Source organism: Rhodococcus sp. 15-725-2-2b (genome assembly GCF_002259075.1).
In the GTDB taxonomy this organism is placed as follows: Bacteria; Actinomycetota; Actinomycetes; order Mycobacteriales; family Mycobacteriaceae; genus Rhodococcoides.
The window spans coordinates 113,392-170,357 of sequence record NZ_NPFL01000007.1; the positions used below are offsets into that span (position 1 = coordinate 113,392).

Sequence of the window (56,966 nt, forward strand, 5' to 3'; positions counted from 1 at the left end):
CGCGCAGTGCAGATACCCCTCATCGACGGCACCGTCACCACGGCGCTGCGCGACACCACTTTTCTGATGATCGGCGAGAACGATTGCAGCCGAACGGATATCCCCCGCCGAGCCGACCACGGTCCGGCAGTCCTCGTCCGGCCCGATGGATACATCGCATGGGCCGGACGATCGGACTCGAATCAATGGCAGGCTGTTCGAGACCGGTGGACAGCAGAGTGTTCCGCCTCGATCAGCCCTGCAGCAACGTGAACGAGTGCTCTCGGATCAGGATGGACGGGCCGCCGGCCTCGTAGGCCTGATCCGGGTCGCTCGAGATCGTCTGAGTCCAGGTGCCCTTCGGCAGAGTGAATTCCACGGCTCCGGGTGAGGCGTTGACCATCCACGCGAACGAGGCATCACTTTCCCCGGCGCGCATGAGGACCAGAATGCTGTGGGCGTTGCCGTCGGACCAATCCTCGTCGGACAGCTTCTCGCCGTCGGCGCGATAGAAGTCGACGGTGTCCGGGCCGGCTCCCTCCTCGTCGGAATCGCTGTCGTGCCGAAACCAGGTGGGGCGCAGTGCCGGGTGCTCGGTGCGAAGCGCGATGAGGTGCGTGGTGAAGTCGATGAGGTCCTGATCGGCTGTGCTCCAGTCGAACCAGGAGACCTCGTTGTCCTGGCAGTAGGCATTGTTGTTGCCGTTCTGCGTCCGGCCGAGCTCGTCGCCGCCGAGGATCATCGGCACACCGGCCGAGAGCAGCAGCGTCGCAAGGTGATTGCGTTGCTGGCGAGCTCGCAATGCGTTGACACCCTCGTCGTCGGTCGGGCCCTCGGCACCGCAACCCCACGAGCGGTTGTCGGATTCGCCGTCCTGGCTGTCCTCGCCGTTCTCCTCGTTGTGTTTGTCGTCGTAGGAGTTCAGGTCGGCCAACGTGAAGCCGTCGTGTGCGGTGATGAAGTTGACGCTGGCCAACGTGGGTCGACGGGTGCTCTCGTAGACGTCCGGGCTGCCGGTGACACGTTGCGCCAGTGCAGGCAGAGCGCCGCTCTCGCCGCGCCAGAAATCGCGAACGTCGTCGCGGAACTTGCCGTTCCACTCCGACCAGCGCGCCGGGAAGCCGCCCACCTGGTAGCCCTGGGTGTCCCACGGTTCGGCGATGAGCTTGACCGGCGCGAGCGTCGGATCCTGATGCACGAGGCTGAGGAACGCGCTGTGCACGTCGAGGTCCGAGTCCTGACGAGTCAGGGTGCTGGCCAGGTCGAAGCGGAAGCCGTCGACGTGCATCTCGGTCACCCAGTAGCGCAGTGAGTCGAGGATGAGTGCCAGGGCGGCGGGGTGACCGACGTTGAGGCTGTTGCCGGTACCGGTGGTGTCGTAGTACGCGCTCCGGTCGTCGTCGACGAGTCGGTAGTGCGAGCCGTTGTCGATTCCCTTGAGCGAGAGGGTCGGTCCGAGATGGTTGCCCTCGGCGGTGTGGTTGTAGACGACGTCGAGAATGACCTCGATGCCGTTGTCGTGCATGGCTTTGACCAAGGCCTTGAACTCGTCCACCTGGCCGCCGGTGTCGCCGGTGCTGCTGTACTCGTTGTGCGGGGCGAAGAAGCCGATGGAGTTGTAGCCCCAGTAATTGCGACGGCCCTCCTCCAGCAGATGCGAATCCTGAACGAACTGGTGGATCGGCAGCAGTTCCACTGCCGTGACGCCGATTCGTTTCAGATGTGCGATGGCTGCGGGGTGTGCCAGTCCGGCGTAGGTGCCGCGAATGTCCTCGGGCACATCGGGATTGGTGGCGGTGAATCCCTTGACGTGCACCTCGTAGACGACCGTCTTGTCCAACGGTGTGCGCGGTGACTCGTCTCCCGACCAATCGAAGTTCGATTGCACAGCAACGGAATACGGCATGTACGGTGCCGAATCCTCGTCGTTGCGGGTCTCCGGCTCGTCGTGCAGATGCGAGAAGACCGACTCGTTCCAGTCGACCTGACCGGTGATGGCGGTGGCGTACGGGTCGAGGAGCAACTTCGCCGAGTTGTGCCGTAACCCCGACGCGGGGTCCCACGGACCGTCGACGCGCAGACCGTACCGCGCTCCCGGGGTGACGTCGGGAACCAGATCGTGAAAGACGTGGCCGGTGCGCTGCGTCAAAAGCGTTGTACTGCGCTCTGTTCCGTCGTCGTTCAATACGACCACGGAGACCGAGTCCGCTGTTTCGGAGTAGACGGCAAGGTTGGCACCGTCGTTCGACAGACGTGAGACGCCCAAGGGGTACGGGAGACTGAATGAGGAGGGCATGGTCGCGGCAGTACCCCCGTAACGCTCGAGCGAAACGCCTGCATACCGAGCGTTCGGCTACTATCGACGGCGAGATTGCGGCCGCCGAGCACCAGCGGGCGCAAGTTACGAAGGACGATGCGATGAACTCCCCACGACCCGATGCCGGTTCGGCCCGCCTGGACGAGCTGTTTCCGGGTGACAACGCGACCGACGCCAGGTTTCGGGAACTGGACTGGGCGGCGACCGAGTTGGGGCCGGTGGACCAGTGGCCGCAAGAGTTGATCACCGCGATTCGCACCGTCATGCCGTCGACGATTCCGATGCTGATCTGGTGGGGTCCTCACCTGGTGCAGATCTTCAACCACACGTACACCGACTTCCTCGGGGACAAGTTCCCCGCGGCCGCAGCGCAGCCGGCCAAGGTCTGTTGGGCGGAGATCTGGGACGAGATCGGAGAGTTGGCCCGACAGGTCGTCGACGGCGGCACGGCAGTGCACGGTGCTCGCCAACGGTTCATGATGAACCGGTACGGATTCCTCGAAGAGACGTACTTCACTTTCTCCTACAGCCCGATCCACGGTCCCGGACGCGCGGTCCTCGGCGTGTTCGTCGCCACGTCGGAGGTCACCCAGCAGGTGCTCGGTGACCGTCGTATGCAGGCGTTGCTGAGCCTGGGGACGCTGACAGGCATCGACACCGACGGTGCCGAGGACATCTGCCGGGCGGCCGTGGGCGCGCTCGCGGCCGAAGCATCGGAGTTTCCGCTCGTCTCCGGTTACCTCCGCGAAGGCATGAATGCGGACGGCCGCGTCGAGTGTGTCGTGACCGGCGGCGACGTCGGCTACGAGCGCTCGACGTGGGAGTGCGCCGATCTCGCCCGGGTCGCCGACGGCGCAGTGGCCGTGGCGACGGTCGGCGTGGACGGCAACGTTCCTCGGGCCGTCGTCGTGCCGTTGACGATGGCAGGCCGTGTGCAGCCGGTCGGTGCGCTGCTGATCGGGGTGAGCAGCCACCGAGTGATCGACGATGCCTTCACCTCGTTCTGTGGCGTCGTGGCCGAACGCGTATCGACTGCGCTGACCGCCTCCCAGGCCTTCGAGATGGAGCGGCAACGCGTCGTGGCGCTGGCCGAGGCCGATGCGGCGAAGACGCGGCTGCTCGAAACCGTTGGGCACGAATTCCGAACACCGCTGACCCTTCTCGCCGGTCCGCTGGACTCGGTACGCGAGAGTGCTTCCTCGCAGTTGGGCGAACCCGATCGGCAATCCCTCGACGTGGTCCACCGCGCATCGGTACGACTACGCCGACTCGTCGACGATCTGATGGATGTCGTCAGCGCCGACGCGGGCCGACTCGAGGCCCGTCTCGAACCCACCGATCTCACGGCGGTGACGCGTGACTGCGCGACGCTGTTCGCGACGGTGGCGTCGGACCGCGGTCTCGACCTGGAAGTCGATACGTCCGAGGACGTCGTCGTGCTCAGCGACGGCGAGATGTGGTCGAAGATCGTGTTCAACCTCGTCGCGAACGCCATCAAGTACACCCCCACGGGCCGGGTGTCGGTGCGTCTGAGGGCCGAGACCGACACCGTTCGGCTCGTGATCGCCGATACCGGGCTCGGAATCCCCGAAGACGATCTGTCGCGCATCTTCGATCGATTCCACCGGGTCGAGCACGCGGGAGCGCGCAGTATCGAAGGGTTCGGCATCGGGCTCGCGCTGGTATCGGACCTGCTCACAGCCCTGAACGGGCATGTGGATGTCGACAGCGAGGTGGGCATCGGGAGCACGTTCACCGTGGTCGTGCCCCGGGTGCCGGTCGAGGCTGCGGTGCCCGTCGACCGTCCGGCAACACCGACCGATTCGGTGTCGGCGATCTTCGTGGCCCACGAATCGACGCAGGCGACGCCCGATCGAGCGGACATTCTGCTCGTCGAGGACAACGTCGACATGCGCAACTACCTGCTGAGGCTGCTGACCGAGGAAGGGTGGTCGGTCGCCACCGCAGGCGATATCGAGACCGCACTCGATCTGGCACGGTCGACGCCGCCGGGCATCGTGCTCACCGACGTCATGCTCCCCGGGCGCAGCGGACTGGACCTGGTCGACGAGATCCGCCGCGACACCGGCCTGCAGCGTGTGCCCGTGATACTGCTGACCGCGCGAGCGGGAACGGACTTCGTGCTCGACGGCCTGGGCCGCGGGGCCGACGACTACATCGTCAAACCGTTCCACGATCGAGAACTCGTCGCCCGTGTGCGGGTACACCACGAACTCTCCCGTATGCGCGAACAGATCCTCGCCGAAAGTGACAACCAGGCCTCGACGCTGCGCACTGCCCTCGACACCCGCGGAACGATCGGCCGGGCAGTGGGAATTCTGATGTCGGTCTACCGCATCGACGAAGATGCCGCGTTCACCCAGCTGACCGAACTGTCGCAGAACTCCAACCGAAAGACCCGCGACCTGGCAACCATGATCGTCGACGACTTCACCGCCGGGCTCGACCGAGAGCGTCAGTGATTGCGGCGGTACTTCTCGCGTTCCCGTTCCATTTCGGCCGTCTTCTTCTCGCTCTTCAGACCGGCCGGGAGCCCGTGGATTTCCAGGCGTCGGGCACGGTTCTGATCCATGTACGCCGCCGTGTAGAACAGCGCGAGCAGCAGGCTGAGCAACACCATCGAGGCGCGTAGCCAGATCGCTCCTGGGAACAGGACGAAAAATCCGATGAAGATCGGCAGGAACGGAATCATCGAGCGCAGGATGTGACGCGGCGTCGCTCCCGGACCGACGAGGTCGCGTCGGACCCAGCCCTGGAACTCGTCGGGGAGTTTGCGGCCGAGGACGGCGTAGCCCAGCCATTGGCCGAGGGGCGGACGGGTGCGGGTCGGGCGAGCGTTCACGACAGTGCTCCTGCTGCGATGGCCGCGTCGTTGACGCGGGTGAGGACGCGTCGCAGTTCGTCGAGCTCGGCGAGCGACGCGCCGAGCTTCGCCACGACGGCGGGTGGAATTTTCTCGGCCTTCTTGCGGAGTGCGGCCCCGGCCGGGGTGAGCGCGACGAGCAGAACGCGCTCGTCCTCGACGCTTCGATTGCGGGTGAGCAACCCCATCGACTCCAGACGCTTGAGAAGCGGCGACAGGGTGGGGGAGTCGAGCTGCAGTGCCGATCCGATGGCTTTGACCGACATCGGCGACTCGCCCCACAGTGCCAGCATCACCAGATATTGCGGATGCGTCAGCCCCATCGGCTCGAGCAGGGGCCGATACACCGACAGCACGGCACGGTTGGCGACGGCGAGTGCAAAGCAGACCTGTCGATCGAGTGCGAGTGGATCTTCGGCGGTGGCCACGGTCCCAGGCTACCAGAATTGAGTAGTGCACTAACCATTAGTGGGCGATGCGATATCGAAAGTCGGTACTCGATGCCCGAAAGATGTTGCAAAGAAGGGCAAATGCTCGCGCGGCGAGGTGTTGTCAGAGTCCCGGTCGGTCCGAATCGGGCGGATCGACGTTCGGCATTCCATCCGGTCGGTCGCTGTGCAATGCTCCATGCAATTCGCCATTTCGTTGTGACAAATCCTGCCCTGCTGACACCTCCCGAGAGGATCGCCATGCGTCGTCGACGCATCTTCACCACGTTCGTCGTCGCCGCAGCTCTGTCGGTGTCCTCGGTAGGCGTCGCGACGGCCGATCCCGTCGCGCCGGTCGCGCGGATCGTCGACACGTCCATCGCGTCGCAGACCCTGCGCACGCTGAGCGTGGAATCGCCAGCGATGGGGGCCGTCGTCGAGGTGCAGGTGCTCACCCCGGCAGCACAGTCCGGCTCGCGGCCGACGCTGTACATGCTCAGCGGCATCGGAGAAGAGGACCCCCACAACAGCATGTGGCTCCGCAAGGGCGGCGCGGCCGAATTCTTCGCCGACAAGAACGTCAACGTCGTCCTACCGCTGGCAGGCCCCGGCAGCTTCTACACCGACTGGCAACGGGACGATCCGAAACTCGGCCGATACCAATGGGAGACGTTCCTGACCGAGGAACTCCCCCCGTTGATCGACGCAGCCGTGGATGGCAACGGACGCAACGCGATCGCAGGGCTGTCCATGGGTGCGCAGTCCGCCATGATGCTGGCCGCACGTCACCCCGATCTCTACTCCGGGGTTGCGTCGTACAGTGGTTGTTTCGCCTCCTCGGAGCCGATGGGGCAGGCGAGCATTCGCGCGATCGTCGGAGCGTTCGGCGGTAATGCCGACAACATGTGGGGCGGACCTCTCGATCCTGCCTGGGTGCAACACGATTCGGTGGTCAACGCCGAAAGTCTGCGCGGCACCGACGTGTACGTGTCGGTGGGAACGGGAGCGCCGGGACCGCACGAGAGCTTCGACAGCGCAGCGGCACTGGATGTGGTGGTGGTCGGCGGCCTCATCGAAGTGGGCGCGAACTACTGCACCCATCGACTGGCGGACCGACTCGGCCAGCTGAACATCCCGGCGACATTCGACTTCACCGAGACCGGAACTCATTCGTGGCCGTACTGGGTGGAGCAGCTGCCCAAGAGTTGGCCGACACTGGCCGGGTCGCTCGAGATCTGAGCCGACTCAGCTGCGGCTGATGTCGCGAAAGTCCTTGGGGGTGCAGCCGAAGCGCGCACGAAACGCGCGGCTGAAATGCGCGGGGTCGGTGAATCCCCACGATGCCGCCAACGCGCCGATGGTGGTGCGGGCATTCTGCGGCTCGCACAGTGCCCGTTTGACGCCGTCGAGTCGCTGCATCCAGATCCATTCACTGGCGGTGCACGGCTCACCGGCGAATGCTCGATGCACCGTACTGAGCGACAAGTGCAGCGAGGCAGCCACTTCCGTGACGGTCAGGTCCGGATCACGCAGTCGCGCGGTCATCGCGCGCTTGATCTCGCCGAGTCTCTCCGACGCCGCATACGGGGCGGGCTTCTCGACCCCGGTGAGTCCGACCAGGCCCGCGACCAGAATGTACTCGACGCTCTGCGACACGGCCTCGGCCGACGCGGTACTCATGTCGGCGTCGTCCATGATCGACGAGATCATGCTGACGAGCAGTTTTCCCGCTCCGTGCCGTCCGGACACAGCGCGCGCGGTCAGAGAATTCGTATCCCGGACGAGCGTCCTCAGCGTTGCTCCGGGGAGCATCAGAACGTATTGGGCGAACGGGTCGTCGAAGCGAAGACTGTAGGGCCGGGTGGTGTCGTAGAGCGCGAAGTCTCCCGGTTGCAGGACCGCAGTTCGGTCGTCCTGGACGACGAACCCGGTTCCCGACGTCTGGACACTGACCAGGAAGTAGTCGTCACTGGTTCGGGAGATACCTGCAGGCGTTCGCAGCACGCTCTGAGCTGTCGCCGACACTCGCGACAACCCGAGAGTCGCAAGTCCGGTGGACTCGATATGCCCGGTGATGGCCGACGCGTTCTCGGGAATCGTGCACTCGAGATCGACGTACGTCCGGCTCACCGCCGCGGTCCAGAAGTCGACGCTGTCGGCCCGGTCCACCGAATCGGTGCGCAGCGGATCGCCCATGTCAGGTACCTCCCGTCCGGTCACAGAGTAGAACGCTCGGCAGCGGTGCGCAGTAGACCGGTGCGGTCGTGGCAGCCGAAGTACTCGAAGTACTGCTCGTCCGCCGCCGCGACGGTCACTTCGTGATAGAGCCTCAGGGCGGCTGCGGGGCCCATCGTCGACAGATACTTCAGCGCGGCACCGAAGATGGCCACGTGCGTCGGATGCGACTCGGCCCATGCCTCCAGATCGCTCAGGCTGCGCCACCAACTCATACCGAACGATTTGTCGGTATCGGTGCCGTCGTCGGTCACGACGGTCATGTACCGATTGGCGAAGCATCCGATGGCCAGTCCGTCGTCGCGGAGAAAGTCCATGCCGGCACGCAATACCGGTTCGACGTCCCGCAGGTACATCTCTCGTTCGGCCCCGGCGGTATCGGCCCAATCCTGCCCGGATCGGATGAGGCAGAGGTTCTCCTGCGGCATGATCCTGACTCTGTCGCCCTCGCGCACCACCCGAGGCTCCCCGCTGGGAGCAAGCGAGTCACTCTGCGACAACGGGATTCGATCTCGAACCCCGCCCCAGTAGGCATGCTCGACGATGGTTCCACTGAGTGAATCGGTCAGAGTGGCAACACCTTCCATTCGTCCGGTGGACGAGAACAGCGTCTCGTAACGGTCGACGGTCGGTCTGATGATCTCGACGAAGCGGCCTCGGACGCTCGTCCAGTGCCGGCCGACGGTGTCGAACCAGCGGTCGAAGGCGGCCACGTCGTCCCAGTAGCCGATGAACACCGTCGTGTCGATGCCCTCCTCGTCGGTGTAGCGCGCCCGGTCCGTCCGGGGTGGGCCGTCGTCACCCCACGGGGAGGCGTCGGGTACGCCCTGTATTCCGAAGTAGCCCATCACGACTCGCTCGGTCGATACCGGGAAGCGAGCCACGTACGACGGGAAGGGCGGCTGGTAGCTCTCGGGTGTTCTGCGCGGACACGACCGTGGAACGACGAGGTGATCGGGTATCGCGGATTCGAGCTCAGACACGGGCGGCGTCCTCGTCGTGAGCGAGCTGCTCGGTGATCTCGAGCCGTACCTCGGCGGCGACGTCCTCGGTGGAGTCGTAGCGCGCGTTCGCCACTGGCTGCGCACCCGACACGACGCGGTCGCCGGGAGTCTTGTCGAGCCACAGTCTCGTCACATCCGGACGCGAGTAGTGGCCGGCCGGGTCGGCGGCGGCCTTGGCGATGGAAATCAGGCTGGTGTCGATGTCGGCGAACACCAGGCCTTCGGCGTCGGGGGCGAGCGGTTCGTGCATCAATTGGCCGTCGGGAGCGAAGATGCGGGCATGCCCGCCGCCCGCGGTGAGCATCGCGCGCTTGGCGTCGTCGGTGCACATGATGTCGATCATCTCGGGCGAGACCGTCGCGCACGGACTGATGACGAAACAGCCGCCTTCGACGGCGTAGATGCGGCTGGCGGCCGTGTTGACCTCTGGCCCGAGGGCGTAGGCCGCTCCGGTGTAGAGCGAGAAGCTGGGCCAGGCTCCGATGTGAACCTGCTCGTTCTGGGCGTACATCGCGTACTTCGACAGCGGCTGCAAGTGCTCCCAGCAGCACAGTGCGCCGACTCGTCCGAGGTCCGTGTCGTACACCGACAGATCCGATCCGTCGCCCTCGCCGTAGACGGTGCGTTCGACGTGAGTCGGCTTGAGCTTGCGACGCATAGCGACGGTCTTGCCTTCCGCGTCGATGATCCACTGGGCGATGTAGAGACTGGCCTTGTATCGCTCGCTCAGGCCCATCGCGATCATGATGTGGTTGTCTTTGGCGGCCTGCGCAATTCGAGCTGCTTGCGGAGTTCCGTACTCGAGCGAGTTGTCGAAATAGCGCTGTGTGAACTGAAATCCCCATGCCGGGGCGTCGAGCCAGATGTACCAGGGATAGCCGGGCAGGTAGGTCTCGGGAAACGCGACGAGCTCGGCTCCGGCGCGAGCTGCGTCCTCGATCAGGCCGATCGCCTTGTCGATCGAGGCGTCGAGATCGAGAAAGATCGGCGCGGCCTGGACTGCTGCGGCGCGGAACTGATGGTGGTTCATGGACGGGCCTTTCGTTGGGAGTGCCCCAGTTTTGCCTGCTGAAAGGCCATTCGATGGCCTCGAAGTGTCGGAAAAATTGACTCTCCGTCGCACGGTCGGATACCGAAACATTGCGGTAACCGGGACCTCGTGTGTGGACACACGATCGTCACGCGTGGAGCTCGATGGGCGGTGCGCATCTGCCGCACAATGTGTGCGCGATCACACAAGACCTTCTCGTAGGCACGGGCGCAGTCTGGAGCAGACACGCCACAGGTGCCGCGATCGGCACCCGAGAAGGAGCCAAGAAACATGACTGCAGTACAGGAATCGGCCGCACCGTCGTTGCCGACCGGCACCGCCACCGAGCTCTACATCGCCGGGCAGTGGCGCGGCGCATCCGACGGTGGCACCTTCACCGACATCAACCCCACGACGGAACAGCCCCTGGCCGAGGTTGCTGCGGCTAGCGCGTCGGACGTCGATGCAGCGGTGCGCGCGGCCCGGGCCCAGCTCGGTGGTGAGTGGGGCGCGACTCCTGGAGCAGTCCGCGGGAAGCTGCTCAACCGGATTGCCGATCTCATCGAGCGCGACGGCGACCTGCTCGCTCGACTCGAGGCCCTCGACGTCGGCAAGCCGGTGGGTCAACCGGCGATGCTCGACATTCCCAATTCAGCAGCCACTTTCCGGCACTTCGCCGGCTGGGCAGACAAGATCACCGGCAGCTCCATTCCCACTGCGGGATACTTCGGGCAGCCGACGCACTCGTACACCGTTCGCGAGCCCGTCGGCGTGATCGGCATGATCGTCCCGTGGAACACGCCGCTGATGATCGCCGGATGGAAGCTCGCGCCCGCACTGGCCGCAGGAAACACCGTAGTGATCAAGCCGCCGGAGGACGCACCGCTGTCGATCCTGCACCTGGCTCGACTGATCGACGAGGCGGGCGTACCTGCGGGAGTTGTCAATGTCCTTCCGGGACTGGGAGAAGTGACCGGCGACGCGCTGGTCGGTCACCCGGACGTCGACAAGATCAGCTTCACCGGAAGTCCTCGAGTCGGCAAGCTCATCGCAAAGAAGGCTGCCGACACGTTCAAGCGGACCACCCTCGAACTCGGCGGCAAGTCGCCGCAGATCATCCTCGAGGACGCGGACCTCGAGGCAGCGATCAACGGAACCGCGATGGGCCTGTTCTTCAACCAGGGCCAGGTGTGTGCGGCCGGCACCCGAGTGTTGGTGCATCGCTCGCTGTACTCACAGGTGGTCGACGGTCTGGCCGCTGCTGCGTCGGCTCAGGTGGTGGGCGATCCCTTCGATCCGTCGACGACCATGGGCGCACTCGTCAACGCCACGCAGCGCGACAGCGTGCTGGGGTACATCCAGGCCGGACGCGACGGCGGTGCCCGAGTGGCGGCCGGAGGTGGCCGTCCCGACGGGGCCGGGTATTTCGTCGAGCCGACCATCTTCGCCGACGCCGACAACGGCATGAAGATCGCCCAGGAGGAGATCTTCGGGCCCGTCGGTACGGTGATTCCGTTCGATACCGCGGACGAAGCGATCCGCATCGCCAACGACACCGTGTACGGACTGGCCGCCTCGATCTGGACCCGCGACGTGTCGAGGGCGCACACCCTGGCCGCGCAGGTCCGCTCCGGCGCGGTATGGGTGAACGGTTGGGCGGCAATCGATCCCGCACTCCCGTGGGGCGGCATGAAGACCAGTGGCACGGGCCGTGAGCTCGGGTGGGCAGGCATCGAGGCCAATACCGAGGAGAAGGTCGTGACGATCGTTCTGTAGAGCCCCCGCAGGTGAGCGGGGGTGGAGCCTGCGGAACGACCCATGTGAGTGGAACTTCGTAGCAGGGGTCGAAGTTCCGCTCACCTGGGGTAACGCGGTGTTTACCGAAGGAAACTCGATTCGTAACGAGTAGGCCTCAAGCTTTGATTCAACGGACGTAGAACAACGTGCGAACGGATCGGAAGGCGATGATGACGATGCCCGAACCCTAGGTCCGAGCAGGGAGCCGCTACCGTAGGGCTGTGCCCAAGCTCGTGGATCACGACGAACGCCGCCGCGCGATCACCGCGGCAACGTGGCGTCTGATCGCTGCCAAGGGGATCGATGCCGCGAACATGCGGGACATCGCGACCGAGGCGGGATACACGAACGGCGCGCTGAGCCACTACTTCGCGGGTAAGGACGAGATTCTCCGAACCGCGTTCGAGCACGTCTTCGAGGCTACGAACCGCCGTATCGACGAAGCTCTGGGCGACGCAACGGGATTCGATGCCCTCCGCATCTTCTGCCGAGAAGTGATGCCGACGACCGAAGAGACTCTGCTCGAGGCGAGAATTGCAGTCTCGCTGTGGCAGCGCGCGATGTACGACGAGCACATGGACGACACGAACCGTCGATCCCTGGTGTCGTGGCGGGCGCGGATGGCGGAGTTTCTCGAGCAGGCTCGCGCAGAAGGCGACGCCGGCGACTTCGATGTCGATCTCGCCGTCGAAATGTTGCTAAACATGATGATGGGTATGCAGATTCTCGGCGTGCTCACCCCCGACGACACCACTGCCGACCGGCAGTTCGAGATGCTCGACCGGTTCATAGCTCAGCTGTAGCCACCCCTGAGGGCAGGCGAATCCTGCAATGCCGCATGCCTTCGTTATTCAACGTACGTAGAACCAACACCAGACCTCGAGGACTACCCATGCCAACCCTCACGCCCCACGCAATCGACCACGCTCTGTCGTTGCCCACCCAAGACGAGATCGCACAGGTTCGAGACATCGTCGACACCGCCGGATTCGTCACGGCCGCAACGCGATTCGTCTACGTCGGACTGGACGAACCGGACAAGGCCGAGTTGTACGTCTCCGAACCGACCACCCGGCGGACCTTCCGGGTGCTGTTGCACGATATTTCGACGCCCGATGCCGTCGACCTTCTCGTCTCCCTCGACGACCGTCAGGTGGTCGACTCCACCCGGCTCGACGCGATCCGCGACGGTCAGATGCCGGTACTCGACGAGGAATTCGAGCTCGTCGAGAATGTGCTCTCCACCGACCCGGACTGGCTCGCCGCACTGGCCGCGCGCGGACTCGACGTAACCGACGTTCGAGTGGCACCCCTGTCGGCAGGCGTGTTCGACTACCCGGGCGAGCATGGCCGACGCATACTGCGTGGCCTGGCTTTTCGGCAGGACCACCCCGCCGATCACGCGTGGGCCCATCCCATAGACGGGCTGGTCGCGTTCGTGGACGTGATGAATCGGACGGTGGACAAGGTTGTCGACCTGGGCGTGGTTCCCATCCCGGAAGAGTCGGGAAACTTCGACGATCCGGCCGTCACCGGTCCGCTGCGCACCACGCAGAAGCCGATCGAGATCACTCAACCCGAGGGGCCGAGCTTCACGGTTCGCGGCAATCGCGTCGACTGGGAGAAGTGGTCCTTCCGAGTCGGCTTCGATGTGCGTGAAGGTCTGGTTCTGCACCAGATCGGGTTCGAGGACGACGGTATCGTCCGGCCGATCATCCACCGCGCTTCGATCGCCGAAATGGTTGTGCCCTATGGGGACCCATCCCCGGTGCGGTCGTGGCAGAACTACTTCGACACCGGTGAGTATCTGGTGGGACGGTACGCGAATTCACTCGAACTCGGCTGTGACTGCGTCGGGGACATCACGTATTTCGATGCTGTGATCGCGGATGAATTCGGCAATCCGAAGACGCTGCCGAATGCCGTGTGCATGCATGAGGAGGACTTCGGGGTGTTGTGGAAGCACACCGATCTGTGGTCGGGTTCGCAGGAGACCCGGCGTCAGCGACGTCTCGTGATCTCCTTCTTCACCACCATCGGCAACTACGACTACGGATTCTTCTGGTACCTGTACCTCGACGGCAGCATCGAATTCGAGGTCAAGGCAACAGGAATCGTCTTCACCTCCGGGCATCCCGGTGGCGACTACCCCTACGCGACAGAGATCGCCCCGGGGCTCGGTGCGCCGTGCCACCAGCACCTGTTCAGTGCGCGACTGGACATGATGGTCGACGGCATCGGCAACGCCGTCGAGGAGATCGAGACCCGCCGAGTACCGATGGGCCCGGACAACCTGCACGGCAATGCCTTTGCTCTGCAACATACCCCGCTGGCCACGGAATCGGAGGCCCAACGCGTCGCCGACGGCAGGGTCGGCCGCGTCTGGCACGTCACCAATCCCACCTCCTCGAGCCGGCTCGGAAAGCCCGTCGGATACACATTGCATCCCGAGGGGCAGCCGCTGCTGTTGGCCGACGACAACTCGTCGATCGCGCGACGCGCCACGTTCGCCACCAAGCATCTCTGGGTGACGCAGTTCGACCGAAGCGAACGGTATGCCGCAGGTGATTTCGTCAATCAGCACCACGGGGGAGCTGGCCTGCCGGCCTTCGTCGCCTCGAACCGTAGCCTCGTCGACGAGGACATCGTGCTGTGGCACACCTTCGGGCTGACCCACTTCCCGAGGCCCGAGGATTGGCCGATCATGCCGGTGGACTACACCGGCTTCAAACTGAAGCCTGCGGGATTCTTCGACCGCAACCCCACCCTCGACGTGCCGCGCTCGCCGTCTGCACACTGTGCCGTCTCCAGTTGCGCAGGCGGTGAGCAGAATGTCTGATACACAGTCGAGTTCGGCAGGCGTACTGCGCGGTTCCATCGGCGTCGTCGGGATCGTGTTCCTGGTCATCGCCGCTGCGGCGCCGCTGACCGCCATCGGTGGAGCCTTACCGGTCATGATCGCGACCGGCAACGGAGCGGGCGCTCCACTCGCCTACATAGTCGCGGCGATCGTCCTGCTGATCTTCAGCGTCGGATACGCGGCCATGAGCCGACACATGGTGGACACGGGCGCGTTCTACGCGTACGTGGAGAAGGGGCTCGGGAGAACCATGGGCCTCGGCGCCGCGGGTCTGGCGCTGCTGACGTACACGGCTGTTCAGGCGGGGATCTATGGCCTCGCTGCATCGACCGTCGACAGCCTGGTGGTGAAGTACGGGGGTCCCGACCTGCCGTGGTGGGTCTGGGCGCTCGGCCTCCTCGCGATCGTCGCGACGCTCGGGTACCGCAGCATCGATCTCGGTGCCAAGGTCCTCGGGGTACTGCTGGTGCTCGAGATCGGCATCATCGTGATGCTGTCGGTCGCGGTGTTCGCCAAGGGTGGTGCCGCCGGCATCGACGTCGAATCCTTCACTCCCTCGGCCTTCTTCAGTGGATCCCCGGGAATCGCCCTGATGTTCGCCATTGCGTCGTTCATCGGCTTCGAGGCCACCGCGATCTACGGCGAGGAAGCCCGCAACCCCACCCGGACGGTTCCGATCGCGACCTACGCCGCGGTCGTCACCATCGGTCTGGTGTATGCGGTCTCGAGCTGGGCGGTGGTGCTCGCCTTCGGCAGTTCGTCCGTCGGGCAGGCCGCAACCGACGACACGGCAGGGCTGACCTTCGCCGCTGCCGCCCAGTACCTGGGCCCGATGGCGGCGGACATCATGGAAATCATGCTGGTCACCAGTCTCTTCGCTGCCCTGCTTGCGTTCCACAACGCGATCGGACGGTACGTGTTCGCGCTGGCCCGCAAGGGTGTCGCCCCGTCGATGTTGGCGCGCACCCACTCTCGGCACGGCTCCCCGCACCTGGGATCACTGTTCCAGACCGTCTCGGCGGCAGTGGTTCTCGTGGTCTTCGCGGCAGCAGGCGCCGACCCGGTGCTGGAACTGTTCACGTGGATGTCCGGACTCGCCACCGTGAGCATCCTGGTTCTGATGATCCTCACCGGAGGCGCGATCATCGCGTTCTTCCGTCGATCGACCGTCGATACGCGTACCTGGCACACCGTTGTCGCCCCGGCGCTCGGAACCGTGGGGTTGGTGGGGATTCTCGTTCTGGTGCTGGACAATTTCACACTGCTCATCGGCGGTTCAGGGGTGCTCGCCGCGCTGCTGTTGGTCGTCGTGGCGGTGTTCTTCGCGGCGGGAACGGTCACGGCGCGGATGACTCGGCGGCGCACTCCCGAATCCACGGCGGTCTGAGACCCGTGCTCATGACAGGGGCGATGATTCTCGGAGCGATCGGTGCGGTGCTGCCGGTCGTCGGACATCGGAGCCGTACCGGCGGGATTCGTGTCGCACACCTGTGCATGGGCGTCGTGATGCTGGTGATGGCGATGTTCGGCATGGACGCCGCCATCGCGATTCCGGCGGGCCTCGCGCTCGTCGTCGCGGCTCTGTATGTGACCGGCAGTATTTCACCGACGTCGCCGTCCGGTCCGTGCGTCGTGGACCTGACCTGCATGGCGGTCCTACTGCTGCTGATGCCCTCGCTCCATACCCATTCGGCAACCGATGCAGGCTCCGCCGCGCCGATGCACCGGCACGGAGCCGGTCTCGATCCGAGGATCGCAGTTCTGGTTCTGCTGGTTGCATGGATCGCTCTGACAATCACCATGTTGCACCGGAGACGCTCGGAACGACCGGTGGCGGCCGGCTCCCTTCTCATGATCTTCGGAATGGCACCCGTAGCTTTCTGATTCCACTATCCAGGAGACAACAATGACTACAGCAGACATCGTCTATCGCAACGGCGCAGTGTTCGTCGTGGACTCGGAGTTCACGATCGCGAGTGCGCTCGCTATCGCCGACGGCGTGATCCTGGCCACCGGAACCGACGAAGACATGGACAAGTTCGTCGGGCCGCGCACCGTGACAATCGATCTCGCAGGTAAGACAGTTCTGCCGGGCATCAACGATTCGCACCTGCATGCGGTGGCCTTCGGATTGGACACACCGCCGCTGTCGCTGGACCTGAGCTTTCCGGCCGTCCGATCCATCGCCGACGTGGTCGACGCGGTGGCCGGTGCGGTGGCGAAGGCGGAGCCCGGTGAGTGGATCGTCGGAACAGGTTGGGACGAGGGATATCTGGACGAGTGCGTGTCCGATCCGGCGGTTCGACCGACTCGATTCGATCTGGATGCCGTTTCGCCCGACAATCCGGTGTTCCTGCAGGACTTCTCCCGCCATGTCTCGTGGGTGAACTCTGCCGCGCTCGAGCGGGCCGGCGTCGACGAGAAGACGATGGTGCCGGACGGTGGAGTGATACCGACGGAGCCGTCCGGCCGCCTGATCGGCATCCTGCAGGAGGGTGCCCAGAGTCTCGTCCAGTCTGCTCTGCCGAAGCTCACACGCGAAAGGCGAACGGAAGCAGTGCGGTCCGCGATCTCCATCCTGCAGCGAGAAGGAATCACCAGTTTCACCGACCCGGCACTCGGGCCGGGCGGCGAAGATCTGGCCGGCGGTGCGATGGGTGAGGAGGGCCTGTCCATCTACGCCGACCTCGCCGCGTCGGGGGAGCTCGGGATTCGAGTCTCGGCCCTGATGCTTCCCACCGGAATGAGCGGAACAGCCGCGGAATTCGACCGCAACCTCAGCGCGATGGAGCCGCCGTCGACCGTGGATCCGCGCATGTTCAGGATCCTCGGCGTGAAGGTGTTCGCCGACGGTATTCCGCCCAGCAAGACGGCATGGATGCACCAGGAGTACGTCGGCGGCGGCTGCGGGTCACTGTGCGTGGGCGGTGACACCGACGAGCGTCGGGTACACGAGGTGACCGAGATGATTCGGGTCGGACACGAAGCGGGGCATCAGATCGGCGTGCACGTCACCGGTGATCGAGCCATCGATACGGTTGCCGACGCGTTGATCGCGGCACAGACGTCCCATCCGCGTGACGATGCGCGGCACTACCTCATTCACGGAGACTTCATCAGTGCGCAGACACTCGCGCTCCTGGCCGAGCACAATATCGGCGTCAACATGAACCCCACGATCAAGTGGACGATCGCCGATCTCGAAGAGGGTGTCGTCGGCGTCGAGAGAGCGGCGTACGAGTGGCCGTACCGAAGTGCCGTCGAGTCGGGAGTGGCACTGATGAGCTCGTCCGATGCGCCGGTCACCACACCGGACTGGAGGCAAGGCATCTCGACGATGATGCTGCGGGAGAGCCGGGCGTCGGGCAGAGTCAGCGGGCCGGAGCAGACCATCGGTTTGGCCGACGCGATCCGCACGTACACGATCAACGCAGCGTGGCAGGACTTCGCCGAGGATTGGAAGGGCTCGCTCGAACCGGGAAAGGTGGCCGACCTGTGCATTCTCGACGGTGACCTCGCTGCGATGGATCCGCACGACATTCCTTCGGTGCCCGTTGTGTCGACCGTGGTCGGGGGTGTGGAGGTCTACAGCGCCTCCACGTGGGTTCGCCACTGAACGAGGGCGCGTCTGACCCAGAATGTGTGCGCTCAGTGACATGTTTCCGTCGCGACGATCGGCGACTGTTGTGTCGACGGTCACAACAGAAAGAGGGAGCGCATGTCGACGGATTACATCGTAGTGGGAGCAGGATCAGCAGGAAGTGTCATCGCCAGGAGGCTGCTCGATGCCGGTCACACCGTGCACGTGATCGAGGCCGGACCTGTGGATACCGATCCGGCGATCCACTCACCGCAGGGCTGGCCGACGCTGTTGGGAGGCTCGCAGGACTGGGGACTGTTCACCACTCCGCAGAAGCACGCCAACGATCGACGGATCTTCTGGCCGCGCGGACGCGTACTCGGCGGCAGCTCGTCCCTCAACGGAATGATCTACGTACGAGGGCATTCCAGCGACTACGACGGGTGGGCGTCCGCGACCGGCGATGCCGGGTGGGCCTGGGAGAACGTGCTGCCGCTGTTCAAGCGTTCGGAGTCGCACGAACTAGGGGCCAACGAGTTCCACGGCGGCGACGGGCCACTGCCGGTGTCCATCATGGGTACCCCGCATCCACTGGCGGCCGCCTTCGTCGACGCGGCCGTCGAACACGGGCACAAGCTGATCGACGACTTCAACGCCGACGAGATGGTGGGTGCCGGCTACAACCACACCACTACACGCGACGGCGAACGGATGAGTGCGTGGAAGAGCTTCGTAGGCCCGGTGATCGGGCATCCTGACCTGACCGTCACCACCGGGGCACTCGTTCACCGGGTGGTTCTCGAGAACGGCCGTGCGGTGGGAATCGAGTACAGCCGCGGGGGTTCCGAGGTGGAGCGATCGTTCGCGGATCACGAGGTGATCCTCTGCGGTGGAGCTCTCGGATCACCGAAGACTTTGCTGCTCAGTGGAATCGGACCCGCCGCGCACTTGGCCGAACTCGGGATCGACACGGTCGTGGACCTGCCGGGTGTCGGCGAGAATCTGCACGACCACCTGCTGCTGAGCAACATCTACGAGTCCCTCGCGCCGCTCGCAGCCGGTACGAACAATCTGCTCGAGGCGCAGCTCTACGCCCGCAGCAATGGATGGGCCGGCGCTGCACCGGATCTGCAGCCCCTGTTCATGCACATTCCGTACCCGGCCGACGGATACCCGGTGCCCGAGAACGGCTACACCATCGCACCCGGCATCGTCGCTCCCCGCTCGCGCGGGACGTTGCGGTTGGCGTCCTCGGACCCGAGTGAACTGCCACTGGCGGATCCGAACATTCTGGCCGACCCGTACGACCTCGAAGCGATGGTCGACGCGGTGGAGATCTGCCGTGAGATCGGTGCCTCCGACGCGTTCGCGCCGTGGCGGAAGGCCGAGGTGGTTCCGGGGCCGAGTGCGCGCACACGCGACGACCTGCGGGCCTATGTTCGACAGACCGCCGGCACGTACCACCATCAGGTCGGCACCTGCAAGATGGGTGCGGACTCGGATCCCAATGCTGTTGTCGGAGCGAATCTTCGAGTGCGTGGCGTCGAAGGGCTGCGGGTCGCGGACGCGTCGATCATGCCCACCGTGCCGTCGGGCAACACCAACGCGCCGTCCATCATGGTCGGTGAGCGGGCCTCGGATCTGATTCTGGGGAGGTAGATCGTAGTCGGGTGAGGGGGCGTGCGCTCTCACCCGGCGCGATACTCCCGCGGTGACATCCCGTATGTCTCCTTGAACAGTTTCGAGAAGTTCGAGGAATCGATCAAACCATGGCGCGCACAGATGGTTCCGATGCTGTCCGCGGCGAATCGAGGGTCGCGGAGATCGCGATGGCAGCGATCGAGCCGCCTGGATCTGATCCATCCGGCCACCGTGCGACCGTCGGACTCGAAGAGCTTCTGTAGGTAGCGCGTCGAGATGTGCAGGCGCGCAGCGAGAGAGGCCGTGGACAGCGAGGGATCGGACAGGTGCGATTCGACGAGGCCCTTGGCCTCGATCAGCAGTGTCGAACCCGGAGCCTCGTGGGGTGCTGCGTCGTCGAGAGCGGCACCGAGAAGATCGAGTACCGCGTGCTCGAGCATCGGCGTGGTGGGCAGAGTGCCGTCGAGGGCGTTGCGGCGCAGGGTATGCAGAAAAGGCGACACCAACGCGCCCACGCCGCGGGCACCCTCGATGCACCGCGCCGCCACAGTGGTCAGTTCACGAGAGTCGATACGCAGTTCTCGACGCGGGAACATCACGACGAACATCTCGAAATTGCCGGCGAAATGCAGCTCGTACGGGGCGCTGGTGTCGTACACCGCGAAGTCACCCGGGTTCAGCACGGCCTCGCGCTCGTTCTGAACGATCGTGCCGCGCCCCGTCAGCTGAAGACCGACCTTGATCAAGCCCGGATCGGACCGCCGGATGGTCGCGCGGGTCCGCCGGACGTCGACCTCGCGGCCGGTCACCTCGCTCAGTTGCAAGGCCCCCAGCGTCGATGACACCAGCGTGCCCTCGAACGACGACGGCCCGGTGGACACAGCGTCCAACGGCACGAACGCCGTCGAGACGTTCTCGCGCCATTGCTCGAAACTCTGTGCCACCGGGCTCATGTCATACGGCGGGACGGTTGTCGATCAGACGGCGAGCCTTGCCGATGGAACGCTCGAGGGCCGCGGGTGCGACGACGTCGACCGCAACGCTCACGCCGATGCGATCCTTGACGAGCTTCTTCAGTGTCGCCGCTGCTGGTGCGTGCGAGTCGAGTGCGGCGTCGGGGCGGGCCTCGACGAGAACGGTCAACGAGTCCATGCGGCCTGCCCTCTCGAGCACGCACTGGAACTGCGGTGCCAGCACGGGCACGGTCAGGATCAGCTCTTCGATCTGCGTCGGGAAGAGGTTGACGCCGCGCAGAATGATCATGTCGTCGGTGCGACCGGTGACCTTCTGCATCCGACGCATCGTGCGGGCCGTGCCCGGCAGCAGTCGCGTCAGATCGCGGGTGCGGTACCGGATGATCGGCATCGCTTCCTTGGACAACGACGTGAACACCAGTTCACCCTCCTCGCCGTCGGGCAGGACTTCGCCGGTCACCGGGTCGATGACCTCCGGGTAGAAATGGTCCTCCCAGATGTGGAGTCCGTCCTTGGTTTCGACGCATTCCATCGCGACGCCAGGCCCCATCACCTCGGACAGGCCGTAGATGTCGACGGCGTCCATGTCGAGAGTCTTCTCGATCTCCTTGCGCATCTCCTCGGTCCACGGCTCCGCGCCGAAGACACCGGTCTTCAGTGAGGTCTTGGCCGGGTCGATGCCCTTCTTGATCATCGCGTCCACGATCGTGAGCATGTACGACGGTGTGACCATGATGGCGTCGGGCTCGAAGTCCTCGATGAGCTGGATCTGACGATCGGTCATACCGCCGGACATCGGAATGACGGTGCAGCCCAGACGTTCCGCGCCGTAGTGCGCGCCGAGGCCGCCGGTGAACAGTCCGTAGCCGTAGGCCACGTGCACCTTGTCGGACGGCTTCACCCCGCCGGCACGAAGGCTGCGAGCGATGAGGTCGGCCCAGTTGTTGATGTCGTTCGCGGTGTAGCCGACGACGGTGGGTCGGCCGGTGGTTCCCGAGGACGCGTGAATGCGCGAGACCTGGTTCTGCGGGACGGCGAACATGCCGAACGGGTAGTTCTCCCGCAGATCGGCCTTGGCGGTGAACGGGAACTTCGCCAGATCCGACAGGTCCTTCAGATCGGTCGGATGCACCCCCGCGTCGTCGAAGGCCTTCTTGTAATGAGCAACGTTGTCGTACGCACGCTGCAGTGACCACTGCAGGCGCTCCAACTGCAGGGTGGAGATCCGATCGCGAGACGCGAACTCGATATCGGGGGTATCGGTGGGGGCGGACAGCACACTGGTCATGATTGCTCTCTCGTGTCTCAGGCGTCGAAGTCGACGGTCACGGTGTCGCTGAGGGGGAAGGTCTGGCAGGTGAGCACGAAGCCGGCAGCGACCTCGTTGTCTTCGAGGGCGTAGTTGCGGCGCATGTCGACCTCGCCGAAGGTGACCTTCGCGCGGCAGGTGCCACACACGCCGCCCTTGCACGCGAAGGGGAGATCGGAGCGCAGCTGCTCACCGGAATCGAGGATCGACTCGTCCTGGGGGAGAGTGCCAGTCACGGAGCGGCCGTCGAGGGTGATCGTGACCTCGCTGCTCGGTCCGGTCACGCCGGGTTCGCGATGCTTCTCCTGAGGCGGTGGCACGTCGTCGACGTAGAAGAGTTCGGCATGGACGTTGTCCTTGGCCACGCCGAGATCGCCGAGTACCTGCTGGGCGTCGGTCACCATTCCGAACGGACCGCACAGCCAGAAGTGATCGATCTCGGGGGTCGCGACGACGGAGTCGAGTATCTCGCGCAACCGGTCCGCGTCGAGTCTTCCGCTGAACAGTTCGACCTCGCGCGGTTCCCTGGACAGGACGTGAATGACGTCGAACCGGCTGCCGTACTGATCCTTGAGATCGGCGATCTCCTCGGCGAACATCACCGATCTGGTACGCCGATTGCCGTACAGCAGAACGACTTCGGCGTCGGGGTTCGCCAACACCGAAGCGGCGATCGAGAGCATCGGGGTGATGCCCGAGCCGGCTGCGATGAGCACGTGTCGGCCGCCTGCGGCCGGGTCGGCGTGAAAACTACCGCTCGGGCCCTGGACGTCGATTCGATCGCCTGCCTTGACGTCGTGGACCAACCACGAGGAGAACAGGCCGTCGCTCACCTCCCGCACACCGACGCGGGGACGCGCGCCCACCGGTGCGCAGATCGAGTAGGAGCGACGGTGCTCGACGCCGTCCACCGTGCGGCTGAGCATCAGGGATTGCCCTGGGCGAAAGTCGAATTCGTCCGTGAGGTGTTCTGGCACGTCGAACGTGACGGCGACGGCGTCGTCGCACAGTGACTCGACATCCGCGACGGTCAACGTGTGAAAAGGCTTGTTCCGCAGATTCTTCTGTACGGGTTCAGCGGTGACGGTCATCAAATTTCCTTCACGTGGTCGAAGGGCTCGAGGCAGTCGTCGCACCGGTACTGGGCTTTGCAGAGGGTGGCACCGAACTCGGAGGTGAGGCGGGTATTGGTGGAAGTGCACTGGGGGCAGGCGATCTGCCGCGGCTTCACTGTCAGGGTCAACGGGACCGGACCACTCGTCCGCGCCGGGGCGGGGCCGGGTACGGAGTAGCCGGCTTCGCGAAGCTTGCGCAGGCCCTCCTCGGAGATCCAGTCGGTGCTCCACGCGGGGGAGAGGCTGGTGACGATCTCGACCTCGGAGTAGCCGTGGTCGGTGAGCTTGTGCGCGATGTCGTCGCGCATCGTCGCCATCGCCGGGCATCCTGAGTACGTCGGTGTGATCGTGACGAGCACACTGCCGTTCTCGCGTACCTCGACGTCGCGCAGGACGCCGAGGTCGTCGAGAGTGAGCAGCGGCATCTCGGGATCCATGACGGTGGCGGCGATCTCGCGTGCCGTTCGTTCGAGAGTGGTCACCAGACTCCCTCCGGATGCGCTCTCGCCACGACCTGCATCTCGGCGATCAGCGGCCCGAATGCCTCGGTGTGGATACCTCGCCTGCCTCCACGGCCGCCGATGGTGCCCACGGACTTGCCCTCGGGTGCCTCCAACTCGGCGGCGTGCAGCACCTGTGCCAGAACGGAATCGAACTCCTCGCGCACGTCGCGTGGGTCGACGCCGACACCGACCTTCGCGAGTGCGATTTCCTCGTCCGTCGGCACGAACAGTTCGGAGACGTACGGCCAGATCCGAGCCACCGCGTCGCGGACGCGTCGCTTCGATTCCTCCGTGCCGCAGCCCAGAGTGACGACCCAGCGTGCCGAGTAGTCGCGGTGGTACGTCAGCTCTTTGACGCCCTTGTTCGCAACCGCGGCGAGAACGGGATCGCGGGAATCCTGCAGCCGAGTGAAGAGTGCGAGACGCCACGTCGAGAACACCAGAAGGCGCACCTGAGATTTGGCGAAATCACCGTTGTCGAGCTCGGTGAGTCGTACGTTCCGGAAGTCGGCCTCGTCGCGGAAGAACGTGAGCGCGTCCTCGGCCGGCGCGGGGGAGGTGTCCGAGATGAACGGCACGACCGTCGGGTCGGCTTTGGCGGCGCGGGCCAGCAGTAGCCGGGCCTGGCCGAGGAGATCGAGGCCGACGTTGGCCAGTGCCACTTCCTCTTCGAGTTCCGGTGCGCGGGTGCTCCACTCGGCCAGGCGCTGTGAGCTGATCAGCGCATCGTCGCCGAGCATGAGGCAGTACGCGGCAAGGGCTTTCAGGTCGACGTCGTCGGGCACGGTGGTGTCGACCCCGGCAAGTGGGTCGTCGAAACTTGTTCCGAAGGCCCACTGCCCGTGCGAATTCTCGTCGACGAGGCCCTCGTAGGCGTTGTCGTGATCGGTCATGAGTGCTTGTCCTCTTGCAGAGTGGGTCTCACATGTGGGGAACGTTGTCGGGGATCTCGTAGAACGTGGGGTGGCGGTACACCTTGTCGCCACTCGGCGCGAAGAACGGATCCTTCTCCGACGGCGACGACGCAACGATCGAGTTGGACGGAACCACCCAGATGCTGACGCCTTCGTTGCGACGGGTGTAGACGTCGCGCGCGTGTCGCAGGGCCATGTGGTCGTCGGCGGCGTGCAGCGATCCGACGTGCACGTGGTTCAGGCCGCGCTTGCCGCGTAGGAACACCTCGTACAGCGGCCAATCGGCTTTGACTGCTTCTCTTTTCGGTTCGACCGGCACATTGTCGGTGGGTACTGCGCCGTGTCCGCCCTCTGCGGTGAATTCCGTCATGATGCGTTCCTTGCTGCGAATGCGGTTGCGGCCTCGCGAACCCAGGCACCGTCCTCGTGCGCTGCGCGGCGGTTCGCGATGCGCTCGACGTTGGAGGCACCGTTGCCCTTGATCACCTGCATGAACTCGGACCAGTCGGGCTCGCCGAAATCGTGCGACTTGCGTTCTTCGTTCCACTTCAGGTCCGGGTCGGGGAACGTGACTCCGAGGGCCTTCGCCTGCGGGATCGACATGTCGACGAAGCGTTGGCGCAGTTCGTCGTTGGTGTGACGCTTGATGCCCCACTTCATGGACTGCTCGGTGTTGGGGGACTCGTCGTCCGGCGGGCCGAACATCATCAGTGCCGGCCACCACCAGCGGTTCACCGATTCCTGAACCATGGCGCGCTGTTCGTCGGTTCCGCGCATCATCGTCGCGAGCAGTTCGTAACCCTGTCGCTGATGGAACGACTCCTCTTTGCAGACGCGGATCATCGCGCGTGCGTACGGGCCGAAGCTGCTGCGGCACAAGGGAACCTGGTTGCAGATCGCTGCACCGTCGACGAGCCAGCCGATGGTGCCCACGTCGGCGTACGTCAGGGTGGGGTAGTTGAAGATCGAGGAGTACTTCTGCTTGCCCTCGATGAGCTTGACCGTCAGATCGGCGCGGTCTGCACCGAGCGTCTCGGCGGCGGAGTACAGGTAGAGGCCGTGGCCGGCTTCGTCCTGCACCTTGGCCATCAGGATCGCTTTGCGGCGCAGTGACGGCGCACGGGTGAGCCAGTTGCCCTCCGGCTGCATACCGATGATCTCGGAGTGCGCATGCTGGGCGATCTGGCGGATGAGCGACTTGCGGTAGCCGTCGGGCATCCAGTCGCGGGGCTCGACGCGCTGTTCGCGGGCAACGGTGTCGTCGAACCCGTCCTGCAGCGTCTCGGCGGACAAGGTGTTTGACGTGGTCATAAGTCCTACTTTCATTACCGAATGATCGGTTGGTAACCAGTATGCCTCGAGTGCGGCTCCGCGCACAAGAGCGGCTGCGCCTCACGTGCGTGGAACTTCGTAGCATGGGTCGAGTTTCTGTTCACATGGGTCGTTCCGCAGGCTCCACTCCCGCTCACATGCCGACGAAGGAGGCTCTCGTCTTGTTCAGGAACGCGTCGACGGCGGCCTTGTGGTCGGCGGTCTGGCCCAGGGCGGTCTGCGCCTGCGCCTCGCGGTCCAGTGCGTCGGACAGTCCGGAGCGCGCGATCAGCGACTTGACCTGCTTGTAGGCCTGGGTTGGTCCGGCTGCGAGTGACGCGGCCAGCGTGCGTGCTGTCTCGAGAACGTCGGCGTCGTCGACGACGCGATGTATCAGGCCCCAGTCGAGGGCCTGCGCGGCGGTGACCCTGTCGCCGAGCAGCATCAGACCCGCGGCCCGGCTCGATCCGAGTGCCTCGACCAGAGTGAAACTCAATCCCGAGTCACTGGCCAAGCCGATGCCGGTGAACGCCGTCGCGAACGTCGACTTGGTGCCCGCGACCCGAATATCTCCTGCGAGCGCGATTCCGAGACCGGCGCCGACGCAGGCGCCAGGAATGGCCACGACGATCGGTACGTCGAGCGCTGCGAGCCCTCGGATGACCGGGTTGTAGTGCTCACCGACGGTATCCATCGCTGTGGCCGGATCGGCCTCGAGCGCGGTGACATGCTCACCCAGATCCTGGCCGACGCAGAAGTTCTTGCCTTCGGCGGTGATGAGTACTGCGCGCACCTCGGGTGCGGCAGCGTTCTGGACGGCCTCCGCCAGCGCGACTTTTGTCGTCACGTCGAGGGCGTTGTGTGCCTCGGAGCGAGCGAGTGTGATGGTCGCCAGGCCGTCGGTGATGTCGAACCGTACCGTCATGCGTTCGTCCAATCGTGAAAGCCGCGACCGGACTTGCGTCCGATATCGCCGCGAGAAACCATGTCTCGCAACAACTGCGGGGGTGTGAACCTGTCGCCGAGGGTCGACGCCAGGTGTTCTGCGATCGCGAGCCGGACGTCCAACCCCACGAGGTCGGTCGACCGCAGCGGACCCATCGGGTGCTTGTAACCGAGTTCCATGGCGCGATCGATGGATTCGGCGTCGGCGACGCCTTCCTCCAACATCCGAATGGCTTCGAGCCCCAGGCAAACCCCGAGCCGTGACGTCGCGAATCCGGGGGAGTCGTTGACGAGCACCTCGGTCTTGCCCAGCAGCGACACCCACTGCCGTACTCGCTCCACCACGTCCGCGGCGGTGGCCGGCGCGCGCACGATCTCGACGAGAGTCGACGCCGGAACCGGATTGAAGAAGTGCATCCCGACGAAGCGACTCGGATCACTCAGCGCCGCACCGAGTTCGGCGATGGAAATAGAGCTCGTGTTCGACGCGATAACGGTCTCGGGCCCGGCGATCTTGTCGACGAGAGCAAGTACCTCGACTTTGAGCGACGGGATCTCGGGCACCGCTTCGACAACCAGATCGAGCTCGGCATGCAGGTCGGACGGCCCCGCGACCGTGGAGACCCGGGCGAGAATGGCCGACGGGTCCTCGCTGAGCTTGCCGCGCTCGTGCGCCCGAGCCAAGCCCGTCTCGACTCGACCGAGAGCGGCCTGCTGATCGGCAGCTTCGGCGATGACGACGGTGGATCCGAGCGCCGCGAAGACCTGCGCGATCCCTGCACCCATCCGTCCTCCGCCGACGACAGCCACTTTCACGGGAGCGGTCATTTTTTCTTCTCCAGAAATGCCGTCATCCGGCGTTGTTTGTCTTCGGTCTCGAACAGCACCGCCTGCGCGATGTCGTCGGCCCATGGATGTGAACCGGGTGCATCGAGGATCTTCTTGGTCAGCGTCAGCGCCAGGGGTGCTTGCTTGGCGATGCGATCAGCCAGGGCATGGGCGGCAGCCAACGGCTCGTCGACGACGTCCAGCACCAGGCCGGAGCGGAGTGCCACGTCGGCGTCGAGCGTTCGGCCACCGAGGAGAACCTGCTTCGCGACGGACACACCCACCAACGTCGGCAACCGGTAGCTTGCCCCGGCGGCAGCCATGATGCCCAGCCCCGGTTCGGGATTGCCGAACACGGCCGTCGGCGACGCGATACGGATGTCGCAGGCGTACGACAGCTCGGCCCCACCGCCGAGGGCGTAACCCCGCACCGCGGCGATCGTCGGAAGGGGCAGTGCGGCAAAGCGGTCGAACAGGTTTCGGTTGATGCCGCGTAATGCGTCGTCGCGGGTGCGGGCGCGCAGCTGATTGATGTCGGCACCCCCGGCGAAGTGCTCGCCCTCACCGGTCAGGATCACAATCTTCGGATCCTGCTCCACGAGCCCGCACACCTCGTGCAACTCACCGATCATCTCGGCGTCGATCGCATTGCGCTGCTTCACACGGGCCAGCGTCACGACGACGCGGTCGGCCTGCTCCTCGACGACGAGTGTGTTCACGGTGCCTCGATCAACATCGACACGCCTTGCCCGACGCCGACGCAGAGCGTCGCGAGTCCGCGGGACGCCTTCTCGCGTTCCATCCGGCCCAACAGCGTCAACAGGATTCGCGCGCCGGACGAGCCGAGAGGATGGCCGAGAGCGATGGCCCCGCCGTCGGCATTGACGATGTCCTCGTTCAGCTTCAACTGCCGGATGACGCCGAGCGACTGGGCTGCGAAGGCCTCGTTGAGTTCGACGGCACCGAGGTCGTCGGCCGACCACCCGGCGCGAGCGAGCGCCTTCTGTGTCGACGGCACCGGCCCGAGCCCCATGATGTGCGGTGCGATACCGGCGCTGGCGCTGGTGACGATGCGGCCACGAACCTCGAGGCCGTACTTCTTCACGGCTTCCTCCGACGCCACCACCAGCGCCGACGCACCGTCGGTGAACGGTGACGAAGTGCCCGCAGTGACGATGCCGTCCTTGCGGAAGACGGTCTTCAGCGTGCCGAGTTTCTCCAATGTGGTTCCGCGCCGCGGTGTCTCGTCCTGGGTGACGTCTCCGTTCTTGGTCGAGACGGGCACGATCTCGTCGGCGAAGCGTCCGGCATCCTGAGCAGCGATGGCACGCTGCTGGCTGCGGAAGGCGAAGGCGTCGGACTCGGCGCGGGTGATGCCCTCGCTGAGCGCGACCTCCTCGGCCGTCTCGCCCATCGACAGGGTGATCTTGGGGTCGGTCCCCGCGTCGTGCGCAGCGAAGGTCGGATTGGTGAATCGCCAGCCGAGGGCGGTGTCAAAGATGTCTCCGGGCTTGGCCCACGCCGTCCCCGGCTTCGCCATGACCCAGGGCGCGCGGGTCATGGACTCGACGCCACCGGCGACGATGATGTCGGCCTCACCGCTGCGAATGGTGCTCGCGGCGTTGGCCACTGCCGTCAGTCCGCTCGCGCACAGTCGGTTGACGGTGTAGCCCGGCACCGTGTGGGGGAGTCCTGCGAGCAGAACTGCCATTCTCGCCACGTCACGATTGTCCTCGCCCGCCTGGTTCGCGGCACCGAGAATCACTTCGTCGATTCGATCGACGGGCACGCCGGCTCGGCGGACGGCCTCGGCGACCACGATCCCCGCCAGGTCGTCGGGACGCACGGTCGACAGTGCGCCGCCGTAGCGTCCGTGCGGCGTGCGCGCACCGGCCACGAGAAATACTTCGCCCACTGGGAACTCCTTCGTACGGTTGCGTCATTAATAACCGAACATTCGGTCGTTTGGCAAGGGCTGCTGCCCATGGTGCTGTGGAATCGGCCTTCGGCTGAGAAGATGTGGACATGACAACCGCACGCGCGCCGCGCAGGACCGGCATGCCGGGCCGGCCCGGATACGATCTGGATTCACTGCTGGCCGTGGCGGTCAAGGTCTTCAACGACCGTGGGTACGACGGCACCAGCATGGAGGTTCTGGCGAAGCGGCTCGGTATCACCAAGTCCTCGATCTACCACCATGTATCGGGCAAGTCGGAGCTTCTCGAACTCGCCCTGTCGCGGGCTCTCAACGCACTGTTCGCCGTGACGACCGAAGATCGGGCCACGACCGGGCGGTACATCGACCGCCTCGAATACCTGGTGCGTCGCAGCGTGGACATCCTGTGCGCCGAACTGCCGTACGTGACGTTGCTTCTGCGCGTCCGCGGCAACACCGACGTCGAGCGTCGAGCGCTCGCCCGTCGCCGCGAGTTCGATTCGTTCGTCACCGGGCTCGTGGTCGCCGCCGCCGAAGAGGGCGACCTACGTCCAGGGGTGGATCCGGCCTTGGCGTCCAAGCTCGTGTTCGGCACGGTCAACTCGCTCATCGAGTGGTATCGCCCGCGCACCGGCGGATCCGTCGAGGAATTGGCCGACGCCGTGGTGGCGCTGACCTTCGACGGCCTGCGCCGCACCTAGCAACGCAAGTCTTGACTTCTCGGCGTTCGACGGCGATGGTAATTACCGACCGAACGTACGGTGAGATGGAGGCGTTGTGAGCAGACTTCTGGAAAGCTATGCCCAGGGCACGTGGTATTCCGCGACCGACGAGGGAACGCCGCTGCTGAGCGCAGTCGACGGCAGTGAGATCGCCCGGGTGTCATCCAGCGGTCTCGATGTCGCAGGCATGGTCGATTACGCCCGCACCGTCGGAGGGCCCGCGCTCGCTGCCCTGACGTTCCACGAGCGTGCAGCCCTGCTCAAGCAACTGGGGCTGACGCTGCTGGCCGGCAAAGAGGAGTTCTACCAACTCTCCCGGCACACCGGAGCCACCACTCGCGATTCCGGCGTCGACATCGACGGCGGTTTCGGAACCGTGCTGAGCTATGCGAGCAAGGCTCGACGCGAACTCCCCAACGAGACGGTCTACCTCGACGGCGCCATCGAGCAGCTCGGCAAGAAGGGCACCTTCCTCGGTCAGCACATCTACACCTCGCGGCGCGGTGTCGCCGTGCAGATCAATGCGTTCAACTTCCCCGTCTGGGGCTTCCTCGAAAAGTTGGCACCCGCGTTCATCGCCGGAGTGCCGTCGATCGTCAAGCCCGCCAGCCAAACTGCATACCTCACCGAGCTGGTGTTCCGCCGCATCATCGAGTCGGGCCTGCTGCCCGAGGGTTCGGTACAGCTGCTCTGCGGCAGTGCGCGCGGCGTGCTCGACCACCTCGGTGGTCAGGACTCGGTGGCCTTCACCGGATCGGCCGACACCGCAGCGACCCTGCGCTCACACCCCAACGTCGTCGGTGAGGGACTGCACTTCACGGCCGAGGCGGACTCTCTGAACGCATCCATCCTGGGTTCGGATGTGACACAGGATGATCCGGAATTCGACCTGTTCGTCAAGGGTGTCTTTACCGAGATGACGGCCAAGGCCGGTCAGAAGTGCACGGCTATTCGCCGCGTGTTGGTGCCGCAGGACTCGGTCGAGCCCGTCATCGAGGCGCTGAAGGCCAAGCTGGAGAAGGTCGTCGTCGGTGATCCGGCAGACGACGGTGTCACCATGGGTGCACTCGCCAGCATCGACCAGCGCGACGAAGTCCTCAAATCCATTCGCGGACTGACCAAGTCCGCCACTGTGGTGTTCGGTGACCCGGAGACGGTGGATCAGCGAGCGGGTGCGTTCATGGCACCGGTGCTGCTGAAGGCCGGCGACAAAACCGCATCCGAACCGCACGAGATCGAGGCGTTCGGGCCGGTCTCGACCGTCATCGGTTACGAGAACGCTGCAGACCTGCTCGATCTGGTGGCCCGCGGAAAGGGTTCTCTGGTCGCATCTCTGGTGACCAAGGACGCTGCGATCGCCCGTGAGGTCGTGCTGGGCAGTGCGCCGTACCACGGCCGCATCCTGGTCCTGAACTCCGAGGACGCCAAGGAATCCACAGGCCACGGCTCGCCACTACCGGTACTGGTGCACGGCGGTCCGGGCCGAGCGGGCGGCGGTGAAGAACTCGGTGGTATCCGCGGCGTCCTGCACCACATGCAGCGCACTGCAATTCAGGGAACACCGGACGTCCTGACGGCCATCGGCAACAAGTGGGTCGCCGGGGCGAAGCAGACGACCGGCGACGTCCACCCGTTCCGTAAGAACCTCGGCGAGCTGAAACTGGGCGACACCATCATCGGTGGACCACGGCAGGTCACCCGCGCAGACATCGATCACTTCGCCGAGTTCACCGGCGACACGTTCTATGCACACACCGATCCCGAAGCAGCAGCGGCCAATCCGTTGTTCGGCGGAATCGTCGCGCACGGCTACCTGGTGGTCTCGCTGGCAGCCGGTCTGTTCGTCGACCCGGCACCGGGCCCCGTCCTGGCGAACTTCGGCGTCGACAACCTGCGCTTCCTGACGCCCGTCAAGGCCGAGGATTCACTGACGGTGACACTGACCGCCAAGTTGATCACTCCGCGTCAGAGTGCCGACTACGGTGAGGTGCGTTGGGACGCAGTGGTCGTCAACCAGGACGGTGACCCGGTCGCCACGTACGACGTGCTCACTCTCGTCGCGAAGCCCGAGGCCGCATCATGAGCATGCGAGTAGCCGTCTGTTACGGGATGCCCGAGGACACTGCCGCATTCGATCGTCACTACGCCGAGGTGCACATGCCCCTCGCGCGGGCTGTCCCCGGTTTGGTCGACTTCACCTGGGGCACGCTCGACTCGCTCGACGATTCACCGCCGCCGTACTACGCGATCGCCAGCCTGTACTTCGCGGACGAGGCATCGCTGAAGACCGGCTTGGCCTCGCCCGAGATGAAGGCGGCAGGCAAGGATCTGCGCAACTTCGCGACCGGTGGCGTCACGATGTTCACCCAGAACGAGCGATCGGTGTTGCAGCCGTGACGGATTCGAAGATCGCTCGAGAGATGTTCGAGGTCGATGCCGCATCGCGCAAGCTCGGAATCGAGCTGATCGAGCTGTCACCCGGGCATGCCAGGATGTCGATGGTCGTCACCGAGGACATGGTCAACGGATACGCCATCACCCACGGCGGCTACGTGTTCTTGTTGGCGGACACCACGTTCGCGATGGCCTGCAACTCCCACGAGGACTCGGCCGTCGCAGCCCGCTGCGACATTCGTTACCTGCGTCCGACGAAGACCGGCGACGTCCTGGTCGCGGACGCCGTCGAGCGTGCGAGGTTCGGCCGCAACGGGCTGTACGACGTGTCGGTGTCGTGTCGAGGTGAGCTGGTCGCAGAGTTCCGAGGCGACAGTCGCACGATAGCGCGGTAGCGATCGAACCCGTGGAAGTACTGTGAGTCGGTGACCACTGCGGACCTCTCGGCGCTGGCAGACGCAACCGCCGCAGCTGTGGGCGGTGCCGTGTCGGTGATGGACCCGCAGGGCTACGTGGTCGCGTACTCGTCGGTTCCAGGGCAGCCGATCGACGACGTACGGCGCGACGGCATCCTGGGCAAACAGGTTCCGGCCCGATACATGGTGCATCACATCGATCCGGATTTCCGGCGTAGTTCGACGGTCCATGTGGTCGACGTGGCGGGAGCGTTGCCGCGTCTGGCAGTGGCGGTCTCGGCGGACGGGGAGTACCTCGGCTCCATCTGGTGCATCGTCTCCACACCTCCCTCCGGTCCACCCGATCGAGGTGTGGTGACCGCATTGACGCGCGCTGCGGCTGCCGCGGCACCGCTGCTCCTCGCTCGGCTCCGTCCGACCGGACCCGGTAACTCCAGGGCCCGTGCCTTGTTGACTGATCCCGCCGTCGTCACCTCGCCGGGTAGCCGATTCGCGGTTGTGGCGGCGACGGTCGACTCGGCGCAGCCCGGTTCCCTGTTGGTGCGGCTCGGGGGTCTGTTGGAGCTCTCGTTCGGCGGAGATGCGGATTCCGGTTTCATCGTCGATGGTCACGTCGTGTTCTTCGTCGTGGCGAGGGACGATGACCGCGGTGTCGCCGAGGAGGCCGAGGAGGTGCGGCACCGGGCACAGGGTGCATTCGGTGTTCCGGTGACCTTCGCGATCGGTGGGCCGCATGCCCGGCCCGCGGTGGCGCGTGCCCACGCGCACTGGACGCTGGGAGCGATCGAGACAGGTGCATACACCACGACATTCGCGCAGAGTCGGGTGCCGGTCACCCTGAAGAGGGCGTCCGATGCGCTCTCGGACGTGCCGCTGGCGATTCCGGCCGTAGAACGAATGCTCACCTACGACGCTGCCGAAGGGACCGACTACGGCGCGACGGTGCTGGCGCTACTCGCGCACGAATCCAACGTCGCCGCAGCGTCGGCATCGCTGTATCTGCACGCCAATACCTTTCGCTATCGGCTGCGGCGGACGAGGGAACTCTTCGATCTCGATCTCGATGACCCCGATACTCGATTGCTCGTGTGGATGTCGCTGCGGCTCAGGGCCGAGCGGACAGGACCTTCCCCGGATTGAGCAAGTAGTGCGGGTCGAGTAGTTCCTTGATGCCCCGCTGCAGTTCGGCTGCGACCGGGTCGAGTTCGGTTTCGAGGAGGTCCCGTTTGAGCAGCCCGACTCCGTGCTCGCCGGTGATGGTTCCGCCGAGTGAGAGAGCGAAGGCCGCGATCTCGTCGAACGCTCGGTGAGCCTTGGCCAACGATGCCGGATCGCTGGGGTCGACGATGACCGTCGGATGAATGTTTCCGTCACCGGCGTGGCCGACGACTCCGATGACGATGCCCAGCCGGTCCGCCACCCGACCCACCTCGTCGATCATCGTCGCAAGTTGTGAAATGGGTACGGACACATCGTCGACCAACGGTGAACCCAGGCGCTCCAGCGCGGGATAAGCCAGGCGACGGGCCTGGACGAGTTGTTCCGACTCGACCTCGTCCTCGGCGACTGCCACGTCGGTGGCGCCGGATTCGGTGCACAGTGCGGCGATGGCCTCGAGTTCCTGCACGGCACCGTCGCCGATGTCGGACTGCGCGATCAGCACTGCCGCCGCGTCGGTTCCGAAGTCCATCCGTGCGTAGGCGTCGATCGCGGCAATGGTGGTGCGGTCCAACAGCTCGAACAGGCTCGGGGTGATACCTGCCGCACGGATCTGTGTGACGGCTTCGCCGGCGGCAACGGTCGACGGGAAGGTGGCGGCCATGGTCAGCGGAGTAGCGCTGGGGAAGTCGAGGCCGACGGTGACCTCGGTGATAATGCCGAGGGTTCCTTCCGATCCGACGAACAGGTCCGCGAGGGAGAGGCCCGCAACACCTTTGACGGTGCGGCGACCGACGAACGTCGCTCGGCCGTCGGCAAGCACCACGCGCAATCCCCGCACGAACCGAGCTGTCACGCCGTACTTCACGCAGCACAAGCCGCCCGCATTGGTGGCAACGTTGCCCCCGATCGTCGACGCCTCCCAACTGGACGGGTCGGGCAGGTACGTCAAACCCTGTTCACGGGCAGCGTCTTTCAGTTCCTTGTTCGTCACGCCGGGTTGCACGACGGCAACGCGGTCGACGACGTCCAGCTCGATGATCTCGTTCATGCGGCGAGTGTTGAGTGCTATGGCTCCGTGGCTGGAGTTCGCGGCGCCCGCCAGGCCGGTCAATGCTCCCTGAGGTACCACTGGAATGCGGTGTGTCGATGCAATTCTCATGATCGCCTGGACGTCGGACTCGGTGGTCGGTATTACCGCGACGAGCGGAAGTGTGGATTCGCAGAGGGCTGCCGCGTCGCGTCGATAGCTTTCGAGGATGTCCGGATCGGTCACCACCGCGTCGGAGCCGAGGGCCTGCGTGAGTTCGTCGAGGATCGGCGAGTCGAGCACGAGCCTCGACGAGGGTGCAGTCATGAGTCCGAGTATGACCCTCCGTCACTGGCGGCGTCTGCGTCGTTTCGGACCAACATCAGCGCGTTGATCGGTGGATTTCGACGAATGTGCAGGCACCCACGCTCGGCATCGTCCGTGCCACCTTGACAAACCATCGTGTCGGCGGTCACAGTGATTACCGACCGAATGGACGGTGAGTTATATCCGGTTTTCGGTCGCCGAGATTGTTCGTGTTCGATCCCTTTCACCCTGCCTCATGACACTCCGAATCGCCTTCAGTATCCGAGCGCCGGAGCCCGAACGAAACGAGACAAGTCGATGTCAACACAGGTCGAGACGCCCACCGGGGTGTCGCGCGAGCACCGCCGCGCCGCGATGGCCAGCATGGTCGGAACCACGGTCGAGTGGTACGACTTCTTCATCTACGCGCAGGCGGCGTCGCTGATCTTCGCCCAACTGTTCTTCGCGCCCATGGGCTCGTCCGGGCAGCTCGTCGCCTACGTCACCATCGGCATCAGCTTCGTCTTCCGGCCTCTCGGGGCCATCGTTGCGGGGTACTTCGGTGACAAGATCGGTCGCAAGAAGGTCCTCATCGCGACCCTCACCCTGATGGGTGCGGCGACCGTCGGTATGGGACTGCTGCCGACCTACGCGACCATCGGCATCTGGGCCCCGATCATCCTGATCGTGCTGCGCATCCTGCAGGGATTCTCCACCGGCGGCGAGTGGGGCGGCGCGGCGCTGATGGCCGTCGAACATGCCCCGAAGGGCAAGCGCGGAATCTACGGTGCCGCAACCCAGATGGGCGTTCCGCTCGGCATGCTCATCGCGGTGGGAACGTTGGCGTTGTGCACCGGCTTGCTCAGTGAGGAGCAGTTCGAGGCCTGGGGCTGGCGCATCCCGTTCCTGATCAGCTTCGTGCTCATCCTCGTCGGTTTCTACATCCGACGCCGCGTCGAGGAGACTCCGGTGTTTAAGGAGCTCGCAGAACGCAAGGAGCGCAACCACACTCCGGTTCGTGCACTGTGGCGCACCAACAAGAAGCAGGTCATGCTCGCTGCGCTGTCGTTCATCGGCACCAACGGAAACGGCTACATCATCGTCGGCGGTTTCATCGTGGCGTACTCGACGCGCGAACACGGACTCGCTCGCGTGGATGTGTTGGTGGCCAGCCTGTTCGCGGCCATCGTCTGGGGAGTGTTCACTCTGCTCGGCGCACATCTGTCCGATCGCTACGCCCGCACCACGATCATGAACCTCGGCAACGCGGCAATGGTGTTGTGCGCCATTCCATTCTTCCTTCTCGTCGACACCGGTGAGTTGCACTGGATCTACGTCGCCCTCGGGCTGTTCGCCGTCGGACTCGGACTGTCGTACGGACCGCAGCCGGCTCTGTACGCCGAGATGTTCCCTGCTGCTGTGCGTTTTAGTGGAGCATCCATCGGCTACGCGATCGGCACGGTGCTCGGTGGAGCTTTCGTTCCGACGATTTCCGAGGCACTGTTCAAGGGAACCGGCACCTCGATGTCGATCTCGATCTACCTGATGATCCTGGCGGCGATCTCCTTCGTGGCAACCTCGCGCATCAAGAACCGTCGAGACGAGGATCTGAACGTCTGACGCACCTGCTCGAAAGCCCCGAAACCATCACGGTTTCGGGGCTTTCGTTGTATGTACGCAAGACCGACCGCGACGGCTGAATCAACACGGACCAACGCGCCCGCTCGTTGCCATCTTCGCCAGACTGCCTGCAGGGAAAGGATAAGGCAGGACCGGGTTTTCGATCATGCCGACCGATCGCGGCCCCGGATTCACTCGCTCGCGCATTGTTCGTGCTGACGTGGCATGTGGCGTCGGCGATCGGCGCGGATCGCTGCGGTGACCAGAGTGACTGTCGCGGCGACAACGCACAGCCAGCTGAGCCAGAGCAGACCGCCGATCGAGGTGGTCACGCCAGCACCCCCGAAGGCGACCGCGCCCGCGACCAGACGGTTGAGGTGACGTTTTCCCGGTTGCCGGACAACGCTTGCGACGAGACCCAGCCCGATGACGGCGAGGGCGAAGCCAACGATGATGTAGACGTGCGGCCGGTCGCTTCGAGTTGTCAGAAAGATCAGTTCGTCCGGGTTGGTCATCTGGAAGAGGGTCACTGCTACGCCCGTCGCAGCAGCAATCCCGCAGGCCGTGCATGTGTTACGAACGGCTTTCCCGCTTCGCAGCCACACAGCCACGACCGCGAAGGGCGTCACCCATACAGTCAACGCGAGATAGACCGGCCACATCTCGGACGGTGCGACCGAGGCCGCAGGCTCGTACAGATTTCGGTCCGGAAGTATCCATGCTCCGACGAGCGTCAGCCAGGCGGCGGGGACGGTCCATGCAACCGCAGCCACCCAGGACAGCGCACCCCGTTTGCCGACGATCGCCGCGACCGCCGACACTCCGACCCAGATCGCGATGTAGAACACGATCAGGGCTTGTGCCGTATTCACTCGTTTCCACAGCCCTCTCACGCAGTTGTTCGGTGTGTTGTCCCGCGCGTGCAATCACTCCCATGAGGTCGCCGACGATGAGGGTGCCGGTCAGGTCGCGCTCACGTCGGAATCACGAACTGGTGGTGCAGCTTCTTTGCCCCAGCGCTGGAGTGCGCCGACTGCATCACGCAAAGCGAGACCTCTCTCGGTCAGCGCATACGCCCGAGTGTTGTGCCGGAGGGGGAGACGAGTCAACACGCCGGCCGCTTCGAGTTCGCGTAGTCGGGTAGCGAGCATGTTCGTCGGTACTCCGAGGTCGCGCTGCAGATCGCCGTACCGTTGCGGTTCCGCGAGTAACCGCTCGACGATGAGAAGTGACCACCGGGCACCGACGATGTCGAGGGCGGCGGCGAGGTCGCTCATTCGGCCGTATCGGTGGCCGGCTTCATCCAGAACGGCGAGTAGTGGTAGCCGTCGAGGTCGTCGAACTGACGTTGATACATGAAGGCGTAGTCATCGGTGTCTCCGATGCGTCCGCCGGCAGCGCCGGCGCGCTCGGTCAACTCGTCGACTGCCTCTCGGCTACCGAGGTCGAACGAGACCGTGACCTTCGACGGGGTGTCGGGTCCGCCGATCAGCTCCTCGGTGCCGCCCACGCTCGCGTACATCTCGCGACTGCCGAGCATGACGTACTGCCCCGGTGTGATGGCGAAGCACGACACGTTGTGATCGGACATCTCGGTGTTCAGGGGCCAACCGAGCGCAGTGTAGAAGGCGGTCGCGCGTTCCACGCTCTCGACGGGGCAGGTGATGAACAGGCTCATGCCCTCGATGCTTGCAAAATGCAAGTGCGGCGTCAAGGTCTGAGTTTTGCGACCTCAACTCAGTTGCTCGATGGAACGGCCGAGCATTCTGCTCGGCCCAAAGCAGTCACTCGGATGGGCTGACCTTGTCCACCATCGCCGTCGTCAATGCAAAGATTTGTTCTGTCCAAGTCGCGTAGGGGCTTCAAGTCGCCGTCCAGGCTGACCCCTGTGGCGTACTCGACGGTTGGGGCCTGCGGACGCCCACGTCGTTGTATATACGCGTTAAGGTCGGCACCAATGACGGTTGGTGCATGATCGCTGTATGCGCTTCTCACAACGGCACGGACACGTTGCGGTCAGATCCGCCATCCAGCTCGAAGGATTGGACGACGCGGCGCGAACAGAGATTTGGAACATGATTTACTCGCTCATATTTGATGGCTCGGAGCGGTACCAAATCGACTATCTGTTCCGTCCCATTTGGGCTTTCACCTTCGAGCGAGACGCGGACGACTACGGGAACATCTACATCGATCGACATGTGAAGAATCTGGTAAAGGTAGGAGCATGGTACGAAGTCTACGATTTGATCGAAGCGATTTACCCACATCACGATTCTTTCGCTGAGTACATCAACCGAGTGCTGGAATCGGTACGATCGGGCTACCGAGTCGTGGACGGCAAGGTTGCCCCGATCTCCACTGACGAGGAGATCGCAGAAGTCGAGCGTGCTATCGCCACCGATCATTCCGGTGTCAGTCACCACTTCACGCGCGCACTGGAGCTCTTCGCCGATCGCGAAGCACCGGACTATGCAAATTCCATTAAGGAATCCGTCAGTGCGGTCGAATCAAAAACTCGCGATTTGACCGGCAAGACCACACTCGGTGCCGCGTTGGACGAGATCAAGAAGGCCGGAACTTTCACACATCCAGCGCTCATCGACGGGTGGAAGAAAATTTATGGGTGGGTCAGCGACTCCGACGGGGTGCGACACGGAGGCCAACAGGTACCGGCGGTTGATCAGAATCTCGCCCGATACATGCTGGTGACCTGTTCTGCGTTCGTCAATCTACTAAGTGGCGCACAGAACACTGGCGAGGAGACCGAGAGCCAACATTAGTGGCGTCTCGATTCGTGGATCGCCCACGATCACGGCTCTTTCAAATAATCACTCGGCGGTCGCCTGGAGGCCGCTTTCGCAGGTCGCGGGTGGTGCCTTGTAAGACCACTGAGTCGGGCAAGCTTCCAAAGGTGACCGAATGCCACCGGCCACGTGCTGGTGACATTCGGCAAAGACGCTAGCGCGCCGTGAAGCCCCCTTGATACGCAGGAGTTGGCCGACGAGTAGACCGACGGGGCCGAGTCCGACGACGGCAGCGGTTCGCATTCGGGTCTGACATGCGGCAGCTGCTCATCGATGTGCCACGAGAGACAATGCAGCAGCAATTCGGGCGATCGGATATCGACCGACCGATCGTCTCGAGTGCTCAGTCGGCGACCGTGCAAGCACTCACAGGCGCGCTGTTCGGCCCGGAAGGCGGCGGTTCTGCTCCCCGAATCGAGATCGAGAAGTCATCCGCCCTTGTGGAATTCATCGCGACGATGGCCGGACTGGCAAATGATCTCGGTGCGATTCGACAGCAACAAGCCCTGTCCTTCATCGCGGCCAACATTTCGAATCCCGAGCTGTCCGCCGCCGACGTCGCATCCGCTCTGAGAGTGACGCTGCGGCATCTCAACCGTTCGATGGCTCAGGCTGGAACATCGGTCAGTAGGACCATACGAGAAGAGCGGCTCGACCGCGCGATTCTCGCGCTGCAGACGACAGTCAACAAAAGCATCAGCGATATTGCCGCCGAATGGGGATTCAGCTCGCACGCTCAGCTCTCGACCTTGGTTCGCCGACACTACGATCTCACCCCGAGTGAAGTGCGAGATCACCCCGGGCCTCTTCGATTCGTCAGGGAATCGCGCTGACGCCAGGTTCGCGAAAGCTGCTGCGGCGCAGTATATGCAGGGGCTATCCTGACGTAGTCGATACTGTCGACGCACAGTACTACTCCAGTTCGACGTCGCCGGCGACTCGATGAGGCCCGTGGCTGACGGCCTGACCGCTGTCGGGGTGCCGATCAGGACGCGACGCGGTCGCGCGAATGCATGCTCGACCCGAACTGTGAACGGGCCGCTCGAATACTCGACACGTGTGGAGTGTGCGTTTCAATCGGCTCGCTCGACGCCACTGCGTGTGAGGACCAGTCCGGTCCCCACGACGCCGATGATGGTGATCGCCAGCGCAATCGATGACCAGCCCTCGCTGTGCCAGTACACATCTTCGAGCGTGATGAGCAATGCTGCTTCGTCGACGATCAGCGCCAGGGCCACCCCGAGTACCGCTCCCATCCACGACCGTGTCCGTGGCGAACGGTCCACGAGACCGAAGACGGCGACGGCTGCCAGCAACAGAATCCCCCACAGGTAGTGGTGCAGGTGCACTCCGCCGGCGCTGATGTCGCCGACATCGCTGGTGTCGATATGTATAAGCCAGGTGACCAGCCGGGCACCGCCGAAGGTGACGGTGAATGCCAACCACGCCAGCACGATTCCGCGGCGCGCCGGGTCGATCTGTCTCCAGCGGTAGGGAAATCCGAAGCGGGCGTGCTGGGTTGTCTCGGAGTCGTCGTCAACAGGTTCGTTCGGCATCACGGTCATTGTTCCGCATCGGCGCTAACGGTCCGGTACGCGCGTTCGTGCGTCTACAGACGGTCCGCACTCAGAGTTCCACAGCGACCGGTTGCGCCGGAGGCGACCGCTCGAAGACGTGTCGTGGCAGCGCGATCGCCTCGCGCGGTATCGTCGGTTCGGTGTCGAGTCGCCGGCACTCGTATCGACCTATCCGTCTGACTTCGGATCGGTTTTTCGACGAAGGCCAGGGCGACCTCGCGTGGCCGGGGAGGATTCTGCATGGCAGCACATCGCGACACCGAGACCGCGCATTCACCGTCCACCTCGTTCTCGGAATCGATAGGACTGGTCGTCACCATGCAGTTCGCACCCATCCGACGACTCGACGACAACGCCCTTGCCGGAGCCGAACTCCAACTACGAGGCCCTGCCGGTTCTGCACTGGACTCCGCTGACGCGCTGCGCCGCGCCGCGCACCTGATGCAACAGCGACCCCAATTCGATCTGCACAAGACCACACTTGCGAACACCGCACCTGCACGCACCCTCGCCGAACACCTGCCCCTGATCCTCACCGTCGACGCGCAGTCACGCCGCGCCCTCGACGACAGCGACCGCGAACGCACATCGACGATGCTCGAACGCGTCGTCGTCACCGTCGACGCCTCAGCCGTCCTCGCCGACCCCCACCAGGCCATGGCCGCAATAGCATCCGCGCGGACCGGTGGAAAGCTGATCGCACTCGACGGCGTCGGAGACCACCCCCACGCGACGACCCTTCTGCCGTTGATCGAGCCCGACATCGTCATCACCGCAGCGGACCTGCTCACCGAAACCGGACACGACGTCGGAACCACCACTCATGCCCTCGCCGCCTACGCCGAGCGCTCCCACGCAGTGATCGTCGCCGAAGGCGTCGACACCGAAGCCACCCGCCTGGCCGCGATCACCATCGGAGCCACATACGGAACGGGGCAACTGTTCCCGGCAGTCGAAGACCCTGCCGAACTCCTCGACGAGCCGGTCGTTCCTATGCCCGCTGACCCGGTCTGGACCACACCGACCACCGACTCGAGCACCCCCTACGCGATCGCCTCGGCACACGCCACCGCCCGGCGCGGAACGAAAAAGCTGTTGATTCAGATGAGCAAATCCCTCGAAGCGCACGCCGCAGCGTCCGGATCATCGATGATCGCACTCGGCACTTTCCAACGCGCACAACACTTCACACCCACCACCTCCGCTCGATGGCATCATCTCGCAGAAACCATTGGTTTCGCCGGGGTCTACGGCGTGGGCCTACCCGCCCTCGTCGACGGCAACGTTCGACATGCCCCACTCGACCCGGGCGACCCACTCGTCCAGGAATGGACCGTCATCACCCTCGGTCCACACCACGCGGCACTTCTGTCCGCACGTGACCGCCACGACAACGGCCCTGACCTCGACCGCACTTTCGACTTCGTGCAGACCTTCGACCGAGCCACCGTCACCCAAGCCGCCCGAGCGATTCTGCGGCGCTACCCGCACTGAACAGCACACATCGGCCAGCATGCGGGGTCCCACGGCCGCCGGACAGCATCCTCGGTTCCAGCGAACAATGCGCACCTATGCAGATTTCAGGGACGCAGCCGTGGGTCAGCTGGACTCGCGATCGACACAGCTCGTTCGATTCAGATGCTCACACGGATCACTCTCCTGATGGAGAGCGTGCCGCTGACCGCCTCGGACATCATGACCTGGATATGTGATTATCCACAGTGACTGCAGACCTTCTGTCGGGTTCGACCAGTGATATGTCACAGAGCTACGACAAATAACAGGTCTGCAGTACGTTTTAGGCTATTCCGCTGGTCCGTAGGGTTGTTTTCTGGACACAATAGGTTTGACGATTGTTCAGGAATCAACCATGCCCTCGATTTTGCCCCAGAAGGGCGTCGAGGGATCAGCCAGGAGTGCGCCCATGACTACCCCTCTCCTCCCCGACGTGCCCTCGGCACGCACCATCGAATACGTAGACCGTTCCCGCTCGGTTTGCAGTGTGCCGACGGACAGGACGGGCCTCGTCCGGGGGCGAGGGCTGGACTCCGTTCACCGGTCGACGCCTTGCGCGGACGGAGCCTTGACATTGACAGCCGCGACGCCGTCGGGCTCCCCGGAACTGTGGTCCCGCTACGTCGAAGGAGCATGGGAGTCGTATTCACGCCACGGTGTCACCGCGGCTCTCGACATGGAAGAAGTGGCTTCCGGCGCAACGACAGCACTGTTCTACGTGGTGTGCGATGAGGCAGGAGAGATGCTCGGCGGCGTTCGAGCCCAGGGGCCGTACGCGATGGTCGAGCAATCCCATGTCCTCACCGAGTGGAAGGACTCGCCCGGACTGGCACCGGTTACCGACCTGCTTCGGTCTCGACTTCCCCACGGAATCGTCGAAATGAAAAGCGCGTGGGTCGATGCGGGGGCCGCAGGGCGGACGGTGTCGAATGTCCTGGCTCGAACAGCGTTGCCGACGCTCGAATTGACCGGCAGCCGGTACCTGTTCGCCAGCGCGGCCGATCACGTCCTGCGTTTGTGGGAGAGTTCCGGTGGGCGGATCGACCACGGCATCCCCGCTGCCGCGTATCCGAGCGAGCAGTACCGGACCGTCATGATGTGGTGGGACCGAACTACCCTCGCGCAGGCCGCGCAGCCCGAGGTGTGGCGCTCGATGGTCGACGAGGTCCGCGCACTGTGCGGGGACGATCGGCAGGTCCTGTTCGTGGCATAGCGGCTCGCTACATCACTGGCGTCGACCATTTTCGTGTTGCCGACCCTGTAGGGTGCCCTGCCAGCTGATCGTCAAGGTCCCCGCGTGGCAGGCGCGGTCTCGGCCGTCGGTCTTGGCTCGGTAGAGCGCGGCATCAGCGGCGCGGACGACTGCATCGAGTACTTGATCGAGACCGCCCGATTCGGTCGAAGCGAAGCTTGTCGCGGGTGACGCACCGTCATCGGACGCGGCCGGTCGCACGTCCACAGTCACCGTTCCGATACTCACGGTCACCGTGCAGTCGGACCGGACTCGGTCGAGTATCCGCCGCGTGAGCTCGTGATCCTCTCGGTGTGTGGCGAGGATCAGGAACTCTTCGCCGCCGGTCCGGGCAACCACCGCATCCGATGCGCCGACCACCGCGTGCACCGCATTCGCCAGGGTGGCGGCAACCGCGGCGAGCGTTCGGTCGCCGGCTGTGTGACCGGCCGTGTCGTTGACGGCCTTGAAGTAGTCGACGTCGACTACGAGCGCAGACAACGGTTTCCCTCGCTCGCAGGCCTCGTGCACCAGGATCCCGGCGTTCGACAGCAGTCCGCGTCGATTGACCAGACCGGTCAGCGGATCCGTGTCGGCCAGTTGTTGCAGTTTCCGGTTGACCACCGACAGTGTTCGGCGCAGGCCACCGATGAGCGCGACCGGCACCAGCACCGTGGTCACGGCGGCACCGATAGCGACCGCAGTCACCGCCCACCCGGAAGACCCCACACTGATCACCGACAGTGCCGTGGCCATCACCACCGAGACCGCGGACAGGCCGGCAGTCACACGTGGTGGTGAGCTCGATGCGGCGATGGCCGGAACGATGGCCAACATCGAGGTGACCGCACGCGTTCCTGCCGGATCCGCGATCAGGTAGGCACTGATCGCGACTCCGGTCATACCCCCGAAACCCAGGACCGCGAATTGGCGTTCGCTCAACCGCCCCACCCTGGCGGCGAAGAGCACGGTGACTGCGGTGAACGTCAGCACGGCGATGAGAACCGGAAGTGCGTTCGGCCGTAGGAATGTCGGTGACAGCAGCGCAATGGCCAACAGCGGCACCGCACCGGTGGCGCTCGCGATGACTGCGGCCGTGCGGGTGTCGAGCCGTGATCGCCAGAAGTTCGTGCGCCGACGAGGCGACTGGTCGATCACGTTCATCGGATGATTCCTCGGATCAGGGTTGGGCGAACCCCACAAACAGTATCTGTCGGAGCTCCTCGCCGGTGGTGCGCCCGCTCACACGTTTGCAGGACCGGCGGCAGGGTCGAGGCCGGTGCGTACCAACCCATCCAGATCGATCCGCCGCCGACCTGAAGGAAGTGGTCCGCCGCGGCCGAATGCCCTCACGGCAGCGGTTACAGCGGCACCCCCGAGTGCGACGTCTCCGCCGAGCTGGGGCCACGTCGAGAGCGTGCGCCCGATCTCCGGCACCGACGCAATCATTCGAGGGGTCAGCTTGCTCGGTTCGAGCAACGTCGCTGCAATTGTGCTTTTCTGCTCGATGGTCATGTCGGCCAGATCCTCGGTGTCCATTTCGCCGAGCAGTCCGTGAAACACCGGTCGGTCGGGTTCGAGATCGAAGCGTTCGATATCGAGGACGCCTCCGTCGCTGGTCTCCATCACCACAGGAATACCTCGGGCGCGGGCGTGCTGGCGGACCAGCAATTTGGTGTCGATCGAGTCGCATTCCTCGACGACGAGATCGAGTCCGTCGAGAAAGCCACCGAGCGTCTCGGCCGTCACACCGTTCGCGAAGACCTGCACATTCAGATAGGGGTCGAGCTCGGAAATTCGTCGGGCTGCCACGACCGCTTTGTTCACGCCCAGATCGAGCACCGAAGTCGGGACGCGGTTGAGATTCGACAGATCGAGCTCGTCGAAGTCGGCCAGACGCAACTCCCCGCACAATCCCTCCAGTGCGAGGGTATGCGCGACGGCATGACCGACACTCAGCCCGACGATTCCCACCCGCAGACCTCTGAACCGGGCTTGCTCTTCGGTGGTGATCTTGTTTCTGTTGCGGTCCAGTCGCAGCCGATCGAAGCCGCGTGGACCGAGGACCCGCACCAGTGAGCGCCGCCATGGGTAGTACACCCACCGTGGCTCTTCCGCGAGGTCGCCCGCGATCGCGGGAAGCAGCCCACGAAGCGAGGCCAACTGGTCGGGTGTCGTGTCGACGACGCCGATGGCGGGATCGTCGATCAGACCACGGACGATCGAGTCGTGTTCGTGCTCGGACGGATCGAACACTCTGTGCTCTGACATTGCTGAGTCTCCGCATCTTTCGGATGATTGTCGCCGACGGGCGGCACTGATCACGTCCCACAGCCGGACGCGACACCAGGCTGGTTCACGTTACTGAACAACGGGCGGCAATCATTGCCAGGCTGCGGATCGCTTGATAAGAACTAATCAGACGCCGTCCATCCGCTGTGGTGAAGCCCGCGTACGGACAACGCGCCCGCGTGCCGCGGCACAGGGAACGAAAGTCTCTGTGTACGTGCAGCGGTGGGACCGAGAACGTGGGGTGAGAATTGGGCGTCGACAGGGGCTTCGACGAGCGTTTCGGCTCACTGACCTCGATCTTTCAGCCGATCGTCGACTCGAGAACCGGGTTGGTCGTCGCGCACGAGGCACTCACCCGGTGGCCGGCGTTTCCGGACACCTCGCCGGAACAGATCTTCGACATCGCTCGCACCATGGGAATGGTCGACGAGTTGGACCGCAGATGCATTGAGTCGGCAGTCACCACAGCGGCACAGTCGACCCCTGCAGACCACGCGCCGCGTACGTTGTTCGTCAACATCGAAGCCGAAGCGATGTCCTCCGAGAACTCGTCGGCCTCGGTCCGCCGCCTCAGCCAGTTGCTCCGCGCAGGCGGCTCCCAGGTTCGGCCGGTTGCGGAATTCCCCGAACGCTCCCTGCTCACCGACCCTGCACGCCTGCTCAGATCGGCGGACCGACTCCGACGTGACGGAGTCACCATCGCTCTCGACGACGTCGGTGCCGACCCCGACTCTCTGGTACTGCTGCCCCTTCTGGCACCGGAAGTGATCAAACTCGACAGATCGTTGCTCGACGACGACCTCCCCGGCGACAAGCTCGCCACCTTGCTCGCCGTGCTCGCATACTCGAGCCGGTTCGAGGTGACACTCATCGCCGAAGGAATCGAAACCGAGAGACAGAAGGACAAGGCCTTGGCGTGGGGTGCCGACTACGGGCAAGGGTTTCATCTCGGCCGTCCCGGCCCCCTCGATGCATCCCCGACCTCCTCCTTTCCTGTGCAGCCACGCCCTCCTGTGACGAGACCGTTGACGGACATTCTCGACGACCGCGCCACCGACACGACGTCGATCTCGCTCCTCACGTCCATCTCCGACCATTTGCTCGACTTCGCGATGACGACCACCGAGACTCTGACGATCGTCGTCGCGTTCCGCGAACCGGAATTGTGCAGCGCAGACATGGCGCGCAAACTGCAGCATCTGGCGCGCCGACACCCGTACGTCAAAGCGCTCGACGCACCGCGCGCACTGTTCACTGCCACCGATGGGGTGCGCCACGCCGACCTGGTTCAACCCTCGGAAAGAATCGGTGCCATCGCCGTCATCGGCCAACGGTTCTACTGCGCCCTGGTCGCCGCCCCGCTCGACCCCGATGCTCCAGCCTCGCCGTCGAACGAGTGGAGGTATTTCTTCAGCACCGATCCGGCCCAGGTCTGCGACTCTGCGCGCACACTGATCGTGCACAGTTCGAGCCCCACCCGACCCGGGCCCGACCTGACATCGGGTCGACCATGACGAAACCTGTTCCGGCAGCGGTCAACTGTGCGCGTGCAGCGGACGTCCCGACAGCGCCATCATCGCCTCACCGAGTGCCTCGTTCTGCGTGGGGTGAGCATGCACGAAACTCCCGACTTCTGATGGCAGTGCTTCCCATGCCACGGCGAGTTGTGCCTCGCCGATCAGCTCGCCCACGCGGTCGCCGACGAGGTGAACACCGACAACCGGGCCGTCGTCACGGGCTCGAATCACTTTGACTCCGCCGGCGGTGGACAGGATGCGGCTCTTGCCGTTGCCGCCGAGGTCGTAGACAACGGAGGTCACTGTGCCGTATTTCTGCTCCGCGGCCTTTTCGGTGAGTCCCACCGACGCGACCTCCGGGTGTGAATAGGTCACGCGCGGAATGAGATCGCCGTCGATGCGTGCCGGTGCGAGGCCGGCGATGTGCTCGGCGACGAACATGCCGTGCTGAAATCCGCGGTGTGCCAACTGATATCCCGCCACGATGTCGCCGACGGCATAGACGCCGTCCACGGTGGTGAGCAGATTGTCGTCGACGCTTACGAAGCCGCGTTCGGTGGCGATGCCCTGCTCGATCAGGCCGAGGCCGTCGGTGCGGGGTCCGCGTCCGACGGACACCAGGACGAGGTCGGCCGAGAGGGTGTCCCCGGACGACAGTGACACAGAGACTGCGTCGGGAGATTCGGTGACGGACTCGACCTTGGTCCCGGTACGAATGTCGATGCCGCGCTTGCGTAATGCCTTGGTCAACTGCTTCGAGGACCATTCGTCTTCGCCGGGAACGATGCGATCGAGCGCCTCGACAACGGTGACCTTCGCACCGAACGATGCCCAGATACTGGCGAACTCGATACCGATCACACCGCCGCCGAGCACGACGACCGACTCCGGAACCCGATCGAGTGCCATCGCCCCGTCGCTGGTGAGCACGCGAGGTCCCAGTTCGATACCGGGGATGGTGCGTGAATACGACCCGGTGGCGAGAACCAGCGAGGCCCCGGTGATGCGTCGACCCTCCACCTCGACGGTGCGAGGACCGACCACCTGGCCACTACCGGACACGATTTCGATGCCCGGACGCTTCAGCAATCCCTGCAGACCTGCGTACAGGCCGGCGACCACGCTGCGCTGATAGCCCAGTGCCGCGGGCATGTCCACACCAGTGAACGATGCGGTGACGCCGACATGCGCCGAGCCGCGCACCGCGTCGGCAACCTCGGCGGTGTGCAACAGGGCCTTGGTGGGGATGCATCCGCGATGCAGACAGGTGCCACCGAGCTTGTCTTCCTCGACGAGCGCGACCGTCAGGCCGAGTTGTTCGGCACGCAGGGCGCACGAATAGCCGCCCGACCCTCCACCAAGAATGAGAACGTCCACGTCGCTCATCGGACTGATCCCAATGCCACGACGGGGTTCTCGACAAAATCGGCAACGGTGCGCAGGAACCCGCCAGCCACTCCGCCGTCGCACACGCGGTGATCGAACGCCAACGACAGCTGCGCGACTTTGCGCACGGCCAATTGGCCGTCGACCACCCACGGACGGTCGATGATGCGGCCGATGCCCAGGATCGCGGCCTCGGGATGATTGATGATCGCGGCCGAGCCGTCGACCCCGAACACCCCGTAGTTGTTGAGGGTGAACGTTCCGCCGCTCAGCCGTGCTGCGGGCAGTGAGCCGGTCCGTGCGAGTTCGGTCAGCTCGGCCAGCCGTTCGGACAGTTCCTTCAGGTCGGCCTTGTCGGCCTGCGGCACAACGGGAACCATCAGTCCACGGTCGGTCTGCGCGGCGATGCCGAGTCCGACGTTCTCGTAACGCAGGATCTCGCCTGCAGCGGTGTCGACCGTGCTGTTGAGCTCCGGGAACTTGGCCAGCGCGACCATGGTGAGCTTCGCGAGGACCGCCAGCAGCGTCACCTTGACGCCGTCTATGGAGGCATCGAGGTCGCGTCGGGCCTGCAGCAGAGCCGTCGCGTCGACGTCGACCCAGACGGTGGCCTCAGGAATTTCCGAACGGCTGCGAGAGAGCTTGTCTGCGATGGTCTTACGAATACCGGTGATGGGTATTCGCGTGACGCCCTCCGGCGAGGAAGCAACCGTCGAACTTGCCAAAGCTCGCTCGACGTCTGCACGAGTGATGACGCCGTGGCTGCCTTCTGCGTCGATACTGCCCAGATCGAGCCCACCCTTCAACGCTATGCTCCGAACGATGGGGGAGAGCACCTTCGGCGCATGTGAGTGGAAATTCGTAGCCTGGGTCGAGTTTCCGCTCACCTGCGGCGCAGCCGCTCTCTGCTGCGGCGGAGCCGCACTCCGCTTGCGACGACCGGTCGGGCCGTGTCCTGTGCCGTAGCCGATGAGCACATTGCCCGAGCCTGCGCGTTCTTCCTCGCGGTACCGCTCATGGGCGGCAGGCGTATCGGCGATAGCGCCGCCGGTGATGCTGATCAGCGGCGCGCCGACGGCCAGTGAAGTGCCCTCGGCCGCATGCAGTTCGCCGACCACACCCTCGAAGGGACACGGCACCTCGACGGACGCTTTTGCAGTTTCGACCTCGACGACGACCTGATCGATGGTGACGGTATCGCCGGGCTTGACCTTCCACTCGACGATCTCGGCCTCGGTCAGTCCCTCACCGAGATCGGGGAGCAGGAACACCTGCATGCTCATACCGTGACCGCCTTGCTGAGATCGGGAGCATCGTTCCACTGCAGCCGGTCCATCGCGTCGAGTACGCGGTCTGCGGACGGCAGGTGGAAGTGCTCGAGTTTCGGTGCCGGGTAGGGAATATCGAGTCCGGCAACGCGGAGTACAGGGGCGTGCAGGTGATGGAAGCAGCGCTCGGATACGCGTGAGGCGATCTCGGCAGCGACGCCGGCGAAGCCCTGCGCCTCCTGAATCACGATGCAGCGTCCGGTCTTACGAACCGAGGCCGCGACGGTCTCGTCGTCGAACGGATTGAGCGATCGCAGATCGATCACCTCGACGCTCCGGCCGTCCTCGGCCGCGAATTCCGCGGCCTGCATGGCGACCGACACGGTGGGTCCGTAGGCGAGAAGCGTGACGTCGGTACCGCCTCTGCGTACGACCGCCGTGCCGATCGGCTCGGTGTTTCCCAATTCGATGTCGTCCTTGGAGAAGTACAGCCGCTTCGGTTCGAGAAAGATCACCGGATCGGGATCCGCGATGGCGTCACGCATCAGTGAGTACGCGTCGGCTACGGTGGACGGGGAGACGACCTTCAGCCCCGGGGTGTGGGCGTAGTAGGCCTCGGACGAGTCGCAGTGGTGCTCGACGCCGCCGATGCCGCCCGCGAACGGGATGCGAATGACCATCGGGGCGGTGAGCGAGCCACGAGTTCTGTTGCGCAGCTTGGCCACATGGGACACGATCTGCTCGAATGCCGGGTAGGCGAACGCGTCGAACTGCATCTCGACGACGGGCTTGTAGCCCGACATCGCCATCCCGATCGCGAATCCGACGATGCCCGACTCCGCGAGCGGGGTGTCGAAGCAGCGGTCGTCACCGAAGTCGCGGGTCAGTCCGTCGGTGACGCGAAAGACGCCGCCGAGCGTGCCGACGTCCTCGCCGAAAACAACGACCCTTTCGTCCTCGGTCAACGCATCGCGGAGGGCGGCGTTGAGGGCTCCGGCCATGGTGATCGTGGTCATGACAGTTCTCCTGCTGCGATTTCGGCGGCGACCTGATTGCGCTGGTCGGTCAGGCCGGGGGTAGGGGAGGAGTAGACGAACCGGAACAGATCGTTGGGGTCGACGTCCTGCTCGACGTTCATGCCGGCGCGCAAGGCTGCAGCGTCGGCGTCGGCGGATACCGTCATCTGCTCGCGGAGCTCGTCGGTGAGGATTCCTCGGCCCTCGAGGTAGGAGTCCAAGCGTGAGAGCGGATCTCGGGCCAACCATCCTTCGACCTCGTCGGCCTTGCGGTAGCGGGTGGCGTCGTCGGCATTGGTGTGGGCGTCCATGCGGTAGGTGTGCGCCTCGACGACCACCGGTCCTTTGCCCGCGCGGACGTACTTCACTGCCTCGTCCATGACGGCCATCATCGCGACGGGGTCGTTGCCGTCGACCTGTTCGCTACCGATGCCGTAGCCGACGCCCTTGTGCGACAACGACGGAGCCGCGCTCTGACGCGCGAGCGGAACGCTGATCGCAAAACCATTGTTCTGGACCAGGAAGATGACCGGGGCCCGGAAGACGGCGGCGAAGTTCAGGGCCTCGTGGAAGTCGCCCTCGCTGGTTGCGCCGTCTCCGCAGAATGCCAGGGCGATGGTGTCTCGTCCCTGCTTGGCCTCGGCGTACGCGAAACCGGTCGCGTGCAGCAATTGTGTTGCCAGCGGTGTGCATTGGGGAGCGACCTTGTAGGCGGTCGGGTCGTAACCACAGTGCCAGTAGCCTGCGAGCATACCGAGCAACTCCACCTGGTCGACGCCTCGCGCCGCGAGAGCCATCGAGTCCCGGTACGTCGGGAACATCCAGTCCTGCTCACCCAGGCAGAGGGCTGCGGCGATCTGGCAGGCTTCCTGTCCACGCGAGGAGGGATAGACCGCGAGCCGGCCCTGCTTGGTCAATGCCGTTGCCTGCTGGTCGAATCGGCGACCGTGCACCATCGAGCGATACATCTCCAGCAGCCGTTCGTCGGACGGGCGCGCATACCGTGCGGCGCTGTCGACGCCTGTCCCGTCGGGTGCGAGATACTGCACGGGACGGTCGGCGGGCATGAACTGTTGATAGGACGTTGCCGGAACCTTCTCGACGGTCGTCATGGCGCACTCTCCTGAAATCGGCTTGTACGGCGATTCTGGCCGATTCGGTGAGGAAGAAGTCCTATGGTCGTAGAATTGCAGACATATGGCTACCGATCCTCGCGTACACCAGCGATATGTCCGTTCAGTGCATAGAACGACCAGGTAGGAGCGGACGAATGGACGACGTCTCGAGGCGTGTGGAGCTGGACGACACCGATCGGCGCATCCTCACCGAGTTGACCGCCGACGGTCGGGTCTCGATGCGGGTACTGGCCGATCGATTGAATCTCTCTCGTGCACATACGTATACGCGTGTCGATCGGTTGAAGGACTCGGGGGTCATCGAGCGGTTCACCGTGCAGGTCGACCATGCGGCGTCAGGGCTGGGGACCTCTGCGTTCATTGCGCTGTCCATCCGGCAGGATTCGTGGCGGACCGTGTCCGAGGGTTTGCGTGCAATGGAATTCGTCGACCATTTCAGTTTGCTCGGTGGCGATTTCGACGTCTTGGTGCTCATCAGGACTCCCGACAACGAGAGTTTGCGGCAGGTGGTGCTGGAGGGGTTGCAATCACTCGACGGAGTCCGCGCGACTCGCACGTGGCTGATCTTCGACGAGGACCGAGGCGGTCTGGGACGCACGACGCCGCCCACCGAACGCTGACGGTGGGCGGCGTCGAACAGATCACGAGTCAGAAGTTGCCGCGAGCGTCCTGCTCACGCTCGATGGCCTCGAACAAGGCCTTGAAGTTGCCGATGCCGAAGCCGAGCGAGCCATGGCGTTCGATCAGCTCGAAGAACACCGTGGGGCGATCGACCAGAGGCTTGGTGAAGATCTGCAGCAGATACCCGTCCTCGTCTCGGTCCACGAGAATTCCACGCTTCTGCAGTTCTTCGATCGGTACCCGGACGTTGCCGATGCGGGCCCGCAGTTCCGGGTCCTCGTAGTACGAATCGGGGGTGGCGAGAAATTCGACGCCCGCTGCGCGCAGGGCATCGACCGAAGACAGAATGTCGTTGGTCGCGAGCGCCAGATGCTGTGCGCCCGGGCCTCGATAGAAGTCGAGGTACTCGTCGATCTGCGATCGCTTCTTGGCGACGGCCGGCTCGTTCAGCGGGAACTTCACGCGGTGGTTGACGACCTTGCTCATCAACGCCGAGTAGTCGGTTGCGATGTCGGCTCCGACGAACTCGGCCATGTTCGTGAATCCCATGACGCGGTGATAGAAGTCCACCCACTCGTCCATCTTGCCCAACTCCACGTTGCCCACCACGTGATCGAGGGCCTGAAAGATCCGCTTGGGAGCGCCTACCGGTCGCTGCAGTGTCGACGTCCGCGGCACGTAGCCGGGGAGGTATGCGCCGGTGTACCGGGATCGGTCGACCAACGTGTGCCGGGTGTCGCCGTAGGTGGCGATGGTCGCAGTCCGCACCGTGCCGTGCTCGTCGGAGATATCGGTTGGTTCCTGCAGTACTCGCGCGCCCTGCGCCCGCGCATGCTGGATGCATCGATCCACATCCGGGACGGCCAGTGAGATGTCGATGACGCCGTCGCCGTGCCGCGTGTGGTGCGCCACCAGGTCGCTGTCAGGATCGACGGCTCCCTTGATGACGAATCGCACTGCGCCCGAATTGAGTACGTACGCGTGGTGGTCGCGCTGGCCTGTCGTCGGGCCGGAGTACGCCACCAATTCCATGCCGAAGGCGGACTGGAAGAAGTGCGTGGTCTGCGTCGCGTTGCCGACCACCCACACGATGGCGTCCCAGCCGCTGACCGGAAAGGGGTCGCGTTTGTCGTCGTACTCGACCAGGCCGACGAGCTGACGCAATTGTTCGGCGTCGAGATCGGCCAACCGTTCGTCGTCGTTGAGGATGTTGTCGAGGCTCATTGAATCTCCCTGTTGCCGAGCTGGCGTCGTGTCGACCAGTTGTTCCGTCGAGCAAAACATCTGGCGGATAGGTCGTCAATCGACCTCGTTTCTACTGTCTCAGCTGTACGGATAGCGCAGACGATCTCTCGTTTTGCTATACGATATGTCTAGAAAATACGATGACCACCGAGGTGCACGATGGAACCGACGCTCGACAAGCTGGACCGCGCAATACTCGCTGCGCTGCAGGACAATTCGAGAATCGGGGTGCTCGAGCTGTCACGGAACCTCGGGGTGGCACGGGCGACGGTGACAGCGAGGCTGCAACGGCTGGAGGACAGCGGTGTCATCACCGGATACCGGCCGCGAATCGGTTTGGCTGCAGCAGGTTACGGGGTCCAGGCGTTCGTCACTTTGGAGATCGCGCAAGGTGCGCTCGGCGACGTCGTCGCTGTGCTCGAGCAGATCCCCGGCGTCCTGGAAGCCTTCGCCACCACGGGTGCCGGTGATGTGTTGTGCCGAGTCGCGGCTGCCTCGCACGACGATCTGCAACGAACTCTTATCGTACTCAACCAGTCTCGTACGATCGCCCGGTCGACGAGTGTGGTGGTGCTTTCGGAGCTGGTCGAGTTCCGAACGATGCCGCTGCTGAACACCGCAGAGACCGATCGAACGCCGAAAGCCCCCGCCTACCGACCCTCGCGGGAATGAGGGCGGTGAGCAGGGGCGTGTCGGTTCGCCGAGTCAGGTGACCGACGGTGCAACCACAGTCAGAAGCCAGACCGTCGGCGGGGCGAGCAGAACGACGAGTCCGCAGTACCCCAGCATCTTTCGCTGGAATCGGGCCTTGTCGTCCACTCGTGCTTCGGCCAGGACCATGACACCGTTGGTGGAGAACGGGCTGACGTCGACCACCGTCGCCGAGAAAGCAATGGCAGCAACGAATCCGATGGCACCCAGCTCACCGGCGGCGAGCATCGGTGCAGCGAGGGGTAGGGCGATACCGATGGTGCCGATCGACGATCCGAATGCCGAGATGATGGCCACCGCGTAGCAGAGGATCAGTGCCGTCAGCAGTGGTGAGCCGAGGGCCGACGCGGCGTCGCCGAGGAATCCCAGTGTGCCGTTCTGGGTCATGACCGTCATGTAGGTCTGGACGCCGCAGACGAGGACCACGGCGGGCCAGGCGATGTTGTCGACCACCTTGGGGTGGGTCTTGGGTGCCAACAGCAGCAGCACCACCGACACGCAGATCGCGCTGACGCCGATGTCGACACCCAAGGTCACCGACAGCAGTACCAGGGCGGCGATGCCGAGGAGCGTGAGGATACGCACTCGATTCAGCGGAACGGGCTGATCGGGAACCGTTGTGACCGAGGCAGCTTCGATGGGATCGGCCTCGACTTGCACTGCGGTGCCGCCACCGCTGCCCTCGGGCAACCCGGTGTGGCCCGGACGCGGTCCGGACGGCGTCGGCAGCCCGCCCGCCTGGTCGCGCAGGTCCTGAACGTCGAACGCACGCGTTCGATCTGTGATCAGGTCGCGGCCGAGAACGAGGAAGAGCACGAGAGCGATGAAGGTGTTGAGCACGAACGGGATGAGGAACAGGGCCAGCGGATGTGAGCCGACTCCGGTGGAATCCATCAGGCCGTTGACGAAAGCGCCGTACAGGTTGATCGGGGAGAAGCAGCACGCAAGAGCGCCGTGGCTCACGACCATGCCCATGAGGAAGGGATTGATGTTGTTGCGCTTGGCCAGTGGCATCGCGATCGGTGCCAGCATGCCGACGGCGAGAACGGAGCCGAGGGCCATCAGCAGCCCGGACAGCAGGAACATCATCCACAGAATGGCCCAGCGTCGCCCGCCCACCAGTCGGAGGGAACGATCGATGACGACGTCGATGGTTCCGTTGGCTTTGGCGATGGCGAACAGCAAGGTGATGCCGCCGACGATGATGAACGTACTACCGGGGAATGCGTCGATGATGTCGTCGATGGGGATGCCGGATATCGCGCCACCGATGAGGAACGCGCCGGCGAAGGCGAGTAGACCCATGTTGATGGGAGTGATCGTCGCGACCGTGAAGATGGCGATGAGGGCGACGATCGAGATTGCGTAGACCATGGCTGGCCTTTCGGACGGAGGATGAGGTTGTGCC

At 64.5% G+C, this 56,966-nt stretch carries 53 protein-coding genes (1 of these 53 running past the window's edge); 23 read left to right on the forward strand and 30 right to left on the reverse strand.

The genetic code is table 11. The features are described from left to right. Positions 1-252: the end of an FAD-dependent oxidoreductase gene (locus tag CH306_RS10345; protein ID WP_094646526.1), read on the forward strand. 1,182 nt of this gene lie to the left of the window's left edge; the window shows 252 of its 1,434 coding nt (coding positions 1,183-1,434); its start codon lies off the left edge, out of view; the stop codon is at positions 250-252. On the opposite strand, the gene glgX is transcribed toward CH306_RS10345, so the two are convergent. Beyond that, on the reverse strand, positions 233-2,275 hold the full coding sequence (gene glgX, locus CH306_RS10350) for a glycogen debranching protein GlgX (protein WP_094632189.1): 2,043 nt from the start codon (positions 2,273-2,275) through the stop codon (positions 233-235). The genes CH306_RS10345 and glgX overlap by 20 nt on opposite strands. A 122-nt stretch (positions 2,276-2,397) precedes the next feature. Here glgX and CH306_RS10355 point away from each other — a divergent pair, with 122 nt between their 5' ends. Beyond that, entirely contained in the window at positions 2,398-4,779 is a 2,382-nt protein-coding gene (locus CH306_RS10355; RefSeq protein ID WP_094646527.1) for a response regulator, read from the forward strand. On the opposite strand, the gene CH306_RS10360 is transcribed toward CH306_RS10355, so the two are convergent. Both CH306_RS10360 and CH306_RS10365 read right to left on the reverse strand, forming a co-directional pair. Beyond that, positions 4,773-5,159, reverse strand: coding sequence for a DUF5313 family protein (locus CH306_RS10360; RefSeq protein WP_094646528.1), 387 nt, complete (start codon positions 5,157-5,159; stop codon positions 4,773-4,775). The two genes, CH306_RS10355 and CH306_RS10360, sit on opposite strands and share 7 nt — an antisense overlap. After that, complete coding sequence (locus CH306_RS10365) at positions 5,156-5,608, reverse strand: MarR family winged helix-turn-helix transcriptional regulator (RefSeq protein ID WP_045198157.1); 453 nt, start codon at positions 5,606-5,608, stop codon at positions 5,156-5,158. The genes CH306_RS10360 and CH306_RS10365 overlap by 4 nt, the downstream gene beginning before the upstream one ends. A 261-nt stretch (positions 5,609-5,869) precedes the next feature. On the opposite strand from CH306_RS10365, the gene CH306_RS10370 reads away from it, so the two are divergent. After that, positions 5,870-6,847, forward strand: coding sequence for an alpha/beta hydrolase (locus tag CH306_RS10370; protein WP_094646596.1), 978 nt, complete (start codon positions 5,870-5,872; stop codon positions 6,845-6,847). A gap of 6 nt (positions 6,848-6,853) precedes the next feature. Here the strand turns inward: CH306_RS10370 and CH306_RS10375 are convergent, their stop codons facing one another. From CH306_RS10375 to CH306_RS10385, 3 genes are read right to left on the reverse strand one after another with little or no spacing between them, the layout of a single operon-like run. Continuing rightward, positions 6,854-7,804, reverse strand: a complete 951-nt coding sequence (locus tag CH306_RS10375) for a helix-turn-helix domain-containing protein (RefSeq protein ID WP_094646529.1) — start codon at positions 7,802-7,804, stop codon at positions 6,854-6,856. A gap of 20 nt (positions 7,805-7,824) precedes the next feature. Then, positions 7,825-8,826, reverse strand: a complete 1,002-nt coding sequence (locus CH306_RS10380) for a phenylacetaldoxime dehydratase family protein (RefSeq protein WP_094646530.1) — start codon at positions 8,824-8,826, stop codon at positions 7,825-7,827. After that, entirely contained in the window at positions 8,819-9,877 is a 1,059-nt protein-coding gene (locus tag CH306_RS10385; RefSeq protein ID WP_094646531.1) for a carbon-nitrogen hydrolase family protein, read from the reverse strand. The genes CH306_RS10380 and CH306_RS10385 overlap by 8 nt, the downstream gene beginning before the upstream one ends. 291 nt (positions 9,878-10,168) lie before the next feature. On the opposite strand from CH306_RS10385, the gene styD reads away from it, so the two are divergent. The 7 genes from styD (at position 10,169) to CH306_RS10420 (ending at position 19,773) form a co-directional block, all read left to right on the forward strand. Next, a complete protein-coding gene (gene styD, locus CH306_RS10390) occupies positions 10,169-11,653 on the forward strand; it encodes a phenylacetaldehyde dehydrogenase StyD (RefSeq protein ID WP_094646532.1) in 1,485 nt (494 codons plus the stop codon). 254 nt (positions 11,654-11,907) lie between these two features. Next, complete coding sequence (locus CH306_RS10395; protein ID WP_094646597.1) at positions 11,908-12,477, forward strand: TetR/AcrR family transcriptional regulator; 570 nt, start codon at positions 11,908-11,910, stop codon at positions 12,475-12,477. 89 nt (positions 12,478-12,566) lie between these two features. Beyond that, a complete protein-coding gene (locus CH306_RS10400) occupies positions 12,567-14,513 on the forward strand; it encodes a primary-amine oxidase (protein ID WP_094646533.1) in 1,947 nt (648 codons plus the stop codon). Beyond that, positions 14,506-15,921, forward strand: a complete 1,416-nt coding sequence (locus tag CH306_RS10405) for an APC family permease (protein WP_094646534.1) — start codon at positions 14,506-14,508, stop codon at positions 15,919-15,921. Before CH306_RS10400 ends, CH306_RS10405 begins: the two co-directional genes overlap by 8 nt. Positions 15,922-15,932: 11 nt before the next feature. Continuing rightward, positions 15,933-16,418 (forward strand): hypothetical protein, encoded by a 486-nt coding sequence (locus CH306_RS10410; protein WP_143545444.1) that lies wholly within the window; start codon positions 15,933-15,935, stop codon positions 16,416-16,418. A 22-nt stretch (positions 16,419-16,440) separates the two neighbouring features. Further along, positions 16,441-18,150, forward strand: coding sequence for an amidohydrolase (locus CH306_RS10415; RefSeq protein WP_094646536.1), 1,710 nt, complete (start codon positions 16,441-16,443; stop codon positions 18,148-18,150). A 102-nt stretch (positions 18,151-18,252) separates the two neighbouring features. After that, complete coding sequence (locus CH306_RS10420; RefSeq protein WP_094646537.1) at positions 18,253-19,773, forward strand: GMC family oxidoreductase; 1,521 nt, start codon at positions 18,253-18,255, stop codon at positions 19,771-19,773. Between the two features lie 29 nt (positions 19,774-19,802). On the opposite strand, the gene CH306_RS10425 is transcribed toward CH306_RS10420, so the two are convergent. The 11 genes from CH306_RS10425 to CH306_RS10475 all read right to left on the reverse strand — a co-directional run bounded on the left by CH306_RS10425 (position 19,803) and on the right by CH306_RS10475 (position 29,569). Continuing rightward, positions 19,803-20,708: a helix-turn-helix domain-containing protein gene (locus CH306_RS10425; RefSeq protein WP_094631997.1), complete on the reverse strand. Its 906-nt coding sequence runs from the start codon at positions 20,706-20,708 to the stop codon at positions 19,803-19,805. 1 nt (position 20,709) lies between these two features. Then, on the reverse strand, positions 20,710-22,017 hold the full coding sequence (gene paaK / locus CH306_RS10430; RefSeq protein WP_094646538.1) for a phenylacetate--CoA ligase PaaK: 1,308 nt from the start codon (positions 22,015-22,017) through the stop codon (positions 20,710-20,712). Positions 22,018-22,034: 17 nt separating this feature from the next. Further along, positions 22,035-23,129, reverse strand: a complete 1,095-nt coding sequence (gene paaE, locus CH306_RS10435; protein WP_094646539.1) for a 1,2-phenylacetyl-CoA epoxidase subunit PaaE — start codon at positions 23,127-23,129, stop codon at positions 22,035-22,037. Then, the gene (gene paaD / locus CH306_RS10440; RefSeq protein ID WP_068054497.1) at positions 23,129-23,590 is read right to left on the reverse strand and encodes a 1,2-phenylacetyl-CoA epoxidase subunit PaaD; all 462 of its coding nucleotides are present in this window, start codon (positions 23,588-23,590) and stop codon (positions 23,129-23,131) included. Before paaD ends, paaE begins: the two co-directional genes overlap by 1 nt. Before the next feature lie 41 nt (positions 23,591-23,631). Further along, complete coding sequence (gene paaC / locus CH306_RS10445) at positions 23,632-24,549, reverse strand: 1,2-phenylacetyl-CoA epoxidase subunit PaaC (RefSeq protein WP_094646540.1); 918 nt, start codon at positions 24,547-24,549, stop codon at positions 23,632-23,634. 28 nt (positions 24,550-24,577) lie between these two features. Further along, positions 24,578-24,940: a 1,2-phenylacetyl-CoA epoxidase subunit PaaB gene (gene paaB / locus CH306_RS10450; RefSeq protein WP_027494657.1), complete on the reverse strand. Its 363-nt coding sequence runs from the start codon at positions 24,938-24,940 to the stop codon at positions 24,578-24,580. After that, positions 24,937-25,881 carry a 1,2-phenylacetyl-CoA epoxidase subunit PaaA gene (gene paaA / locus CH306_RS10455; protein WP_094646541.1) on the reverse strand — a complete coding sequence of 315 codons (945 nt, stop codon included), beginning with the start codon at positions 25,879-25,881 and terminating at the stop codon, positions 24,937-24,939. Before paaA ends, paaB begins: the two co-directional genes overlap by 4 nt. A gap of 154 nt (positions 25,882-26,035) precedes the next feature. After that, positions 26,036-26,806, reverse strand: coding sequence for an enoyl-CoA hydratase/isomerase family protein (locus CH306_RS10460; protein ID WP_045198180.1), 771 nt, complete (start codon positions 26,804-26,806; stop codon positions 26,036-26,038). Then, positions 26,803-27,654, reverse strand: coding sequence for a 3-hydroxyacyl-CoA dehydrogenase family protein (locus CH306_RS10465; protein WP_094646542.1), 852 nt, complete (start codon positions 27,652-27,654; stop codon positions 26,803-26,805). Before CH306_RS10465 ends, CH306_RS10460 begins: the two co-directional genes overlap by 4 nt. After that, entirely contained in the window at positions 27,651-28,373 is a 723-nt protein-coding gene (locus CH306_RS10470; protein WP_094646543.1) for an enoyl-CoA hydratase/isomerase family protein, read from the reverse strand. The genes CH306_RS10465 and CH306_RS10470 overlap by 4 nt, the downstream gene beginning before the upstream one ends. Then, positions 28,370-29,569 (reverse strand): thiolase family protein, encoded by a 1,200-nt coding sequence (locus CH306_RS10475; RefSeq protein WP_094646544.1) that lies wholly within the window; start codon positions 29,567-29,569, stop codon positions 28,370-28,372. The genes CH306_RS10470 and CH306_RS10475 overlap by 4 nt, the downstream gene beginning before the upstream one ends. 110 nt (positions 29,570-29,679) lie before the next feature. Here CH306_RS10475 and CH306_RS10480 point away from each other — a divergent pair, with 110 nt between their 5' ends. The 5 genes from CH306_RS10480 (at position 29,680) to CH306_RS10500 (ending at position 34,262) form a co-directional block, all read left to right on the forward strand. Then, a complete protein-coding gene (locus CH306_RS10480) occupies positions 29,680-30,291 on the forward strand; it encodes a TetR/AcrR family transcriptional regulator (RefSeq protein ID WP_094646598.1) in 612 nt (203 codons plus the stop codon). A gap of 76 nt (positions 30,292-30,367) precedes the next feature. Further along, positions 30,368-32,395 carry a phenylacetic acid degradation bifunctional protein PaaZ gene (gene paaZ / locus CH306_RS10485; RefSeq protein WP_094646545.1) on the forward strand — a complete coding sequence of 676 codons (2,028 nt, stop codon included), beginning with the start codon at positions 30,368-30,370 and terminating at the stop codon, positions 32,393-32,395. Beyond that, positions 32,392-32,709: an EthD family reductase gene (locus tag CH306_RS10490; RefSeq protein WP_094646546.1), complete on the forward strand. Its 318-nt coding sequence runs from the start codon at positions 32,392-32,394 to the stop codon at positions 32,707-32,709. Before paaZ ends, CH306_RS10490 begins: the two co-directional genes overlap by 4 nt. Positions 32,710-32,732: 23 nt before the next feature. Continuing rightward, entirely contained in the window at positions 32,733-33,101 is a 369-nt protein-coding gene (paaI, locus tag CH306_RS10495) for a hydroxyphenylacetyl-CoA thioesterase PaaI (RefSeq protein WP_082074055.1), read from the forward strand. A gap of 30 nt (positions 33,102-33,131) precedes the next feature. After that, on the forward strand, positions 33,132-34,262 hold the full coding sequence (locus CH306_RS10500; RefSeq protein ID WP_094646547.1) for a helix-turn-helix domain-containing protein: 1,131 nt from the start codon (positions 33,132-33,134) through the stop codon (positions 34,260-34,262). On the opposite strand, the gene CH306_RS10505 is transcribed toward CH306_RS10500, so the two are convergent. Continuing rightward, positions 34,228-35,637 (reverse strand): FAD-binding oxidoreductase, encoded by a 1,410-nt coding sequence (locus CH306_RS10505; protein WP_094646548.1) that lies wholly within the window; start codon positions 35,635-35,637, stop codon positions 34,228-34,230. The two genes, CH306_RS10500 and CH306_RS10505, sit on opposite strands and share 35 nt — an antisense overlap. A 297-nt stretch (positions 35,638-35,934) precedes the next feature. Here CH306_RS10505 and CH306_RS10510 point away from each other — a divergent pair, with 297 nt between their 5' ends. Then, the gene (locus CH306_RS10510; protein WP_068054534.1) at positions 35,935-37,236 is read left to right on the forward strand and encodes an MFS transporter; all 1,302 of its coding nucleotides are present in this window, start codon (positions 35,935-35,937) and stop codon (positions 37,234-37,236) included. A gap of 191 nt (positions 37,237-37,427) precedes the next feature. Here the strand turns inward: CH306_RS10510 and CH306_RS10515 are convergent, their stop codons facing one another. The 3 genes from CH306_RS10515 to CH306_RS10525 form a co-directional block, all read right to left on the reverse strand. Next, entirely contained in the window at positions 37,428-38,108 is a 681-nt protein-coding gene (locus CH306_RS10515; RefSeq protein WP_094646549.1) for a hypothetical protein, read from the reverse strand. Between the two features lie 90 nt (positions 38,109-38,198). After that, the gene (locus CH306_RS10520) at positions 38,199-38,513 is read right to left on the reverse strand and encodes a winged helix-turn-helix transcriptional regulator (protein ID WP_094646550.1); all 315 of its coding nucleotides are present in this window, start codon (positions 38,511-38,513) and stop codon (positions 38,199-38,201) included. Beyond that, complete coding sequence (locus CH306_RS10525) at positions 38,510-38,914, reverse strand: VOC family protein (protein WP_094646551.1); 405 nt, start codon at positions 38,912-38,914, stop codon at positions 38,510-38,512. The genes CH306_RS10520 and CH306_RS10525 overlap by 4 nt, the downstream gene beginning before the upstream one ends. Before the next feature lie 304 nt (positions 38,915-39,218). Here CH306_RS10525 and CH306_RS10530 point away from each other — a divergent pair, with 304 nt between their 5' ends. Both CH306_RS10530 and CH306_RS10535 read left to right on the forward strand, forming a co-directional pair. Continuing rightward, positions 39,219-40,019, forward strand: a complete 801-nt coding sequence (locus CH306_RS10530; RefSeq protein ID WP_094646552.1) for an AbiJ-NTD4 domain-containing protein — start codon at positions 39,219-39,221, stop codon at positions 40,017-40,019. A 380-nt stretch (positions 40,020-40,399) separates the two neighbouring features. Beyond that, positions 40,400-40,876, forward strand: a complete 477-nt coding sequence (locus CH306_RS10535) for a helix-turn-helix transcriptional regulator (protein WP_179273017.1) — start codon at positions 40,400-40,402, stop codon at positions 40,874-40,876. Between the two features lie 240 nt (positions 40,877-41,116). Here CH306_RS10535 and CH306_RS10540 read toward each other — a convergent pair whose 3' ends face one another. Next, a complete protein-coding gene (locus tag CH306_RS10540; RefSeq protein ID WP_045200793.1) occupies positions 41,117-41,599 on the reverse strand; it encodes a hypothetical protein in 483 nt (160 codons plus the stop codon). A 261-nt stretch (positions 41,600-41,860) separates the two neighbouring features. Between CH306_RS10540 and CH306_RS10550 the strand changes: the two genes are divergently transcribed. Further along, positions 41,861-43,114 (forward strand): EAL domain-containing protein, encoded by a 1,254-nt coding sequence (locus CH306_RS10550; RefSeq protein WP_306436630.1) that lies wholly within the window; start codon positions 41,861-41,863, stop codon positions 43,112-43,114. 589 nt (positions 43,115-43,703) lie between these two features. Next, entirely contained in the window at positions 43,704-44,348 is a 645-nt protein-coding gene (locus CH306_RS10555) for a hypothetical protein (RefSeq protein ID WP_068054540.1), read from the forward strand. A 12-nt stretch (positions 44,349-44,360) separates the two neighbouring features. Here the strand turns inward: CH306_RS10555 and CH306_RS10560 are convergent, their stop codons facing one another. Then, positions 44,361-45,530 carry a GGDEF domain-containing protein gene (locus CH306_RS10560; RefSeq protein WP_094646555.1) on the reverse strand — a complete coding sequence of 390 codons (1,170 nt, stop codon included), beginning with the start codon at positions 45,528-45,530 and terminating at the stop codon, positions 44,361-44,363. A gap of 78 nt (positions 45,531-45,608) precedes the next feature. Beyond that, positions 45,609-46,637, reverse strand: coding sequence for an Rv1355c family protein (locus tag CH306_RS10565; RefSeq protein ID WP_094646556.1), 1,029 nt, complete (start codon positions 46,635-46,637; stop codon positions 45,609-45,611). A gap of 269 nt (positions 46,638-46,906) precedes the next feature. Here CH306_RS10565 and CH306_RS10570 point away from each other — a divergent pair, with 269 nt between their 5' ends. Then, positions 46,907-48,172 (forward strand): EAL domain-containing protein, encoded by a 1,266-nt coding sequence (locus tag CH306_RS10570; RefSeq protein ID WP_094638806.1) that lies wholly within the window; start codon positions 46,907-46,909, stop codon positions 48,170-48,172. Positions 48,173-48,193: 21 nt separating this feature from the next. On the opposite strand, the gene lpdA is transcribed toward CH306_RS10570, so the two are convergent. Genes lpdA through CH306_RS10590 form a run of 4 tightly spaced genes read right to left on the reverse strand, consistent with a single transcriptional unit; the run spans position 48,194 to position 52,957 of the window. Then, positions 48,194-49,561, reverse strand: coding sequence for a dihydrolipoyl dehydrogenase (gene lpdA, locus CH306_RS10575; protein WP_094646557.1), 1,368 nt, complete (start codon positions 49,559-49,561; stop codon positions 48,194-48,196). Next, the gene (locus tag CH306_RS10580) at positions 49,558-50,844 is read right to left on the reverse strand and encodes a dihydrolipoamide acetyltransferase family protein (protein ID WP_094646558.1); all 1,287 of its coding nucleotides are present in this window, start codon (positions 50,842-50,844) and stop codon (positions 49,558-49,560) included. Before CH306_RS10580 ends, lpdA begins: the two co-directional genes overlap by 4 nt. After that, the gene (locus CH306_RS10585) at positions 50,841-51,845 is read right to left on the reverse strand and encodes an alpha-ketoacid dehydrogenase subunit beta (protein WP_094646559.1); all 1,005 of its coding nucleotides are present in this window, start codon (positions 51,843-51,845) and stop codon (positions 50,841-50,843) included. The genes CH306_RS10580 and CH306_RS10585 overlap by 4 nt, the downstream gene beginning before the upstream one ends. Beyond that, positions 51,842-52,957: a thiamine pyrophosphate-dependent dehydrogenase E1 component subunit alpha gene (locus CH306_RS10590; protein WP_094646560.1), complete on the reverse strand. Its 1,116-nt coding sequence runs from the start codon at positions 52,955-52,957 to the stop codon at positions 51,842-51,844. Before CH306_RS10590 ends, CH306_RS10585 begins: the two co-directional genes overlap by 4 nt. 158 nt (positions 52,958-53,115) lie before the next feature. Here CH306_RS10590 and CH306_RS10595 point away from each other — a divergent pair, with 158 nt between their 5' ends. Further along, positions 53,116-53,601, forward strand: a complete 486-nt coding sequence (locus CH306_RS10595) for an Lrp/AsnC family transcriptional regulator (protein ID WP_045198207.1) — start codon at positions 53,116-53,118, stop codon at positions 53,599-53,601. Between the two features lie 28 nt (positions 53,602-53,629). On the opposite strand, the gene hppD is transcribed toward CH306_RS10595, so the two are convergent. After that, entirely contained in the window at positions 53,630-54,826 is a 1,197-nt protein-coding gene (gene hppD, locus CH306_RS10600) for a 4-hydroxyphenylpyruvate dioxygenase (protein ID WP_094646561.1), read from the reverse strand. Between the two features lie 180 nt (positions 54,827-55,006). On the opposite strand from hppD, the gene CH306_RS10605 reads away from it, so the two are divergent. After that, positions 55,007-55,519, forward strand: coding sequence for an Lrp/AsnC family transcriptional regulator (locus CH306_RS10605; RefSeq protein WP_032395390.1), 513 nt, complete (start codon positions 55,007-55,009; stop codon positions 55,517-55,519). A gap of 33 nt (positions 55,520-55,552) precedes the next feature. Here CH306_RS10605 and CH306_RS10610 read toward each other — a convergent pair whose 3' ends face one another. Then, a complete protein-coding gene (locus tag CH306_RS10610) occupies positions 55,553-56,932 on the reverse strand; it encodes an SLC13 family permease (RefSeq protein ID WP_094646562.1) in 1,380 nt (459 codons plus the stop codon). Positions 56,933-56,966: the final 34 nt, after the last annotated feature.

Excerpts from the sequence above, each read along its gene's own strand:
- glgX (WP_094632189.1), bottom strand. The coding sequence starts at position 2,275 with ATGCCCTCCTCATTCAGTCTCCCGTACCCCTTGGGCGTCTCACGTCTG.
- CH306_RS10355 (WP_094646527.1), top strand. The coding sequence starts at position 2,398 with ATGAACTCCCCACGACCCGATGCCGGTTCGGCCCGCCTGGACGAGCTG.
- CH306_RS10370 (WP_094646596.1), top strand. The coding sequence starts at position 5,870 with ATGCGTCGTCGACGCATCTTCACCACGTTCGTCGTCGCCGCAGCTCTG.
- CH306_RS10375 (WP_094646529.1), bottom strand. The coding sequence starts at position 7,804 with ATGGGCGATCCGCTGCGCACCGATTCGGTGGACCGGGCCGACAGCGTC.
- CH306_RS10385 (WP_094646531.1), bottom strand. The coding sequence starts at position 9,877 with ATGAACCACCATCAGTTCCGCGCCGCAGCAGTCCAGGCCGCGCCGATC.
- styD (WP_094646532.1), top strand. The coding sequence starts at position 10,169 with ATGACTGCAGTACAGGAATCGGCCGCACCGTCGTTGCCGACCGGCACC.
- CH306_RS10400 (WP_094646533.1), top strand. The coding sequence starts at position 12,567 with ATGCCAACCCTCACGCCCCACGCAATCGACCACGCTCTGTCGTTGCCC.
- CH306_RS10405 (WP_094646534.1), top strand. The coding sequence starts at position 14,506 with ATGTCTGATACACAGTCGAGTTCGGCAGGCGTACTGCGCGGTTCCATC.
- CH306_RS10410 (WP_143545444.1), top strand. The coding sequence starts at position 15,933 with ATGACAGGGGCGATGATTCTCGGAGCGATCGGTGCGGTGCTGCCGGTC.
- CH306_RS10415 (WP_094646536.1), top strand. The coding sequence starts at position 16,441 with ATGACTACAGCAGACATCGTCTATCGCAACGGCGCAGTGTTCGTCGTG.
- CH306_RS10420 (WP_094646537.1), top strand. The coding sequence starts at position 18,253 with ATGTCGACGGATTACATCGTAGTGGGAGCAGGATCAGCAGGAAGTGTC.
- CH306_RS10425 (WP_094631997.1), bottom strand. The coding sequence starts at position 20,708 with ATGAGCCCGGTGGCACAGAGTTTCGAGCAATGGCGCGAGAACGTCTCG.
- paaK (WP_094646538.1), bottom strand. The coding sequence starts at position 22,017 with ATGACCAGTGTGCTGTCCGCCCCCACCGATACCCCCGATATCGAGTTC.
- paaE (WP_094646539.1), bottom strand. The coding sequence starts at position 23,129 with ATGACCGTCACCGCTGAACCCGTACAGAAGAATCTGCGGAACAAGCCT.
- paaD (WP_068054497.1), bottom strand. The coding sequence starts at position 23,590 with ATGGATCCCGAGATGCCGCTGCTCACTCTCGACGACCTCGGCGTCCTG.
- paaC (WP_094646540.1), bottom strand. The coding sequence starts at position 24,549 with ATGACCGATCACGACAACGCCTACGAGGGCCTCGTCGACGAGAATTCG.
- paaB (WP_027494657.1), bottom strand. The coding sequence starts at position 24,940 with ATGACGGAATTCACCGCAGAGGGCGGACACGGCGCAGTACCCACCGAC.
- paaA (WP_094646541.1), bottom strand. The coding sequence starts at position 25,881 with ATGACCACGTCAAACACCTTGTCCGCCGAGACGCTGCAGGACGGGTTC.
- CH306_RS10460 (WP_045198180.1), bottom strand. The coding sequence starts at position 26,806 with ATGACGGTACGGTTCGACATCACCGACGGCCTGGCGACCATCACACTC.
- CH306_RS10465 (WP_094646542.1), bottom strand. The coding sequence starts at position 27,654 with ATGACCGCTCCCGTGAAAGTGGCTGTCGTCGGCGGAGGACGGATGGGT.
- CH306_RS10480 (WP_094646598.1), top strand. The coding sequence starts at position 29,680 with ATGACAACCGCACGCGCGCCGCGCAGGACCGGCATGCCGGGCCGGCCC.
- CH306_RS10490 (WP_094646546.1), top strand. The coding sequence starts at position 32,392 with ATGAGCATGCGAGTAGCCGTCTGTTACGGGATGCCCGAGGACACTGCC.
- paaI (WP_082074055.1), top strand. The coding sequence starts at position 32,733 with ATGTTCGAGGTCGATGCCGCATCGCGCAAGCTCGGAATCGAGCTGATC.
- CH306_RS10505 (WP_094646548.1), bottom strand. The coding sequence starts at position 35,637 with ATGACTGCACCCTCGTCGAGGCTCGTGCTCGACTCGCCGATCCTCGAC.
- CH306_RS10510 (WP_068054534.1), top strand. The coding sequence starts at position 35,935 with ATGTCAACACAGGTCGAGACGCCCACCGGGGTGTCGCGCGAGCACCGC.
- CH306_RS10520 (WP_094646550.1), bottom strand. The coding sequence starts at position 38,513 with ATGAGCGACCTCGCCGCCGCCCTCGACATCGTCGGTGCCCGGTGGTCA.
- CH306_RS10525 (WP_094646551.1), bottom strand. The coding sequence starts at position 38,914 with ATGAGCCTGTTCATCACCTGCCCCGTCGAGAGCGTGGAACGCGCGACC.
- CH306_RS10530 (WP_094646552.1), top strand. The coding sequence starts at position 39,219 with ATGCGCTTCTCACAACGGCACGGACACGTTGCGGTCAGATCCGCCATC.
- CH306_RS10540 (WP_045200793.1), bottom strand. The coding sequence starts at position 41,599 with ATGCCGAACGAACCTGTTGACGACGACTCCGAGACAACCCAGCACGCC.
- CH306_RS10550 (WP_306436630.1), top strand. The coding sequence starts at position 41,861 with ATGGCAGCACATCGCGACACCGAGACCGCGCATTCACCGTCCACCTCG.
- CH306_RS10560 (WP_094646555.1), bottom strand. The coding sequence starts at position 45,530 with ATGAACGTGATCGACCAGTCGCCTCGTCGGCGCACGAACTTCTGGCGA.
- CH306_RS10565 (WP_094646556.1), bottom strand. The coding sequence starts at position 46,637 with ATGTCAGAGCACAGAGTGTTCGATCCGTCCGAGCACGAACACGACTCG.
- lpdA (WP_094646557.1), bottom strand. The coding sequence starts at position 49,561 with ATGAGCGACGTGGACGTTCTCATTCTTGGTGGAGGGTCGGGCGGCTAT.
- CH306_RS10580 (WP_094646558.1), bottom strand. The coding sequence starts at position 50,844 with ATGAGCATGCAGGTGTTCCTGCTCCCCGATCTCGGTGAGGGACTGACC.
- CH306_RS10585 (WP_094646559.1), bottom strand. The coding sequence starts at position 51,845 with ATGACCACGATCACCATGGCCGGAGCCCTCAACGCCGCCCTCCGCGAT.
- CH306_RS10590 (WP_094646560.1), bottom strand. The coding sequence starts at position 52,957 with ATGACGACCGTCGAGAAGGTTCCGGCAACGTCCTATCAACAGTTCATG.
- CH306_RS10595 (WP_045198207.1), top strand. The coding sequence starts at position 53,116 with ATGGACGACGTCTCGAGGCGTGTGGAGCTGGACGACACCGATCGGCGC.
- hppD (WP_094646561.1), bottom strand. The coding sequence starts at position 54,826 with ATGAGCCTCGACAACATCCTCAACGACGACGAACGGTTGGCCGATCTC.
- CH306_RS10605 (WP_032395390.1), top strand. The coding sequence starts at position 55,007 with ATGGAACCGACGCTCGACAAGCTGGACCGCGCAATACTCGCTGCGCTG.
- CH306_RS10610 (WP_094646562.1), bottom strand. The coding sequence starts at position 56,932 with ATGGTCTACGCAATCTCGATCGTCGCCCTCATCGCCATCTTCACGGTC.